This is a genomic window from Falsiroseomonas sp., from assembly GCF_051859025.1.
Classification (GTDB): Bacteria; Pseudomonadota; Alphaproteobacteria; order Acetobacterales; family Acetobacteraceae; genus Falsiroseomonas.
Genome location: NZ_JBHYGL010000012.1, coordinates 1 through 50,814, shown reverse-complemented (window position 1 = coordinate 50,814; position 50,814 = coordinate 1). Strand labels below are relative to the sequence as shown.

The window sequence follows — 50,814 nt, the reverse complement described above, 5'->3', positions numbered from 1 at the left end:
GAATAGTCCCGCAGGGTGGGTGGGGTTCCCTGTCGCCATCTGGCGTCGCGCGTCTTCCCATGGCCGGGTCGCGGGACGCTCGATCGGGTTCGCAGACGGGATAGGGGCTCAGTTCCCGGGAAGCCATGCGGTCCGGGATGATGCGCGGCATTTCATCGCCGTGAAATGGCGGGCCCGGGCGGGCCTCAGAACTCCGCGTCGAGTTCGAGTTCCGTGATCCGGGGCTCCGGTTCGTCGAGCGCGGCGGCGATCCATTCGCGGAGGTCGGGCCAGGCCTCGATGGTGCGGGCATAGGCCTCGCAGGGTTCGTCGAGCGCCACGTGGTAGGTGCGGGCGCGCATGACGACGGGGGCGAACATGGCATCCGCGATGGTCGGGCGGTCGCCGAACAGCCAGGGGCCGCCCCATTGCGCCAGGCAGTCGCGCCAGAGGGTGAAGATGCGGTCGAGGTCGCCGCGGGCGGCGGACCAGACGGTGAAGCTCGGGATGCTGGCGCGGAGGTTGAACGGGAGGGAGGAGCGCAGCGCGTGGAAGCCGGCGTGCATTTCTCCGCTGATGGCGCGGCAGCGGGCGCGGGCGATGCGGTCCTCGGGCATCATGCGAGCCTCGGGGAAGCGTTCGTTGAGGTATTCGGCGATGGCGATCGTGTCCCAGAGCTCCGCGCCCTCATGCTCCAGGCAGGGCAGCAGGATGGAGGAGGCGTTGTTGAGCAGTTCCGCGCGGGTGGAGGGATCGTCCGGGGAGACGGTGATGGTGCGGAAGGCCAGGCCGGAGAGGCGGGCGATGAGGAAGCCGCGGAGCGACCAGGAGGAGTAGTTGCGGCTGGAAATGCGCAGGATGGCGGCCGGAGCGGCGGGCTTCACCGGGGGCTTGCGCGGCTTCGTCGCGGACATGGCGCTGACCTTCCTGCTTCGGGCAGAAGGCTAGCAGCGGCTTCGCGGTTGCGAAACGGGCCGGCGGTGGCACGATGGCGGCCGGACACACGAGGCCGCCGCATGATCTACCGGGCGTTGCAGGCAAGGCAGGACGCACTGGCGCCGCTGCGGGCCCATGCGAAGGGGATGGCGGGGTGGCTCGGCCCCTGGGCGGGGGCGCATCCGCTGTTCGACGGGGTGCGGGCCATGCGGGCGGCGGCGGAGGTTTTTGCCGGTTTCGCGGTGACGCAGGCGCGGCCGGATTTCGGGATCGCGCCGGTGCGCGTGGGCAACCAGGTGCTGGAGGTGGTGGAGGAAGTGGTGGCGGCGACGCCCTTCGCCTCCCTGATCCGGTTCAGGACGGAGGTGCAGACCCCCCTGCCCCGCGTGCTGGTGGTGGCGCCGATGAGCGGCCATTTCGCGACGCTGCTGCGCGGCACGGTGCAGGTGCTGCTGCAGGATCACGACGTCTACATCACGGATTGGCACAATGCGCGGGACGTGCCGCTGGCGGCCGGTCGCTTCGGGCTCGATGAGTTCATCGAGCATGTGATGCGGTTCCAGGAGGTGGTGGGCCCCGGCGGGCATGTGCTGGCGGTGTGCCAGCCCGTGGTGGCGGTGCTGTCGGCGGTGGCGCTGATGGCGGAGGACCGGAACCGGGCCTCGCCGCGGAGTGTGACGCTGATGGCGGGGCCGATCGACGCCAGGCAGAACCCGACCAAGGTGAATGACCTCGCCAGCGGGCAGGGCATCGAGTGGTTCGAGCGCAACCTGATCGCGGCCGTGCCGTGGCGGCACAGGGGGTCGGGGCGACGGGTGTATCCGGGGGCGTTGCAGCTCTCGGCCTTCATGCAGATGAACATGGACCGGCATCTGAAGGCGCATCAGGACCAGTTCTGGGCGCTGTTCGATGGCGATGTGGCGCGGGCGGCGCAGCACCGGCGCTTCTATGACGAGTACCTCGCGGTGATGGACCTGCCGGCGGAGTTCTTCCTGGAGACGGTGAAGACCGTGTTCCAGGACCATGCGCTGGCGCGGGGCGAGATGATGTGGCGCGGAAGGCGCGTACGCCCGGAGGCGATCAGGCGCACCGCCATCATGGCCGTGGAGGGGGAGAAGGACGACATCTGCGGCATCGGGCAGACGATGGCGGCGCTCGATCTGTGCCGCAGCGTGCCGGTGACGATGCGGCGGTACCATCTGCAGACCGGCGTCGGGCACTACGGCGTGTTCAGCGGGCGGCGCTTCGCCCAGGCGATCTACCCGCGGGTGCGGGAGATGATCCAGGCGAATGAGGGGTAGTGGCCTGGCCGCGGCGTGATGGCGCCGCCGCACCGCGGGGTCCTGCGCGGGCGATCACGGTTTCGTCATATTAGTGAAGTTCATTTTTAGAATCACACGCAAACGTGATCGGCTTAAATTAAGCGCGCACGCATGTCTTCGGCGGCGGTAAATTACGCGTTGACCGGAAACTATTGTCGCGTTAGTCACGCATGGCATCCGGCGCCGCGCTAAAATCAACTTCGTTGTGCCGCCGCGCATCGACGGATGCCTGCATCGCTTCGCCCGGATGGCACGCCTGGGCAGGCCCTCCAAAAACAATCACAATCCGGATTAGCATGGACACCGACATAGTCTCGCTCGGACTGGATGATATTGTCGTTGGTGCGCGGGTCAGGCGGCTTAATGACGCCTGGGTCGACCTTATTGCCGCGAGCATGCGCGAGCGTGGCCAGGACACGCCGGTCACGGTCGGCCCCGCTGATATGGATGGGCGGCACGCGCTTATAGCCGGGGCGCATCGGCTGGCCGCCGCGCGCAAGGCCGGGCTTCAGCGGATCAGCGCGATCGTGCGGGCTGAAACCGGCGCGGCGGCGGATCTGCTGGAGATCGATGAAAACCTCCTGCGCCACGAATTGACCCAGCTGGACCGTTCCGTATTCCTGGCGCGACGGCAGCAGATATGGGAGCGGCTTTATCCCGATACCGCGCATGGCAAGGCGCGGAAGGGCGCGGCCGGGCAAAAGACGACAGGCTTGTCGTTCATGCCGGAAACCTTCACGGCCGCCACCGCCCGGTCACTCGGGCTTGACCAGCGGTCGATCCAGCGCGCCATCGCGCGGGCCCGGATTGCGGAGGATGTGCGCGAGATGATTGCGCATCACCCCATCGCCAACAGCGGAGCCCAGCTGGATCAACTGGTTGCGCTGCCAGTCGCCGAGCAGCGTCGGGTCGCGCAGGCGCTGGCGCGCGCGGATAATCCCGCGCGCAACATCGCGGCAGCCCTGGCCGAAAGCCGTGCCGACACCGCGCCGCCGCCGGCCAATGACGCCAGGCAGATCTATATCTCCCTGGTCTCCGCCTAGGAAAAGGCGGGAAAAAAGGGCGATGCGGGGCGGGAGGCGCGGAAGCTGTTCCACGAATACCTGAAAGGCCTCGAACCCGATGATATTCGCATGGCTGCCAATCCGGCATTCCCGCCGCCGGGCCGCGGGGCGGCACCCCGCAGGGAAGCGTAGCCTTTGAATGACGGCTTGCAGGGCCGGGATTATCAGAATATACCGGATGGGCGCTTAATATACATCTGGATCGATAGCCCCGTTACCTGACTGCGGAGCGGGCCGGCGGCGCCGGAACGCGGTTAATCCAATTGACGGAGTGTTCGGTGATCGATGCAATGCGCCGGCTTCTCGGCGGAAAGAAATATGGCGTCATTACCGTCCCGGGCGATCCCTTCGTGCGCCCGGCGCGGGCCCGGCTCATCTGGGCCAATAACACGGCGCAGGCGGTGCAGAATCTCGGAATTGATGCCATGCTCGCCGCCAGCGTCCAGGGGCTGCCCATCAAGTTCGAATCCCGGAATGGCGTCACGTCCATGCGCCGGCTGATCGCGGAGCTGTATAATGTTCGCGCCGATTACGACGTGCGCGGGCTTTTCGAGGCGCCCGCCAAATTCGCGAAGATGCAGCCGGGGCAGTGGGCGCTGGACTATGACATCCCCAGGAACGTCTTCCCCTATTGCGGGCTGATGCATACCCGCCATCCCGTCGTCCTGGCCCGTGCGCTGAAGGCGGGCATCCCCTGCGTCTATGAGGATCATGACGAGGACCACAACAACGCTTTCAAGAAACTGCCCGAGCTGGTGCGGGAAAACCCGCATCTGCGCGTCGTCATCGCCATCACGGCATCCGTCCAGGAACGCCTGATCCAGTCCGGCATCCCGGCCGACCGGACCATGGTGCTGGACAGCGGGGTCAATTCCCAATCCTTCGAACGGCAGGCGGCCACGGCGGCATCGCTGCGGCAGAGCCTGCTGGCGCGGGGCGTGAACCGGATCGTCGTCTATACCGGGGGATTGCAGGTGGAACGCGGGCTCGACCACATCCTGGCCGCGGCCTCGGTCCTGACGGACTGCCTGTTCCTGATCTTCGGCGGCAACAATGGCGACCAGGCCTTCTGGCGGGCCAGGATCGTCGAACAGCAGCTGTCGAACATCATGGTGCCGGGCTACGTGCCGCAGAAGCACCTGTCCGCCTTCCAGCAGGCGGCCGACGTGCTGCTGCTGACGCGCCAGGCGGATGCGCGGGCGGCCATCACCTCCCCGCTCAAATTCTTCGAGTACCTGGCGGCGGGATCGCCGGTCGTCGCCGCGCGGCTGCCGGCGACGACGCGCGGGCAGGATGACGGCGCGGCACTCGATTTCTACGACCCCGCGGCGCCGGAAAGCCTGGTGGACACGTTGCGGCGGAGCTTCGCCTCCTTCGGGTGGAAGCCCGGCGGCTACGACAAGAACATCGACATCGCGCGGCAATTCACCTGGGAACAGCGGCAGCTGTCGCTGTTCCAGCGGCTCGTTTCCTGAGCGACGGGGACCATCGACCATGTCCGACGTGATGACCGAAACCCGGCCGGCCTCCCCCGTCACCTTCGACGAGACGGCGGCGCTGTACGACATCTGCTTCGTGCTGAACGTGAATTCCCGCGGCTGGATCCTGGAGAAGATCTGCCGGGTGATCGAGCGCGCGAGCGGGGCTGTCTGCTTCTACATGTTCTCGGAGACCAATGACCGGTTCTCCTATTCCCTGCCGCCGGCGCGGAACTACTTCTTCGCGCATTTCGCCCTGGCGGCGACGGCGCTGCGGAAGTACCCGGAAGCGCGCTCCGCCAACTGCTTCGTCTGGTACACCCACCCCGATCTTTCGAAGGGCGTCACCAAGGCGGAGCTGGCGGAACTCGCGGACAGCTGCACGGCGGTGTTCACGCCCTGCAGCCTGAACCGGGACACGCTGGTGGAATGGGGCGCCAAGGCGGGCAACATCTCCGTCCCGCTCGGCGGGGCCGATCCCGCCGATTTCCGCCCCAAGATCCGCGACGGCAAGGGCGCTGTCGGCTTCGTCGGCGCCTATTACGAACGCAAGCAGCCCGCGAAGATGCTGGCCCTCGCCCGCATGATGCCGGAACAATCCTTCATCCTGGTCGGCCCCCGGGCGGAGGATGTCGAGAACGCGTCGCTGCTGTGGCACAACTGGCGGCACTTCGCCGAATTCACCGCCCTGCCCAATGTCCGCTACGTCGAGGCCGCCTATGACGAATTCCCGCGCTGGTACGCGGAATTCGATGTGCTCTGCTCCGCTTCCTCGCTGGAAGGCGGGCCGATCCCGGCGATCGAGGCCATGATGTGCAATGTCGTGCCCGTCATCAGCGACACGGGCTTCGCGCGCGACATCATCGTCCACGGCTCCACCGGCCACATCTTCCCCGTGGATGCGACGCCGGAGGAGATCGTGCCGCTGATCCGCGCGGGACTGGCGGACACCACCACCGACATCGCGGCGGCGGCGGCGAATTTCTCCTGGGACTCCTTCGGCCGGCAGATCTGGTCGGAGATCCGCGGCGAGGTGGCGCTGGGCGAGACGATCGGCCTGGACAACATGGCCCGCGCCATCCGCTACCTCTCGCGCGGCTTCCACCTGCCGGAGAGCCGGGGGGTCTGGACCCGGGCACGCACGGCCGAACTCATGGTGCCGCTGAAGCGGGATGCCAGGCCGACCGTCCTCGAACTCTATGCCTGGGCGCCGCCCGAGGTGGGCGAGGCGGGGGCGCCGGTCTCCTTCTTCGTCAACGGCCACCAGGTCCACCAGCAGGTGGTGACGCCGCGCGCCGTCACGATCTCCCTGCCCATCGGCGCGCTGCCGCCGGGCGGGGCGCCGGGCACCCCTGGCGACGCGATCCGTGTCCTCATCCAGGCGGAGCGGCTCATCCTGCCCAGCGACCGGCCGGCAGGGTCGCGGGAACGGCGGAGCCTGGGCATCAAGCTCGGCTGGTTCAGGGCCCGCTGATCCGACCCGACACGGCGCCAACACCACCCCCCCGCCCGCCCCAACGCCACCCATCCGCCACCCGGTACCCACCACGCCGGGCATGGCGGCCTCGTGCCCCCTCGAAGGAGGAAGCCTCATGAAACGCGTGCTTCTGTTCGGCGCCTATGCGAACGGCAATCTCGGCGATGCGGAGCAGGCCGCATCGGTCGCGCGCCACATCAAGGCCCATGATCCCTCCATCGAGATCGTCGCCTGCTCCCATTCCACCGCCGATGGCGAATACTTCCCCGCGCCGGCGGAGATGGCGCGGAACATGACGGCGATCATGGACCCGGATTTCGTCAACAGCTTCGATGCGCTGGTGATCGGCGGCGGCGGGTTGCTGGCCAGCCGGCACAAGCCGCTGACGCGCCCCGGCTGGGCGGAATCGATCACCATCCCCGTGGCGATCCTGGGCGTGGGTGCCTCGCCGGAGGTCGCGGCGCTCTGCGCCGACATCCTCCGCAAGGCGGTCGTCGTCAGTGTCCGGGACGAATTCTCCCACCGCGCCGTGACCGCCTTCCGCGACGATGCCTTCATCATGCGCGACCCCATCCTGGCGGACCGCTCGATCAGCCGGCCGCATTCCAGCGCCAGGTCGACCGCGGATGGCCAGGTCTGCGTCATTCCGCGCAAGCTCGTCAGCCGGGCCGAACGGTCCTACGCGCAGCTGGCCGGGCTCATGCGGCCGGATGATTTCGTCTGCACCTTCTTCCCCGCGACCGACGAGGCATCCGGCGCGCTGGCGATCTTCGAGGCGCAGAAGGTGCGGCCCGCCGTGTCGATGCGCCAATTTGCCGCGGTCGCGGATGCGTCGGCGCTGATGGTCTCGGACCGCTACCACGGCTGCATCCTCGGCCTGAAGTCCGGCATCCCGACGCTGCCGGTCTTCGGCCACCGGCCGGATGAATCATCCAAGATCTTCAGCCTCTACCGCGACCTCGGCATCGCCGACCGGCTCTATGACGCCGATACGCCCCCGGCTTCGCGCGACGACCTGTTCCGCATCGCCGAGCGGGCGCTCGACATGGAGGACATCGCCGCGCGGCTGGAGGGCTGGGCCGCCGATTTCGATGCGCTGAGCCGGCGGGTCTGGCAGCAGCTGGGCCTGTAGGGCCTGCGGACACCCGGCCGGGGCGGGGCGGGTTGCGGCGGGCTTTCCAGGGAGCGGCTCAGCCCGGCCGGGTGATGTCCCGGGTGGATGAGGGGGTTGGGCAGAGTGGGCGTCAACCCTCGAGGCGGCGATACCGGCCATGCCCGAGAAAGGCCAGGAGCCCGGCATCACGCAGGCGCTGCAATTGCTGGCGCAGCTTGGGGCGGATGTGCTGGTTGCCGGGATGGCGGCGGCCGAACTCGGCCTCGAAGCCGTAGACCTCCGCGAGGGTGAATTCGGATCCAAGCCGTTCGACGCAGCGGAGGGTGTCGACGAGCCAGGTACGCGCGGCGAGGTCTCCCTCGACCAGCGCCGCACGCCGGACGGCGCCGACGACAACGGACCTGGGCGTCGCCACCCCGTCCCGGATCACGGCGATGCGGCCGGCATCCGGAATTCCAGCGATGCGGATATTGCAGCCGACCCAGCCCGCGCGCCGTGCAAGCGGGCCAAGCGGCGGCCTCTCCACGATCACATCGCGGGTGAGGAAGGAGGCCGGGACCACAAGCAGGTCCCGCACCGCCAGCTTCTCGGGGCAATACCGCAACAGCACCAGATGCGGCCCGCCGCCCCGTCGTTCCAACCGCTCGATCATGGTGGAAAACGCGCCGTCCGGGACGGTGGCGCCCAACGGCTTCCTGCCGCTCTTCAATTCGAAGCTCGCACCGCAGGCATGGCAGAAGAAATCATTGGCCTGCGCGTTGTTAGGGTGCTGCACCAGTGCCGCTTCACCGCAGGCAACGCAGTACATCGCCGTGGCGAACCAGCCTTCGGTCAGGCGGCGGGCGCGCTGGGCGCCGCTGCGGTAGCCGTCAGCCAGGGAGAGGTCGAAGCCCAGCTGCAATGCCTGCGTCCCCGTCCAGGATCAGCTGCCCGTCCGCGGCGGGTCGAGATACAGCGGGCTTTCCAGGTATCGCCGCAGCCAGTAGCGGGTGACGACGCCGATGGCGGCCGCCATGGGCACCGCCAGCAGCACGCCGAGGAAACCGAAGGCGACGCCGCCGGCGAAGAGGGCGAAGATCACCCAGACCGCATGCAGTTCGACGCGATCGCCGAGCAGGCGGGGGTAGATGATGTAGCCCTCCACGATCTGGCCGGTGATGAAGACCGCGGCGACCAGGCCGACGCCGTTCCAGGTGCCGAACTGCGCCATGGCCAGCAGGATCGCCGTGACGAAGCCGGTCAGGCTGCCGACATAGGGGATGAAGGACAGGATGCCCGCCATCAGCCCGACCGTCAGGCCGAGCTCGAGGCCCACCGCGCTCAGCCCCGTGGCGTAATAGACCGCGAGCAGGCCGCAGCAGAGCAGCTGGCCGCGCAGCCAGGCCGACAGCACGCGGTCCGTGTCGCGGGAGAGCTGGCGGAGCACGGCGGCGTTGCGGCGGGGCAGCCAGGATTCCAGGCGCGCCATCATCGCCTGCCAGTCGCGCAGCAGGTAGAAGCCGACGACCGGCGTCACCACCAGCAGGGTGAAGACGTTGAACAGCGCGACGCCGCCGCCGATCAGCCGCGCGACGGCGGTGCCGAGGAAGGTGATGATCTGCCCGGCCTGGCCGACGACGAGGTCGCGGAGCTGGGTGTCCACGACCTCCGGCCCCAAAGCCTCCTGCAGCCGTTCCAGGGCCTGGCGGACCAGGCTGCCGATGCCGGCGACATAGGCGGGCAGGCGCGTGACCAGCACGCCGATCTGCGCGACCAGCAGCGGATACAGCAGCAGCATCGCCAGCAGCGCGAAGGCCGTCAGGCCCGTGACCAGCAGGAAGGCGGCCAGGCCCCGGGGAAGGCCGAGCCGCGTCAGCTGGCGCGCCGGCGGGTCGAGGAAATAGGCGATGCAGGCGGCGAGGACGAAGGGCGTCAGGATCGCCGAGAAGAGCCAGAGGCTGAACAGCAGCACGACCGTGGTGCCGATGACCAGCGCCCAGCGTTCCGCCCGCGTCGCCATGCGCGCGCCGGGGGAAGCCGGCCAGGAAGCGGGGCGCGGGTCCGGCTTCGGCGCCGGGGGCGGCGCTGGCAGGGCGGGCGGCGTGGCGGGGGGCTTGCTGCCGCTCATGCACGGCCCCGCGCGGCCTGGGTGACGTAGGCGGCGCCGGAGGCGAAGGTGCTGGCGGCGACCAGCCAGATGAAGACATCGATGATGACGGAATCGCCCATGCCGTATCCCGCCAGAAGCAGGGCTCCGGCGGCCAGCGTTATCTGCAACGCGGTGTTCAGCTTGGAGACGAAGATCGGCCGGATGCGCGGCGGCTGGCCCAGTACATACAGCACCAGCACCCCCCCCACGATCAGCAGGTCCCGGAAGACGACGAGGATGGCGAGCCAGTCCGGCAGCACGCCGATGCCCGCCAGGGTCACATAGATGGAGACCAGCAGCGCCTTGTCCGCGACGGGGTCGAGGATGGCACCCAGCGTGGAACGGCTGTGGCGGATGCGGGCCAGCCAGCCATCGACGGCGTCCGAGACGCCGGCCGCGACGAAGACCCAGAAAGCGAGGTCGAGGCGGTGGTTCAGCACCAGCCACACCGCCCCCGGCACGGCGCAGAGCCGGGCGAAGGTGATGACGTTGGGCCAGGTGAAATAGGCGTCCTCCACCGCCGGGTTGATCCGGGGCGGCAGGGTGGCGGCTTCCGCCGGGGGGCCGGCCTTGTCGGCCGGCGGGCGGTCAACGGCCTCCGGCAAGGCTGAGGCGCCATCCCTCGCCGGGTCGCGCATCGATCGGGCCGGGGGCGAGGGCGATGCCGCTCTGCGCCAGTTCGGCCGCGGCTTCCGGCGGCTGGGTGCGCAGGCCGAGGCGCAGCCGCGCCCTTTCGCCGGTCAGGCTCACCACCTCGAAGCGCGCGACGGGGGAGGCGGCGCCGAGGCGGCGGGTGATCTCCACCCATTCGGGGAAGGAGCGGTAGATGGCCACGGCCTCCACCGTCGAGACGGGCGGGCCGCCGACGCCAGGCGCCTGGCTGGTCGCGCCTGGGGTGGCCGGGCCGGTGGCGGGGCCCCCGGGGGTGCTGAAGAGGGTCCCCGGCGCGCCGATGGCACCCGGGTTGCGGCCGCCCATGGCGGCGACGCGGCCGGGGTTGAAGTTCACCGTGAGGCGCGCGGTGTAGCCGCGCTGGGTGATGCGTTCGGATTCGATGACGAGGGACTGGACCAGGCCCTCGATCTGCGCGTCCGGGATGCCGCGGGGCAGGCCGAGGGCGGCGGCCATCCGCTCATAGGCCGCGCGCTGGCCGGCATTCAGGGCGCGGTCGCGGGCGATGACGGCGGTTTCGGCCGTGGCCTCCGCCGGGACGCCGCGCTGGACCAGGGGGTTTTCGTCAGGCGTCGCCTGGGCAAAGGCGGGTGCGGGCATGGCGAAGGGCGCCGCGAAGGCCATGGCGGCGCCCAGCATGATCGCCCCGATTGCCGTATGGGGCCGAAAATGGTTTTTTCCGCCCCACTGGCTGCGCCGCTCGCTGACCGGCATATCGCCATCCCTACCGTTGCAGGCATTTCTGCCTGTGTGCCGAATACCCGATCGGGGGCCGCCATGACCAGCCTGACCTACCGCGACGCCGGAGTGGACATCGAAGCCGGCGATGCGCTGGTGGACGCCATCAAGCCCTTGGCCCGCAGCACCGACCGGCCCGGAACGATGGGCGGGCTCGGCGGTTTCGGGGCGCTGTTCGACCTGAAGGCGGCGGGGTTCAAGGACCCGGTGCTGGTGAGTTCCACCGACGGGGTCGGCACCAAGCTCAAGCTCGCGATCGACAGCGGCATCCATGGCTTCGTCGGCCAGGACCTGGTGGCGATGTGCGTGAACGACCTGGTGGTGCAGGGGGCGGAGCCGCTGTTCTTCCTGGATTATTTCGCGACCGGCAAGCTGGATGTGGCGCAGGCCTCCGCGGTGGTGGGTGGCATCGCGGAGGGTTGCCGCATCGCGGGCTGCGCGCTGGTGGGGGGTGAGACGGCGGAGATGCCGGGCCTCTACAAGGGCGGCGACTATGATTTGGCGGGCTTCACGGTGGGGGCGGCGGAACGCGATGCGCTGCTGCCGAAGCCGGATGTCGGGCCGGGCGACGTGCTGCTGGGGCTCGCCAGTTCGGGGGTGCATTCCAACGGCTATTCGCTGGTGCGGCGGATCCTGGAGGGGACGAACCTGACCCTCGCCTCCCCTGCCCCGTTTGCCGCCGGCCAGAGCGTGGCGGAGGCGCTGCTGGCGCCGACGCGCATCTATGTGAAGCCGGTGCTGGCGCTGCACAAGGCGGGGAGGCTGAAGGCGGCGGCGCACATCACCGGCGGCGGGCTGCCGGGCAACCTGCCCCGCGTGCTGCCGGCCGGCGTGGTCGCGGTGCTGGATGGCCGTGCCTGGGCCGTGCCGCCCGTCTTCGCCTGGCTGGCGCGCGCCGGCGGCGTGGCGGCGGAGGAGATGCTGCGGGTCTTCAATTGCGGGCTCGGCATGGTGCTGGTGGTGGCGGCGGAGGACGCGGATGCCGCGACGGCGATGCTGACGGAGGCCGGCGAGACGGTGTTCCGGATCGGCGCGCTGGAGGCGGCCGAGGGCGCGGCTTCCGTGCGGATCGACAACCTCGGCGAGGGCTGGCCCGCTTGACCAGGCGGGTTCCGACCGCGGTCCTGATCTCCGGCCGCGGCAGCAACATGGCGGCGCTGCTGGAGGCGGCGGCGGACCCCGCCTACCCCGCGCGGATCGCGCTGGTGCTGGCCAACAAGGCGGATGCCGGCGGGCTGGACCGGGCGCGGGCGGCGGGCATCCCGACCGCGGTGGTGGAAAGCAGGGCCTTCAAGGGGGACCGGGCGGAGTTCGAGGTGGCGATGGAGGCCGAACTGGCCCGCCACGGGGTCGAACTGGTGGCGCTGGCGGGCTTCATGCGGGTGCTGACGGAGGGCTTCGTCGATCGCTGGCGGGACCGGCTGATCAACATCCACCCTTCCCTGCTGCCGAGTTTTCGCGGGCTCGATACCCATGCCCGGGCGATCGCGGCCGGTGTCAGGCTGCATGGCTGCACCGTCCACCTGGTGCGCAACGGGGTGGATGAGGGCCCCATCCTGGCGCAGGCCGCCGTGCCGGTGCTGGCGGGGGACACGGAAGCGACGCTCGCCGCGCGGGTGCTGGCGCAGGAACACCGCATCTACCCGGCCGCTCTGGCCTGGCTCGCCGCCGGGCGGGTTCGCGTGGAGGGCGAATTGGCGCTTGTCGAGGCGCCTGGCGCCGATTCCGCCCTGGCGAACCCCTTGCCCGGCTGGGCCGCGCTTTCTACAAGGGGCGCCGAAGGCTGATGCTCAACGAGGACACCCATGGCTGACCACGCCCCCGCGACGTATGAACTGGTCGAGGTGAAGTCCGAAGACATCATGGCGGAGCGGACCTCCTTCTATGACGGCTTCATGAAGGGCACGACCTGGGGCGTGGGTCTGACCGTCGGCATCCTCGTGCTGATGGCGATCTTCATCGTCTGAGGGACCGGCGCTGGGCGACCGGGCGGCGCCCGCCGCCGAACGAGACTGACGAAGGCGTCGGGCCCCGAGGGGCCGCGGCGCCTTTTTCATGTCCGGGGGTTTCATGTCCGGGGGGCGGATGACGGGCGGGCGGCCGGGGACGCGATGGAGGCGGGGTGCGATGGAGAGCGGCATCACGGGCTGGCACGCCCATGTCTACTACGACCCCGCGACGACGCGGGAAGAGGCCGCGGTGCTGCGGGAGGCGATCGGCGCGCAATTCCCGGATGCGGTGCTGGGGCGGTGGCATGACCGGCCGGTGGGGCCGCATCCCTCCGCCATGTACCAGGTGGCCTTCGGGGTGGCGCTGTTTCCCGCGCTCGCGCCCTTCCTGGCGCTGAACCGCCGGGGGCTGACCGTGCTGCTGCACCCGGAGACGGGGCGGCAGCGCGCGGATCACACGGCGCACGCGCTGTGGATGGGGGCGGTGCTGCCGCTGGATATCGGCGTGTTGCCGGAATAGGCCCCCCTCCCCCGCCGGGGGGAGAGGGTTGCGGGATCAGCCTTCGCGCTGGTCCCGATCGTGGTCCCGGTCGCGCATGTCGGACTGGTTGTCGTCCTGGTCCATGCCGTTGCCGCGGTCGTCCATGCCCCGGTCGCCCATGCCCCGGTCGCCCATGCCCCGGTCGCCCATGCCACGGTCGCCCATGCCACGGTCGCCCATGCCACGGTCGCCCATGTTACGGTCGGCATGGCCGTTGCCGTATTGGGGCGCGTTGATCTGCTGGGCCATGCCGGAATCGTCGCGGCGCATGGCGAGGTCCGGCTGGTCGCTATTGCCGTCCCCGCCGCCTTCCTGTTCCGGGCCGTTCTGGTAGCGGCGCTGCTGGTGCTGGGGCGGGCCGCCCTGTGCCTGGGCCGCCTGGCTCATCGCATTCAGGATGCGGAAGTAATGCTCGGCGTGCTGGAAGTAGCTTTCCGCCATGACGCGGTCGCTGGCGCTGGTCGCGTCGCGGCCGAGCTGGAGATACTTCTCGAACAGCTGCTGGGCGGTGCCGCGCAGGCGCATGTCCGGGCCGTTGCTGTCGAAGACGTGGTTGCGGTTCATCGGCTGGTGACCGCCGCCACCGCCCCCCCCGCCACCACCGCCGCCGCCGCCACCGCCGCCGCCCTGGCGGTACGGACCACCGCCGCCGCCGCCACCTCCGCCCCCGTGGCGGTTGCCGCCGCGGCCGCGCATGCGCTTCATGTTCATTGGTATGGCGTTCGCCGTCTCGCAATCGCGCCGCCGTGCGGGAAGGCCCCGACCGGGAACGCGGCATCTTCGGGTTGCGTCATCGCGGCCCACGGGCTGGCGGGAACCGGGCCTGTGCCCCTGGCGCCCCATGGCCCGGCCGCTTCTGCCGGCGGTGCCGGGACGCGCAAAGGCTTCCCGGGCCGCGGGGTCAACCTAGTGCGCCAGCGCCGGGCCGACAAACGGTTTTTTCGCGAAGTCGCCTTTCCCGAGGACCAGCGCGCGGTCGATCCCGCCGAGGTCGGCGTGGCATCCCGCAGGTTCCAGCCCGGCGGCGCGCGCCAGGGCTTCCACCGCCGGGCGCTGGCCCTGGCCGAGTTCCAGCACCGCGACTCCGCCAGGCGCCAGCAGCGCGGGCAGCGCGGCGGTGATGGCGCGGTAGGCGTCGAGCCCATCCGCCCCGCCATCGAGCGCCAGCGCGGGCTCATGCCGGGCGACATCGGGCATGAGGCCGGCGATGGCGTCGTGCTCGATGTAGGGGGGGTTCGACAGCACCAGGTCGAAGGCCGAATCGAGCGCGGCGGCCCAGTCCCCGGCCAGGAAGGCGGCGCGGTCGGCCAGGCCGTTGTCCCGGGCGTTGCGGGCGGCAAGCGCCGCGGCTTCGGGCGCGCGGTCCAGGCCGATGCCGAAGGCCGCGGGGCGTTCGGAGAGCACCGCCAGCAGCAGGGCGCCGGTGCCGGTGCCGAGGTCCAGCACGCGGATCGGGCGCCGCGGGTCCGGGAAGGCCTCCAGCGCCGCTTCCACCAGGGATTCCGAATCGGGGCGGGGGATGAGGGTGGCGGGGGAGACGGCGAGGTCGAGGGTCCAGAAGCCCTGGCGGCCGAGGATATGGGCGATGGGGGTGTGGTCGAGGCGGGCCTTCAGGGCGGTCCCGAAGCGGACGGCGGCCTCGGCGGGAACCTCGGCACGGGGGTCGCGGAGGAGGGCGTCCTGGGTGGTGCCGAGGGCATGGGCGAGGAGGAGGCGGGCCTCGTAGCGGGGCTGGTCGATGGCGGCGGCGCGCAGGACCTGGCCGGCCTGGCAGAGGTAGGCGCCGATGGTGCTGCCGGGGGGGCAGGTCATCGCGGGTGATGTGGGGAAGGCTCCGGCCACCCCCCCCCCCCCCCCCCCCCGGGGGGAGACCCCCCTGGACCATCTGCAATTGATGACGGTCCAGGGCCGGTTCGGCCCTGGCGGGGGGTGCGGGGGGCAGAGCCCCCCCGCCATGCGCCCTCATTCGGCCTCGGCCGCCAGCCGCGCCGCCTCATCCTCCGCCGTCAGCGCCCCGATGATGTCGTCGAACTCCCCCAGCATCACCCGGTCGATCTTGTGCAGCGTCAGCCCGATCCGGTGGTCCGTCACCCGCCCCTGCGGGAAGTTGTAGGTCCGGATGCGTTCGCTGCGATCACCGGTGCCGACCTGGGACTTCCGGTCCGCGGCGCGGGCGCTGTCCAGGCGGTTGCGCTGCGCGTCATAGATGCGGGCGCGCAGCACCTTCATCGCCTTGGCGCGGTTCTTGTGCTGGCTCCGCTCCTCCTGCATCGCCACCACCGTCCCGGTCGGGATGTGGGTGATGCGGACGGCGCTGTCGGTCTTGTTGACGTGCTGGCCGCCGGCGCCGCTGGCGCGATAGGTGTCGATGCGCAGGTCGCTCTCATTGATCTGCACATCCACCTCCTCGGCCTCCGCCATCACGGCGACGGTGACGGTGGAGGTGTGGATGCGGCCCTGGGACTCGGTCGCGGGCACGCGCTGCACGCGGTGGACGCCGGATTCGAACTTCAGCTGGGCGAAGACGCCGCGGCCCTCGACCGTGGCGGTCGCGCCCTTCACGCCACCCAGCTCGCCCTCGTCATATTCCAGCACCTCGAACCGCCAGCCCTGGGTGGCGGCGTAGCGCTGGTAGGCGCCGAAGAGCTCGGCGGCGAACAGCGCGGCCTCATCGCCGCCGGCGGCGGGGCGGATTTCGAGGATGGCGTTGCCCTGGTCCGCGGCGTCGCGCGGCAGGAGCATGAGGCGGATTTCGCGTTCCAGCACCGGCAGGCGATCGCGCAGTGCGAAATACTCGGGCTCCGCGAGTTCGCGGAGTTCGGGGTCGGCCAGCATGGCCTCGGCCTCGTCCCGGCCACGCTCGGTGGCGCGGTATTCCTGCACCTTCTCGACCAGGGGTTCGAGGTCCGAGAGTTCCTTGGACAGGGCACCGACCTGGGCGCCATCCGCGGTGTTCAGCGCATGGCGGATTTCGTCGGCGCGCGACAGCAGGCGGTCGAGTTTCTGGGGAAGGCTCATCCGCCCTAAGCTTCCGGGGCTCGCAGCCTGGCCACGGCCTCCGCCGGCGGGATGCGGTCCTGGGTGCCGGCATCGAGGTCGCGGAGCTGGACGATGCCCTGGGCCACCTCATCCTCGCCGAGGATCAGGGCGGCGCGGGCGCCGATCTTGTTGGCGCGTTCCATGCGGCGCTTGAGGTTGCCCTTGTAGGCGATCTCGGCCGTGACGCCGGCCTGGCGAAGCTGCTGCGTCAGCGCGATGGCGGCGGGTTCCTGCGCCTCGCTCACCGGGATCACGGCGACGGGGCGGGGGGCGGCGGGGGTCTGCGCCAGCAGCATCGACAGGCGTTCGACACCAGCGGCCCAGCCGACGGAGGGGGTGGCGGGGCCGCCCATCTCCTCGACCAGGCCATCATAGCGGCCGCCGGCCATGACGGTGCCCTGGGCGCCGAGGCGGTCGGTCACGAATTCGAACGCCGTGTGGCTGTAGTAGTCGAGGCCGCGGACGATGCGCGGGTTCTCCCGCGTCGGCACGCCCAGCGTCTCCAGGTGCTTGAGCACGGCGGCGAAGAAGGCGGCGGCGGCAGGGGTGAGGTAGGGCTGGATGGTAGGGGCGGTGGCGACGATCCTGCGGTCGCCCTCATCCTTGCTGTCCAGGATGCGCATCGGGTTCTTCTCGAGCCGGATGCGGCTGTCATCGGACAGGCTGTCCTTGTGCGCGGTGAAGTGGGCAACCAGCGCCGTGCGGTAGGCGTCGCGGCTTTCGGCATCGCCCAGCGTGTTGATCTCCAGCACCACGCCATCGCTGATGCCGAGGTCCTGGAGGATGTTCCAGCCGGCGGCGATGACTTCAGCATCGGCCAATGGCTCGGCGGCGCCGAGGATTTCCGCGCCGATCTGGTGGAACTGGCGGTAGCGGCCCTTCTGCGGGCGTTCGTAGCGGAACATCGGCCCGGCGTAGAAGACCTTGCGGGGCAGGTTGGACTGCGTCAGGCCGTTGGAGACCAGGGCGCGGCAGACGCCGGCGGTGTTCTCCGGCCGCAGCGTGATGGAATCGCCGCCGCGGTCGGTGAAGGAATACATTTCCTTGGAGACGACGTCGGAGGTCTCGCCGAGGGAGCGGGCAAAGACGCGCGTGTCCTCGAAGATGGGCGTGGACCATTCCTCAAAGCCGTAAAGCCCCGTGATCCGGCGCGCGGCGGTGATGACGTGGTGATGGCGGCGGTGGTCTTCGCCGATCAGGTCACGGGTGCCGCGGACGGGCTGGAGGGGGGTGCTGGCCATGATGGGCGTATCGCGCCTGTGGCGCGCAGGGGCAAGAGGCGCGGTGGCTCAGGGGGCGATGAGTCGGAGGCTCGGGAAGTTGGTGGCGTAGCGGCGGGGATCGCGCGTCAGCAGGGCCAGGTCGTCATGCGCGGCATGGGCGCCGATGAAGAAATCCGGCAGCACGCCGGAACGGGGGCCACCGCGGCGGCGATAGTCGCGAAAGACCTTACCAGCCAGGAAGAGGGCGCCGGGCGGGGTGGGGCGGCTTTCGAGGCCAAGCGCTTCGACGAATGCCAGGCAGTCCTCGATGCGGTCGTAGCCGATCGAGAGTTCGGCGAAGATGACATCGTTGATGAGAAGCGGGCCACGCAGCGCCGCGGCTTCCAGCATGCGCTGCGACCAGTCGGCCCAATGACCATCCTGCCCGGTCAGGTCGAGCAGGATGTTGGTATCAACCAGCGTCACCCCAGTCCTCGCCGCGCGTGAGTTTCATGATCTCCGCGGTGGTCAGCGCATTGCGCCCCGGGGGGCGTCCCGGGGCTGCGGCGCGGAGACGGGCGAAGCGGGAGGGGACGGCGGCAGTGCCGGGGGTATCGGCCCGCCGCAGCGTGACACGGCCATCGGCTTCGAGCGCGAAGGCGACGTGGCTGCCGGGCGTGAGGCCTAGATGGTCGCGGAGCGGCTTCGGCACCGTGACCTGGCCCTTCACGGTGACGGGCATGGGGGGGAGTATTACCTCGGTTTCCATGGGGTATTACTAGCGGGCAGGAGGGGGTGCGGCCAAGCGGGAAGTGGCGGGCCCGGGGTCAGGCATCCGTGTCCGGGGGGAGGATGACGCGTAGCTGGGCGATCAGGTCAGGCACATCCTCGGTCACGGTGACCCAGACGACCTTCAGCGCGACGCCGCCATAGTCATGGATCAGCTTGTTGCGCATGCCGATGATGACCGACCACGGGATATGAGCGTGGCGAGAGCGGAAGGCAGGTGAGGTCCGGGAAGCGGCCTCGCCGACGATGGTGAGGCAATGCGTGATGGCGCCCTGGTGCAGCTTGCTGGCCCGGAAGCGGGTTTCGTCCAGGTCTTCAGCATGGCTGAGAGCCTGCATGGCCCAGACCAGCATGTCAGCGACGCGCTTCAGGTCGCGCCCGTCGCCATCCTCCGTCATGCCGCGAAAAATGGCTGCGCATCGGCCAGCATGGCGCGGCGCTTGAACGGGTTCGGGCTTTCGGCCAGCGCCTCGAACTCCACGACATCCACGCGGCGGCCAACAACCTGCGCAACAGCGTCCTCGAACCCGAGCAGCGTGGCGAAGCTCCGCCGGACCTCCGGACCGAACTCCACCAGCAAATCCACGTCGCTCCGCGCCGGGTCGAAGTCGTCGCCCCTCGCCGCCGATCCGAAGACCTCCAGCCGGGTCACGCCGAAGCGGCGGCAGAGGGCCGCGATGGCGTCCTGGTGGCGGAGGATCTCGGGGTGCACGGGTTACTCGGCGGCCTGGGCCTCGGCGGCGGCGGCCACCTCGGCGGCCTTCGCGGCCTTCATGGCCTCGGCACGGGCTTCGACCAGGCTGACGATGTGCTCCACCATCTCCTCGGTCTTCACGGTGTGGCTGGTCTTGCCCATGCCGTAGACCATGTGCGTGCCGGCGCCGCCGCCGGTCAGGCCGATATCGGTCATCAGCGCCTCACCGGGCCCGTTCACGACGCAGCCGATGATGCTGAGGCTGATGGGCTGGTCGATATGGGCGAGCCGGTCCTCCAGCTTCTCCACCGTGCGGATCACGTCGAAGCCCTGGCGGGCGCAGGAGGGGCAGGAGATGACCTTCACGCCGCGGTGGCGGATGTGGAGCGACTTCAGGAGTTCCCAGCCGACCGAGACCTCCTCCTCCGGCTCCGCGGAGAGGGAGACGCGGACGGTGTCGCCGATCCCGGCCCAGAGGAGGGAGCCCAGGCCGATGGCGGATTTCACCGTGCCGGCGCGGCGGCCGCCGGCCTCCGTGATGCCGATATGGAGGGGGTGGTCGCAGGCCTCCGCCAGTTGCTGGTAGGCGGCGACGGCCAGGAAGACGTCGGACGCCTTCACGCTGATCTTGAAGTTGTCGAATCCCTCCTGGAGGAGGTGGTCGGCGTGCCAGAGCGCGCTTTCCACCAGCGCCTCCGGGTTGGGCTCCCCGTATTTCTCCAGCAGGTGCTTTTCCAGGCTGCCGGCGTTGACGCCGATGCGGATGGAGCAGCCATGGTCGCGGGCGGCCTTCACGACCTCCTTCACCCGGTCCTTGCTGCCGATATTGCCGGGGTTGATGCGAAGGCAGGCGGCGCCGGCTTCCGCGGCCTCGATCGCGCGGCGGTAGTGGAAGTGGATGTCGGCGACGATGGGGACGTTGACCTCCCGCACGATCTCCTTGAGGGCGGCGGTGCCTTCCTCGGTGGGGACGGAGACGCGGACGATGTCGACGCCGGCGAGTTCGCAGCGGCGGATCTGTTCGATCGTCGCCTTGGCGTCCTCGGTGGGCGTGTTGGTCATGGTCTGGACGGTGATGGGGCTGTCGCCGCCGACCGGGACCTTGCCTACATGGATCAGCCGCGACTTGCGGCGGGCGATCTGCTGGTAGGGGCGATAGGCCATGCTGCGTCCGTGGTCCCTGGTTCCTCGGCCCCAAGCATAGGGTGCCGGGGCCGGGTATCACAGGGGGAAGGCGCGAACCCGCTAGTTGGTTCGAATGGTGGCCGGCGGCGGGGTGTTGCTGGCGGTGGCCGGGACCAGGCGCTGGCGCAGGCGATCGGGGTCCAGCACCACGTTGCGCCGCACCCCGCTGATGCCGTCCAGCGCCGGGGAGAGCGTGTTCTCCACCACGATCTCCAGCGCATCGGCGCGGCCGGTATCCAGCAGCAACCCGTCCCGCGCCGGCACGGGCCAGTGTTCGCCCGCGCGCAGCACGCGGTTCAGCAGGACCTGGCCGCTGCGGGGGTCCCTCACCTGCAGCCAGACGCCGTTGTCCCCGCTGTTGGCGCGGGCGCGCAGCGCGACCCTGGTGCCTTCCGGCAGCCCGGCGATGAGGGGCGGCGGCGGGGCGGGTGCCGGGGCCGCCATGGGCGGCGGCGGGGGAACGGTGGCGGCCTGGGCGGCGGTCCCCGGCGCGTTGACGCCACCGGGCGGCGGCAGGGCGGAAAGCGGCAGCGCGCCCTCCCCCCGGTTGGCATTGGCGCCGGGCAGTTGGCTGCGGCCCTGGTCGGCGGCGGCTTCCAGCCGCGGCGGCACGGGGGGCACGACATCCACGGTGCGGTTGCCGCCGCCGGTCCAGTTGAACCAGGCGACATAGGCGCCGATGACGATCACCGCGCCGATGCCGATCACGCCGCCAGCCGGCATCCCGCGTTCGGGCACGGGCTCCGGGAAGACCAGGTTGGTCTTGCGCGTGACGGCGGCGCCGGAGAGGTCGCGGAAGCGGCGCACCATCTCGTCGGCGTCGAGGCCGAGCGCGTGCGCATAGGTGCGCACGAATCCGACGGCATAGGCGGCACCGGGGAGGTCCGCGATGCGGCCTTCCTCCAGCGCTTCCAGATAGGGGCGGCGGATGCGCAGCCGCACCGCCATCTCCTCCACCGACAGGCCGAGGGCCAGGCGGGAGTCGCGGAGTTCCTCACCGACCCGCGCGGCCTCTGCGCCGGTGGAGTCTGCCTTTCGGGGGATGCGCTTCAGGTCGTAGGGCACGGCGTGGAGAACTAGCGCGCTGCCTGCTGCGCCGCAAACCGAATCATGCGAAGCGCGGCGCGCGACATGTCAGGCCGCCTGGCGCGCCGCGAGGGCGGCGGCGGCCTGCCAGACCAGTTCCTGCACGATCTCCGCCGCCGGCTGTTCCTTCGTGACCATGCCGACGCTCTGCCCGGCCATCAGCGACCCGTTCTCGACATCGCCATCGACGACCGCGCGGCGCAGCGCGCCGGCCCAGTAATGCTCGATGTCGAGCTGGGCGGCGGCCTTCTCGACCTCACCGGCCAGGAAGCGGCGAATCGTTTCGGCCTGATGCTCGAGGAAGCGTTTCGTGCCGCCATTCTGCAAGGCACGGACGGGAATCACGGGAAAACGTTCATCGAGCTGCACGGTCGGCAGCGCATCCCGCGCGGCGCCGCGGATGAAGGCGCGCTTGAAGTTGGGATGGGCGATCGATTCGGTGGCGCAGACGAATCGGGTGCCGAGCTGCGCGCCGGCGGCGCCCATCTCCAGATAGGAGAGAATCGCCTCACCCCGCCCGATGCCGCCGGCGACGAAGACGGGGACATCGCGGATGAAGGGCAGGATCTCCTGCGCCAGCACCGTCAGCGACACGGGGCCGATGTGGCCGCCGGCTTCCGCACCCTCGATCACCAGCGCATCGGCGCCGGAGCGGATGAGCTTCTTGGCGAGTGCCAGGGCCGGCGCGAAGCAGACGACCTTGGCGCCGCCATCCTTCGCCGCCTTGATGGCGGAGCCGGGCGGAATGCCGCCGGCGAAGACGATGTGGCCGACCTTGTGGTCGAGGCAGGTCTGGACCAGCTGGTCCAGCCTGGGATGCATGGTGATGAGGTTCACGCCGAAGGGCTTGTTCGTCAGGGCCTGGGTGCCCTGGATTTCCTGGGCCAGGCGGTCCGGCTCCATCGCGCCACAGGCAATGACGCCGAAGGCGCCGGCGTTCGACAGCGCGGCGACCAGGTTGCGCTCGCTCACCCAGGACATGGCGCCGCCCATGATGGCGTAGCGCGTGCCGAAGAAGGCGGCGCCGCGCGCCATCAGCGCATCGATGCGGGCGAGGGCCTCGGCGGGCGGAGCCTGGGGGGGGAGCGCGTCCATGGTGTTCCTTCAGCCTTCGCCGCGCCGGGCCGGTTCCGGCCCGTCCAGCCCATAGGCCGTGTGCAGGGCGCGCACCGCAAGCTCCGTGTAGTCGGCGGGGATCAGGACGCTCACCTTGATCTCGCTGGTGGAGATCACCTGGATGTTGATCCCCTTCTCCGACAGCGTCTTGAACATGGTGGTGGCGACGCCGGCATGGGTGCGCATGCCGATGCCGACGACGCTGATCTTGGCGACATCGGGGTCGGCGATCATCGCCTCGAACCCGATCGTCGCCTGCTCCTTCTCCAGCAGGTCACGGGCGCGGGGCAGATCCGTGCGGCCGAGGGTGAAGGTCATGTCCGTGCTGCCATCGGCGCCGACATTCTGGACGATCATGTCCACATTGACGTTGGCGGCCGAGAGCGGGCCGAAGACGGAGGCGGCGACGCCGGGCCGGTCCGGCACGCGGCGAAGGGTGACCTTCGCCTCGTCACGGGAATAGGCGATGCCGGACACGATGGGCTGTTCCACGATTTCGTCCTCGTCAACCACCAGGCTGCCTGGCTTGTCCTCGAAGCTGGAGAGAACCTGGACCCGCACGCGCTGCTTCATGGCCAGTTCCACGGAGCGCGTCTGCAATACCTTGGCCCCGACCGAGGCCAGTTCCAGCATCTCCTCATAGGAAATGCGGTCGAGCTTGCGGGCCCGGGGCACGATGCGGGGGTCGGTCGTGTAGACGCCGTCCACATCGGTGTAGATGTCGCAGCGATCCGCCTTCACGGCGGCGGCGATGGCGACGGCCGAGAGGTCGGAGCCCCCGCGGCCGAGCGTGGTGACGCGGTTGCGCTCCGGCTCCAGCCCCTGGAAGCCGGCGATGACGGGGACCTGGCCGGATTGCATGCGTTCGATCAGCAGCGACCCGTCGATGCTCTCGACGCGCGCCTTGCCATGGGCCTGGTCGGTCAGGATGGGGATCTGCCAGCCCTGCCAGGACCGGGCCTCGACGCCGATGGTCTGCAGCGCGATGGCGAGCAGGCCGATCGTGACCTGTTCGCCGGTGGCCACCACCACATCGTATTCGCGGGCGTCATGGAGCGGCGAGAGGTCCTGGCACCACTTCACCAGCTGGTTGGTCGTGCCGGACATGGCGGAGACGACGACGGCGACCTCGTTCCCGGCATCGACCTCCCGCTTCACGCGGTTGGCGACGTTGCGGATGCGGTCGAGATCGGCGACGGAGGTGCCGCCGAACTTCATCACGATGCGGGCCATGGCCGGGTCCGGGCTACCGTTCAAATGGGGTCGGGGGGAGGATCGGGCGGGTGGACCCGTTGCGCCCCGCCGGGGGGCGGACAGATAACGGGGGGCGGGCCGGCGGGCAACCTCGCCTGGATAACCAGCGGTTCAATTGGGGGCGGCAATGGCGGGCACGGCGGTCGAGGCGGAAATCCGGAAATTCGGTGCGCTGGCGGATCGCTGGTGGGACCCGGCGGGGCCGATGAAGCCGCTGCACCGGATGAATCCGCTGCGGACGGGCTGGATCGCGGAGCGGATCGCGCGCGCCCATGGGCGGACGGGGCGGGACCTGTCGGGGCTGACCCTGCTGGATGTGGGCTGCGGGGCGGGCCTGGCCTCCGAGGCTTTTTCCCGCTTCGGCGCCCGGGTGACGGGGGTCGATGCGGCGGCCGATGCGCTGGCGGCGGCGCGGGCCCATGCGGCGGCCGGGGGGCTGGAGATCGAGTACCGGGAGGGGGGGCCGGAAGACCTGCTGGCGGAAGGTGCCCGCTTCGACGCGGTGGTGGCGCTGGAAGTGGTGGAGCATGTCGAGGAACGCGCGGCCTTCTACGCCGCGCTGGCCGGCCTGGCGGCGGGGCCGGTGTTCCTGTCCACGCTGAACCGCACGGTGCGGTCCTTCCTGATGGCCAAGCTCGGCGCGGAATACCTGCTGCGGCTGCTGCCGATCGGCACCCATGACTGGAAGATGTTCGTGACCCCCGGCGAGCTGGGCGCGGGGCTGAAGCGCGCGGGGCTGCGGGTGACGGATATCGCGGGGATGACGATGGACCCGCTGACCGGGGGGTGGCGGGAGAGCCGGGACCTGGGGGTGAACTACCTGGTGATGGCGGGGCGGTAGGCCGGGTCAGCCGGGGGGTGGGGCGGCGCGGGTGATGCGGCGGGCGGCGTGGAGGATGCGGAGGAGCTGCACCTCCTCCGCCGTGGTGCGATAGAGGATCACATACGGGGCCTCGGTCAGGCGGCGGACACCGGGGCCGAGTCGGGGAAGTCGTTCCCCGGCATCGGGATGGTTGGCCAGCAGGCGTACCCGATCGATCAGTCGGTCCACCAGCGGCCCGGCACTGGCGGGGCGGTGATCCGCCACATAGGCACGTGTATCGACCAGGTCGGCAATCGCCGCCGGGAAGAAGCGGAGTCGCAACACCTAGCGGGGCCGCAGCGTCGCGCCGTTCAGGACGTGGTCCCTCAGATTGCCGAGGTCCACCTCGACAGGCTCGCCACTGGCGAGCGCCGCCTCATAGGCCTGCTTCAGCCAGGCCTCGTCGTCATCGGCCAGGCTGGCTTCGGCGACTTCCAACTGGTGCAGGGCTTCCCGAAGCACGGCGTCGGCGGAGGGGAAGCGGCCGCTGGCCACTTTCGCCTCGATGATCGCGATCAGGTCGGGGGAGAGGGTGATGGTCATCCTGGGCCTCCTCTCCCCCCATAACACGCCAGCACCGCCGGCGTCGCGCGTCAGGCCGTAGCCTTATGCCGCGACGCTGGCGACGAAGCCGCGGACTTCCGCCGTCAGGCGTTCCGCCTGGCGGGAAACGTCGGAGGCGGCGCCGAGGACCTGGTCCGCCGCCGCGCCGCTCTCATTCGCGGCCTGGGTGACGCCCTGGATGTCGGCGCCGACAAGCTGCGTCGCCTCCACCGTCTGCTGCACGCTGCGGGCGATCTCCTGCGTCGCGGCGCCCTGTTCCTCCACCGCGGAGGCGATGAGGGTGGCGATCTGGCTCACCTCCTCGATCCGGCCGGCGATGGTCTGGATGGCGGTCACGGCGTCCTTGGTCGCGGCCTGGATGGTGCCGATCTGGGCGCCGATCTCCTCCGTCGCGCGGGCGGTCTGGCCGGCCAGGGACTTCACCTCGCTCGCCACCACGGCGAAGCCCTTGCCCGCCTCACCGGCGCGGGCAGCCTCGATGGTCGCGTTCAGGGCCAGCAGGTTGGTCTGGCCGGCGATGGAGGTGATGATGCCGACGACGTCGCCGATGCGCTGCGCGCCGGCGGCCAGCGCCTGCACCGTGGCATCGGTGCGGCGGGCGTCTTCCACCGCGGCGCCGGTGATGCGGGCGGATTGCGCGACCTGGCGGCTGATCTCCCCGATCGAGCCGCTGAGCTGTTCGGCGGCCACCGCCATGCTGCGGACGCGGCTGGTGGCATCCGTCGCGGCGGCCTGGACGCTGTCGGCCTTCGCATTCGTCTCCATCGCGGTGCCGCGCATGGACCGCGCGGTGCGTTCCAACTCGGCGGCGCGGCCGGCGAGGAGGGCGACGGTGCCGCCGACCTTCTCCTCGAGGTTGGAGAGCAGGCCGCGCAGCACGCGCTGGCGTTCGGCGGCGGCCTCCGCCTTCAGCCTTTCCTGGTCGGCGGCCAGGCGGGCGCTGTCCGCCATGCTGGTCTTGAAGACGGCGACGGCCTTGGCCATGGCGCCGACCTCATCCGCGCGGTCCTGGCCGGGGATCTCCGCGGCCAGGTCGCCGCGCGACAGGCGGAGCATCGATTCGGCCAGGCGCTTCAGCGGCGCCACGGCGCGGAGCGACCAGGCCGCGATGGCCCCGCCGATCACCAGCCCCGCGGCGACGAGGGCGATCATCAGCGCCTGGAAGCCTTCCGCCACGGCGCGGGCTTCGGTCGCCACGGTGCGGTTCTTGGCTTCCTGCAGGTCGATGAAGCGGTTGATGCGGGCCAGCCATTCGACGAAGGCGGGGCGGGCCTGGTCCATCAGCAGGCGGTGCGCGGCCTCGGCCTCCCCCCTGTTGCGGGCCTCGATGACCTGGCGGATCAGGGGCATGGTGCGGGCCTCGATCTCCTTGATCGAGGCGAGGATGGCCTGTTCGTCCGGCGTCACGCCGGCGCCGGAGGCCATGATGGCATCGAGCGGCGTGGCGCTGCGGGCGTAGAATTCCTCCAGCCGCGTGATGTCGGCCAGGGCGGCGGCGCGTTCGGCTGATGTGGAGACGAGGACGACGTCGCGCAGGCTGATAGCGCGGTCATGCACGCTGCCGCGGAAGTTGATGGCGTAGCGCTGCTTGACGCTGTTCACGTCATTGATGGTGGCCAGGCTGGCGCTGATGGCGTTGACGCGGTTGGCGGCGATGACGCCGAGCGTGACGATGAGGGCGAGGACGAGACCGAAGCCGATGGACAGGCGAAAGCCGATGCTGCCGCGGCGGGACGCCGGGGGAACGGTGGCGGACATGGAGTGACGGATCCTCGATTGGCGACTGCTCCCGGGGGGAGCGGGGCCGCGGGGGTTACGGGCCCCGGGCAAGCGGGGCCAGTCGAGGATTGTCGGTTAAATTCGCGCAAGGTCGGTGAAGGCGTGGTGCCTTCAACCGTCGGCGCGGGGCACCCAGGGCAGGCGGGCGATGTCGATGCCTTCCTCGGCCAGGGCCTCGGCCTCGGCGTCCGAGGCCTCCCCGTAGATGCCGCGGGCCTCGGCTTCGCCGTTCGCGATCTTGCGGGCTTCGTCGGCGAAGGAAGGGCCGACATAGTCGCAGGATTTCTCCACCTCCGCCCGCAGGCGCTGGAGCATGGCGAGGAGCTGGGCCGGGATGGGGCCGCCGGCGACGCGTTCGGGGTTGCCGATCACGGCGGGTTCGGGCGCGGGGGGTGGCGTTGCGGGGGCTTCCGCGGCCTCCGCCGCCGGGGCGGGCACGGGCAGCGCCTTGCGGCGGGATTTGCGGATGGCGGGCGCCATCAGGGCGCGTTCGACCTTGGCACTGCCGCAGTGCGTGCATTCGACCAGGCCGGCGCGGGCCAGCGTCTCGAACCCCGTGCTGTCCTGGAACCAGCCATCGAATTCATGGCCGGCGTGGCAGCGCAGTTGGTAGTGGATCATCCCCTGTGGTCCCGGTGGCCCGTTTCGGGCGGCTTGTCGGGGCACATTCTGGCACTCCGGCGGGCGGGGTGCCAGCGGCGGCGCATCATGCCGCGATCAGGGGGTCGAGCCCGCCCTGGCGGTCGAGCGCCATCAGGTCGTCGCAACCGCCGATGTGGCGGCCATCGATGAAGATCTGCGGCACGGTGGTGCGGCCGCCGGACCGGGCGGTGGCGTCCCGGCGGGCGTCGGAGCCGTTGGGGGCATAGATTTCATCGAAGGGCACGCCCTTCTTGCGGAACAGGCCCACGGCGCGCGCGCAGTAGGGGCAGAAATCCTGGACGTAGATCTCGATCTTGGCCATGCGGTCCAGATCGGGCCGGATGGCGTGCGGGTCAAGCCTTTGAGTCAGGCTTCAGCTTCAAGCCGCGGATCGGGCACGCGGGCGGCGGCCAGGACATCGACGGCGGCGGCGCCGGCTTCCAGCAGGGCGCGGGCGCAGGCATCGGCGGTGGCGCCCGATGTCATCACATCATCCACCAGCAGCACGCGGCGGCCGCGCAGGCGCGGGATGGCGCGGGGGCGGATGGTGAAGGCATCGGCCAGGAGCGCCGCGCGGGCGGCGGCGCCGAGGTCACCGAGCGGGGGCGTGGCGCGGCGGCGGCGCAGCAGGTCCGGGATGCAGGGGCGCTGCGCGTCCCGGGCCAGGCGCCCGGCCAGCAGGGCGGCCTGGTTGTAGCGGCGGCTGAACAGGCGCCGCCAATGCAGCGGCACCGGTGCCACCAGGTCGCAGCGCGCCAGCAGGGCGGCGCCCGCGCGGGCCATGTGGGCGGCGAGCGGGCCCGCGAGTTCCGGCCTGTCCGCGTGCTTGAAGGGCAGCACCAGCTTCTGGCTGCCGGGATCGTAGCGCAGCGCGGCGCGGGCGGTGTCGTAGCAAGGCGGGTGTTCCAGGCAGCCGGGGCACAGCCCCCCGGCGCCCGCCTGCCCGCCCCCGCCTTGGCCGGCATGCAGGAAGGGCACGCCGCAGCGCGGGCACATCGGCGCGGTGATGCGGTGCAGGCCGCGGAAGCAGGCGCCGCAGAGCGTGCCCTGGATCTCCACCGCTTCGTCGCAGGTCAGGCAATGCGGCGGCATCACGGCGTCGAGGACGCCGAGGCCGAGGCGCTTCAGAAGGAACCCGCTACCCATGGCCCCCTTGGGCACCGAAGGGGGCGTCGCCGTCGCGTTCCACCGCATGGACCAGGTCGATCTCCCAGGCCAGGTAGGCGCGCATCGCCTCCTCCACGCCGTCGTTCCGGTCATAGGGGCGGAGCCAGGCGTCGATGCAGGCCTCGTCCGGGGGGGTGCGGCGGTCGGCGTGCAGGGGCAGGCCGGCGGATTTCCAGGCGGCGGTGCCGCCTTCCAGCACGGCGACGGGCGCGGGGTGGATGGCCGCGAGTTCGGCGGCGGCCAGGGCCGCGATGGCGGGGTCCGGCGCGGTGACGACCGCCAGGCGGTCCGCCGGCAGCCGGGCGGCGAGCGGCGCCAGGCGGGTGCGGATGCCCCAATGGGCGCCCGGGATGTGGCCGGCGCGGAAGGCCAGGCTGCGGCCGCAATCCACCACCGCGGCGCCGCCGGAGGCCAGGCGGGCGGCGAGGTCGGGGGCGGTGATGGTGGCGGGCCTCGGCAGGCCGGGGATGGCGGGCGCCAGGTGGCCTTCCTCCAGCGGGCCGTCCAGGGCGTCCGTCAGGCACAAAACCTCCCACCCGCCGAGCTGCCGCAGCCAGCCGGCGGTCATGGCGGCGCGGGTGCCGGTATCATCGGCCAGGATGATGCGGGCGTGGCGGGTGGCGACCCAGGCATCGGTGGCCTGAACCAGCTGGCCGCCGGGGGAGCTCAGGAAGCCCGGGATGTGGCCCTCCGCGTATTCGGCGGGGTCGCGGACATCGAGGCAATGGGTGGTGCGCGTCGTGTCCGCCAGCAGGGCGGGCAGGTCGGCGCGGGGGGTCCAGCGCACGCCCGTGCCCTCGGCGAAGCGGCGGGCGCGGGCCAGGGTTTCCGCCGCATCCGGCGGCGTGCCGGGGGCGTAGCTGGCGTCCCGCCCTCGGTCGCAGGTGAAGCCCGCGAGTTCCCAGCCCATGGTGCCGTTGCGCAGCGCGACCACCGGGTTGGGCAGGCCGGCGCGGCGCAGGCTTTCCGCCCCCAGGATGGATCGCGTGCGGCCGGCGCAGTTCACCACCACCGTGGTGGTCGGGCGCGGGACCATGGCGGGGACGCGATAGGCGAGTTCGGCGCCCGGCACATCGATGGCGCCGGGGATGGACATGGCGCGGAATTCCGCGATCGGGCGGCTGTCCACCACGATCATGTCCTGGCCGGCAGCCTGCATGGCGGCGAGTTCGGCGGCATCGATGGAGGGGGTGGCGTAGTGGTGCTCCACCCATTCGCCGAAGGCCTTGGAGGGCACGTTGAAGCCGGAAAACAGCTCATACCCCGCTGCCGCCCAGGCCTGGGTGCCGCCTTCGAGGATGTGGACATCCGTGCAGCCGATGGTGGCGAGGAAGGCGGCGAGGCGTGCGGCGTAGCCCCCTTCCCCGGCGTCGCAGCAGACGATGCGGGTGGCGCGGCGGGGGAGCAGGCGCGGCGCGCGAAGCTCCGCCTGGGACAACGGGCAGGGGATGGCCCAGAAGAGGTGGGAGGCGCTGAACTCGCCTTCCTCCCGCGCATCCAGGATGGCGAGTTCGGCGCCGTCGCGGAGCCAGGATTTCAGTGTGGCAGCAGCAACGAAGGCGGCCTTCATCGTGGGCTCCTGGCAAGGATTGGAGACGGCGGACGGCCGCGCTTCACGCCGGCCGAGGCCGCGAATGCGGCCCGCGCGCAAACGGGCCGCGCAGCCAGCACGGCCCGCGGCCCGCGCGAAGGCAAGGCCGCGGATGCGGCCGCCCGCCGTCTGAGGGCATGAAGAAAGTCAGGCCCTGGGCTGGCTCGTCGGCTTCATGAAGGCCTTGTTGTAGAGGGTGACGGCGCCCGTCTCCTCGTCATAGCCCTTGCGATCCTCCAGCTTCTCCAGCGCCAGGCCGTACATGTGGAGGTGGCGGGTGGGGACGTCGCCGGTGGTGTGGATGGAGTGGATGTCCTCCGGCATCAGGCAGATGCCGCGGCCGGGCTCCACCATGATCTCCTCCGCCACATGGATCTGGCAGCGCTCGGGGTCCGAGCCATCATCGGTGCGGGCGTAGACCTTGTTGAGTTCCTGCCCGTCCACCGCGACGACGACGGCCCAGGTGGTGTGGTCATGCGGCTTGGTGCGGTTGCCGGGGTTCAGCGCGTTGAGATAGAGCGCGAAGCGGTTGTCCGGGTCTTCCTGCATCAGGTAGCGGTTGGCGCCCTTGGCGCCGCCCTCGGGCGGCGGGAAGACATGGCTGGGGAAGAGGTGTTCCTGCGCAGCGAGGGCCATCAGCTCGGCGCGGATCTTCTCGAGTGCCGGGCGGGTGACGCCCATCTCGGCCTCGATCGCGCGGATGCGGTCGATGGTGGAAGCGACGGCGGCAGCGCGGGCGGCCGAGGCATCGGTGACGTTCATTGGGGGCCATCCTCCGGTTTGTCGGTCGAGCCTAGCGCGGCTTGTCGCCGGGGCGAAGCGGGGGCATGTCCCATCGCATGGATGCGATGATGGTCTTCGACCGCGCCCTCGTGCGACGGCGGCGGGACAGGGCGGCGGCGACGGTCGGGCGCGTGGCGCCGGTGCTGGAGGATTGCGCCGACCGGCTGCTGGACCGGCTGGATGACACGACGCGGCGCTTCACGCGGGCGCTCGATATCGGCGGGCGGGGCGTGGTGGCACCAAGGCTGCGGGCGCGGGGCGTGCCCTTCGTGGTGTCGATGGATCTGTCGGCCGGCATGCTCCGGGCGGGAATGTTCAAGGCGGGCGGCGAAGCCCTTTCCGTCGCGGGGGATGAGGAATTCCTGCCGTTTGCGCCGGGGTCCTTCGACCTGATCGTGGCGTCCGTGTCGCTGCACTGGGTGAACGACCTGCCCGGCGCGCTGGTGCAGATCAGGCGCGCGCTGGCGCCGGATGGGCTGTTCCTGGCCTCGCTCCCCGCGCTCGGCACCTTGCAGCCGCTGCGGGATGCGCTGGGGCAGGCGGAGGCGACGCTGCGGGGCGGCGTATCGCCGCGGGTGTCGCCCTTCCCGGAATTGCGGGACGGCGCCGGGCTGCTGCAGCGCGCGGGCTTCGCGCTGCCGGTCGCGGATCTGGAAAGCGTGGCGCTGGCCTATCGCACGGCGCTCGGCCTCTTCGCCGATCTGCGGGCGGCGGGGGAGGCGAATGCCGTGCTAGCGGCGGACCGGCGCACGCCGCCGCGCGCCCTGCTGCCGATGGCGGCGGCCAGCCTGCCGAAGGGGCCGGAGGGGATCGACCCGGCGCTGCGGCTGATGGTGCTGACGGGCTGGTCCCCGCATGAAAGCCAGCAGAAGCCGGCCAGGCCCGGCAGCGCAACGCATCGCCTGGCGGATGCGCTGGGGACCGTGGAACGGAAGACGGGGGAGAAGCCGGGCCACTGAAGCCTGGTGGGTAGGGCAGCCCTGCCCGCCACGCGCTTGCAACGCGAAGGAGCGCGGCGCATTTATCGGGCCACCCCCACGCAAGCCCGGACGGTCCCAGAACGATGGAGCAGCAGGGCGGCGAAAGCCGCCGCATCACGATCCACTCCCCCTCCGACTTCGAGGGGATGCGCCGTGCCGGCCGCCTGGCGGCCGAGACCCTCGACATGATCACCGCGCATGTGAAGCCGGGCATCACGACGGAGGCGCTGGACCGGATCATCCACGACTTCACCATCGCCAATCACGCCATCCCCGCGACGCTGGGCTACCGCGGCTACACGAAATCATCCTGCACCAGCATCAACCATGTGGTCTGCCACGGCATTCCCGGGGAACGCGTGCTGCTGGACGGGGACATCATCAACATCGATGTCACCGTGATCCTGGATGGCTGGCATGGCGACAGCAGCCGCATGTATGTGGCGGGCCAGGCCTCCACCAAGGCGAAGCTGCTGATGGACGTGACCTATGAGAGCATGATGCGCGGCATCGCCGCCATCAGGCCCGGCGCCACGCTCGGCGATGTGGGGCACGCGATCCAGACCTTCGTGGAAAAGCACCGCTTCAGCGTGGTGCGGGACTTCTGCGGCCATGGCATCGGCCGGCGCTTCCATGAACCGCCAAATGTGCTGCATTTCGGCCGGCCCGGCGAAGGGCCGACGCTCAAGCCCGGCATGTTCTTCACCGTGGAACCGATGGTGAATGCCGGGCGGCCGGAGGTGAAGATCCTGGATGATGGCTGGACCGCGGTGACGCGGGACCGGAGCCTGTCCGCCCAGTTCGAGCACATGGTGGGCGTGACGGAAGACGGGGTGGAGATCTTCACCATCTCCCCCATGGGCATGCACCGGCCGCCCTATAGCGGGTGAAACCGCCCCGCCCCTCGCGGGGCGCCCGATGCGCCTGATCCAACCCTCGCCCCACCCTGGGGCGGGGGTTTTTTCATGTTGACCGCCTCGTCGCGTCGCCTTATGTAAATGTGAATTACATCTACATAAAGGAAGTTCGGTTGTGACCCTTGCCCCGCTCCTCGCCGCCCCCGCCATGGTCCAGGTCCATGCCTTCTCCGCGATGGCGGCGCTCGGGCTCGGCATCGTTCAGCTGGTCGCGCCCCGGGGCACGCTGCCGCATCGCCATCTCGGCCGGGTCTGGGTGGTGCTGATGGTGGCCGTCGCGTTGTCCTCCTTCTGGATCACCAGCGCCGCGCGGGGGCACCACTATTCCTACATCCACCTGATCTCGCTCGCGGTGCTGATCATGCTGCCGCTGGCGGTGCTGCGGGTGCGGCGGGGGAATGTGGCGGCCCATGGGCGGCTGATGATCTCCATCTTCTTCGGCGGGCTGATCATCGCGGGCGGCGCCACCATGCTGCCGGGGCGGATCATGGGGGCGGTCGTCTTCGGTTGGTGAACGCCAGGGTTGAAGATCGGGCGGTGTTCGTTGCACCCTCGGGGTCTTGCACCGTGGGGACGGGATGGCCCGGAAGCCGCAATTCTCGGAAGCGACCGCGGCCCTGGAGGGGCTGTTCCCGGAAGGCGTGTCACAGCCCGAGGATGCGGCGCCGCCGGGGCATCTCGGCCATCGCGCGCGGATGCGGACCAGGCTGCTGACGGCCGGGCCGGATTCGCTGCTGGACCATGAGATGCTGGAGATGCTGCTGTTCCAGGCGCTGCCGCGGCGGGACACCAAGCCGATCGCCCGCGCGCTGCTGGCGCGCTTCGGCAGTTTCGCCAATGCCATCGCCGCGGCCCCGCGCGACCTGCAGGCGGTGGAGGGGATGGGGGAGGCCGGCACGGCGGCGCTGAAGACCGTGCATGGCGCGGCGCTGCGGCTGATGCGGGCGGAGGTGCGCGACCAGCCCGTGCTGAACAACTGGGACCGGCTGATCGGCTACCTGAATGCCGCCCTGGCCCGCGAGAGCATCGAGCAGTTCCGCGTGCTGTTCCTGGACAGCAAGAACCGGCTGATCGCGGATGAGGCGCAGGCGCGCGGCACGGTGAACCACACGCCGGTCTATCCGCGGGAGGTGGTGAAGCGCTGCCTGGAGTTGCAGGCGACGGCGCTGATCCTGGTGCACAACCATCCCTCCGGCGATCCCACGCCGTCGCGGGCGGACCTGGAGATGACGCAGGAGGTGAAGGCGGCGGCGCAGGTGCTGGGCATCACGGTCCATGACCATCTTATCATGGGCAATGGGCGGCATCTGTCGTTCAGGCGGGAGGGGCTTCTCTAGCGACGGTCCAGGGCCGGTTCGGCCCTGGCCGGGGGTGCAGGGGGGCGGCGCCCCCCTGCGTTGCTCGCTTGGTGCAGGGGGGCGGCGCCCCCTTGCGTTGCTCGCTTGGTGCAGGGGGGCGGCGCTCCCCCCGGGCTCACGGCGCGCGGCACTCGAAGCTCTCGGCGCGCTCCGGGTCGCCGCCGGTGTAGTGGGCCTGTTGCGGGAAGGGGCAATGCGGCCGGGTGCGGCCGGGGAAGGACGCGCCGCGCGCGACGATCCGGGCGGGCGGTTCGTTGCGCTCCACCCAGGCTTCCAGCGCCGCGAGCGGGTCGAAATCCTCCATCGCCGGGCCGCCGCCGCAATGCGCCATGCCGGGGACCATGAACAGCCGGGCGAAGCCGGCCAGGGCCTGGTCCCCGCCATTGTCGCGCGCGAGGTCCTGCCAGTAGGCGGTGATGTCGCTGGCGGAGAAGACCGGGTCGCTGTTGCCGTGGAAGACCAGCAGGCGCGATCCGCGCTGCGCGAAGCTCGACATCATCGTGCCGGTGGCGTCGTTGATCGCGGCCGTCTGCGCCGTCATCGCCGTGTCGCGGTCGAAGTCGAAGGCGGCCAGGTTCAGGTCCGGCAGCGGCGGCGTCAGGAAGAAGTAGCCGAGCGAGGAGGCCGCGAGCGTCGCGTTCAGCGCGTTGGGGCGGCCGGTCTGGGAGGTGCCGAGCTTCCAGGCGCGCCAGCCCGGGGATGCGATGCCGGCATCCCAGGGCCAGCCGGCATAGATGGCCTCCCCCCGGCTGTTGCGGGCGCCGGCGAAGACGGTCTGCAGCGCCTCCACCTGCGCGGGGGCCAGGCAGGAGGCGGTCTTCTCGCCCGTGGGGCAGCGCAGCGAGGCGGGGTCGAAGCGGCAGGATGCGGGGGCCTGGACGAGGCCGTCCCGCAGCCCGTCCGCGCCGTCGCAGGAAGCGAGCACGGCGTTGGCCACCAGCGTCATGTCGGCCGGCGTCAGCGACGCGGCGAGGATGGGCTGGCCATCGGCATCGCGGGGCGCGGCGCGCAGCAGGGCCTGCACGTCCCAGGCCTGGGCGACCGCGGCGCGGCTGAGACGAAAACCGGGATTGCCGGCGACGATGCCGTCGAACAGCAGCGGGTCGCGCTGCGCGGCCAGCATCCCCTGCCTTCCGCCATTGGAGCAGCCCATGAAGTAGCGGCGTTCGGGGGCGCGGCCGTAGCGGCTGGCGATGAGGCTCGTCGCCTCCCGCGCCACCATCGGCACCGAACCTTGCGCGTAGTCGTAGCGCGCCTGCTGGTCGAGGCCGAAGGTGGCGTCGCGCGTGTCCCGCCCCTGGTGGCCGGCATCGGTGGAAACCACGGCATAGCCGCGCATCAGGGCGGGCGCCGCGGTGGCGCCGGCGATGGGGACGACGCCCGTCGCCTCCACCACCACCCCATCCATCCCGCCGCCGCCCTGGAACAGCAGCTTGCCGTTCCAATCCTCCGGCAGGCGAAGCTGGAAGCCGGTGCCGAAGCTGACGCCGCCGACGCCGGTGCGCGGCGCGATCATGCCATCCACCACGCAATGCGCGGGCATCGCCGCGCGGTCCGGCCCGGCCAGCGCGGCGCGGCCGCGATTCTCGGTGGGCAGCGTGCCGGCGGGGACGGGCTCGGCCCGGGTGATGCGGAGGTCGGGGCGCGCGAGGGCCGCGAGGTCCGTGCAGGCGCGGGTCTGCGCCAGGGCGGTGGCGCCGAAGCTGCCGGTCAGCGCGAGCGCCGATCCCAGCAGCCTGGCATGGCGGGACATCATGGTGGCGGACCCCTCCCCTTCACGCGGCGCTTGGCGCGCCGGTCGCTTGATAGTTATAACGTATAACGATCAGGCGCGCCGGCGCCAGGATTTCCTGCGTCGAGCATGCGAGGAAGGCTGGGGATGGGAGGGACGGCGATGCGCCGGGGCGCGATCCGGCGCGGGGTCCATGCTGGCATCGGGCACGGCGCTGGCGCAAGGCGCGCGGCCGCCGGACCCGGACGCCCCGCCTGGTGCGGCCCCGCGGTCCGGCTTGGCCCAGGGGGCCTGCCAGGAGGGCGTGCCAGGGGGCGTGCCAGGGGGCGTGCCAGGGGGCGCGAAGGTTTCGTGCTGTTTCGACATGGTTGACCCGGGGGTCCGCGCGCCGCCATCCTTGCCGCCATGCACCTCCGCCCCGCCCTGCTGCCCGCCCTCCTCCTTGGCCTGATCGCCGGGGGGGATGCGATGGGGCAGGGCAAGCCAGGCCCGGCCGCGCCTGGGGGCGCGCCGCAGGCGGGCTTTCCGCCGCTGCCCACCACCAAGCCGCCGGCGCTTCCCCCGGGACCGCAGGCGGGCGTGCCGGGCAAGCCGGGGGCGCCACAGCCGGGGGCGGGCACGGGGCGGATGGTGTCGTCGGGCACCGGCTTCGTGGTGGCGCCGGGGCGCGCGCTGACCAACCACCACGTCATCGACGATTGCCGCGCCGTGCGCGTGCGCCTGACCGGCGGCGCGGACCTGCCCGCCCGCGTCATCGCCAGCGACCGCGACCGCGACCTGGCCTTGATCGAGGTGCCGGCGGAAGCGGGCCCACCCCTGCCCTTCCGGCGGGACGTGAATGTCCGGCGGGGCGAGGGTGTTGTCACCTATGGCTTCCCGCTGGCGGGGCTCCTGTCCTCCGGGCCGACGCTGACAACCGGCGAAATCTCGGCCCTGGCGGGGCTGGCCGACAACCAGCGGCAGTACCAGATCAGCGCGCCGGTGCAGCCCGGCAATTCGGGCGGGCCGCTGCTGGACATGTCCGGCCAGGTGGTGGGCGTCATCGTCTCCAAGCTCAATGCGCAGCGGATCGCGCAGCGCACGGGCGACATCCCGCAGAACGTCAACTTCGCGGTGAAGGGGACGGAGGCACTGGCCTTCCTGCGCGCCAATGGCGTGAACCCGACCATGACGGAACTGCCGCCCCGCGGCGCGGCGGAGGTGGGGGAGATCGCGCATCCCTCCACCCTGTTCATGCGCTGCATGGGGTAGCGCGGCGTCCCACGCCGCGAACCCAACGTTGACACGGCGTTAGCACTCCGCGCGCAGCGTGCATCCCAGCGTCCTCCCCTGCGGGGCGCCGAGCACCGGATGCCCGCCTTGTCCCTCCGCCTGAAGATCCTCCTCCCCGTCCTGCTGCTGGGCGCGGGGGTGGTCCTGCTGCTCGGCCAGGCGGGGCTCGATGCCGCGCGCCAGGCGGGCATGGCCCAGGACCAGCAGACCGTGAATGCGCGGGTGGCGCTGCTGGTGGAAGCCGGCGTCGCGCTGGCGGTCGAACGCGGGACCACCAACGGCATCCTCGCCAACCCCGCCGCCGCGACCCCGGCGGCGATGGAAGCCGCGCGCGGGGCGCGCCGGCAGGCGGGACAGGCGCTGGCCCAGGCGCAGGACGGCCTGGCGGGGTTCGAGGAAGCCCGCGCGCGGCTGGCGGAAGCCGAGGCGCGCGTCGCGGCCATGCGCGGCGCCATTGATGCGGGCGCCGGCACCCGCCCCGCCCCGCCGGCCTGGTTCGCCGCCGCCACGGCGCAGATCGATGCCGTGGCGGCGCTGCGCGGGCTGATGGAGGCGCGGTCCCTGACCAGTACGGATTTGGCGGGGCAACTCGCCTCGCTGCGCGCCGCGCTGGCGGAGGCGGCGGAACAGGCGGGCCGCGAACGCGGCATGATGAACGGGCTGATCGCCCAGGGCCGCCCCCCGGGCCAAGCCGAACAGCGGGCACTTGGCGGTTTCGCGGCACGGGCGGAGGAAGCGCTGGCCCGCGCCGGGGCGCTGGCGGAGGGGCTGCCCCCCAGCGCCGCCCTGGCGCTGCGCCAGGCGCTGGCGACCTGGCAGGATACCATGCTGCCGCTGCGCCGCTCCGTGCTGGCGGCGGCCGACCAGGGCGCCCCCTACCCCGTCGCGGCGCCGGCCTGGTTCGCCGGATCGACCCGCGCGATCGAGGCCGTGGTGGCCGCGCAGCGCGAGGCCGGCACGGTGCTGGCGGCGCTGGTGGAGCAGCGGCGGCAGGACCAGCAGGCCGGCATGATCGCCAATGCGGCGCTGGCCCTGGCGGGCATCGCGCTGGTGCTGGGCGTGCTGGCCTGGCTGGGCCGGGCCGTCGCCGGGCCGCTGCGCCGCGCCGTCACCGCCCTGGCGCGGGTGGCGGAGGGCCAGGTGGAGGAGCCCATCGCCCAGCGCCGCGCGACCCCGGGCGGCGATGAGGTCGATGGCGTGCTGGCGGCGGCGGAGGCGCTGCGCCTGGTGACGCTGCGGGCGCGGGAGGCCGATGCGGAAGCGAAGCGCCAGCGCCTGGCGGCGGAGGCCGAGCGCACGGCGGCACTGCGCGCCATGGCCGACCGGGTCGACCATGAAGTGCATGCGGCGATCGACCAGGTGACGGCGCGGATGGAACGGCTGCGGATCGGCGCCGATGCCGTCGGCGGGTCGGCGGAGGCCATCGCACGGGACGGCGCCTCGGTCGCCTCCGCCGCGGAACAGTCGCTGCGCGCGTCGCAATCGGTCGCAGCGGCGACGGAGGAGCTGACGGCCTCGATCGGGGAGATCTCCGCCCAGGTGTCCCGCACCGCCGGTGCGGCGCGGGGCGCGACCGAACTGGGGGAGCGCGGTGCGCAGGCGATCCAGGCACTGTCGGAGACGGTGGCGCGGATCGGCGGCGCGGCGGCGCTGATCGCCGATGTCGCGGCGCGCACCAACCTGCTGGCGCTGAACGCGACGATCGAGGCGGCGCGGGCGGGCGAGGCCGGCAAGGGCTTCGCCGTGGTGGCCGGGGAGGTGAAGCAACTGGCCGCGCAGACCGCGCGCGCCACCGACGACATCACGCGCCAGATCGCGGAAGTGAAGACGGCGACGGAAGCCGCGACGGGCGCGGTGCGCGCCATCGCCGGCGCGGTGGGAGACGTGGATGTCGCGGCCTCCGCCATCGCCGCGGCGGTGGAGGAACAGGCCGTCACGACGCGGGAGATCGCGGGCATCATCGGCCAGACCACCCAATCCGCGCGGGAAGTGGCGGAGCGGATCGCGCAGGTGTCGCGGGAGACGGCGACGACGACCACGCTGCTGGCGGAGGTGCGGGCGGAAACCGGCCTGGCCGGCGACGCGGTGGCGGCGCTGAAGCAGACGCTGGTCGGCGTGGTGCGCGGATCGACGCCGGAGGTGGACCGCCGCATGGCGCCGCGCCGGGCCTATGCCGCGGCGGCGACGATCACGGGCGCCGATGGCGTGGCGGCGGCGGCGCGGGTGGTCGATGTCTCCGAGGGCGGCATGGCGCTGGAGACGACGGCCCGGGGACGGGCGGGCGAGCATTGCCGCGTCAGCGTGCCGGAACTGCAGATGGCGGGCGTGACGCTGGTGGTGGTCTCGGCCAGCCACGGCCGGCTGCGCGGGCGGCTGGAGGGGCTGGATGAGGCGACGCGGCGGCGGCTGGTGGCCATCGTCGCGGCGCCAGAGGGGAAGGCGAAGGCGGCCTGAGCTACCCCCCCGTCGCGGCCTTGTACCGGGCCTTGGTGGCGGCGTCCGGCGGGTAGGTGCCTTCGAGGGGAGCGCCGGCGGCGATCTCCTCCAGGATCCAGGCCTCCAGCTTCTCTTTCTCCACCGCCTCCGCCGCAATGTCGGCGGCGATGGCGCGGGGGATGCAGATGACGCCGGATGCATCACCCACCATGATGTCGTCAGGGAAGATGGCGACGGGGCCGATGGAAACGGGCAGGTCCCGGTCCACCACCATCACCGCGGCGCCCGACGGCACGGGGGCGGAGCCGCCGCCATGGAAGACGGGGAAATCCATGCCGGCGACCGTCGGCAGGTCCGACACGCCGGTATCCACCACCATCCCCGCGACTCCCTGGCGATGCAGCGCCATGGCGATGATGTCGCCCAGCACCGAGGTATGGGCGGCGCCACCGGTCGCGAAGACCACCACGGCACCGGGCGGGGCTTCCGACAGGAAGCGGCGGTGGAGGTTGGGGGCCTCCCCCTTGAGCACGGCATCTCGCAGATCCTCCCGCACCGGGATGGCGCGGATGGTCACGGCGGGGCCGATGACGCGCGCGGCGGCCGGGTTGGCGGGGACGATGCCATGCAGGAAGCGCGTCCGCAGGCCGCGGGCGTAGAGCATGGCGGAGAGGGTCGGCACCGCGACGGCGGAAAGCTGCGCGACCAGCGCGGGATCGATCGGCGTCATCAGGGGGATGCCATGACGATGTCACGGCCGACCTCATCCGCTTCGCGTTCCGCGCGCGCGCGCCATTCGCGCATCAGCGGGCTGTCCATGGCGCTGGCGATGAAGTCCATGCTGTCGGGGGCGAGTTCGATGCCGTAGGTGACGTAGCGGCTGCACATCGGCGCGAAGGCGGCATCGGCGAAGCAGAACTCCTCGCCGGCGATGTAGGGGCCGCCATGGCGGGCGCGGGCGTCGCGCCACATCGCCTCCATCCTTTCGGTGCCGGCGCGCACGCCGGGGCGGGCCATGAGCTTCACGTTGCTGGGCAGGCCATCGCGGATCGGCCAGCGCTTGATGAGGTTCATCGGCAGGCCGTTGCGGACATCGTCGAAATGGCTGTGGACCTCCGCCGCCACGCAGCGGGCATAGGCGCGGCGGGCGGGGTCCTTCGGCCAGATGGCGCAGCCGGGATCGCGTTCCCACAGCCATTCCGCGATGGCCAGGCTGTCCCACAGGACCATCCCATCCACATGCAAGGCGGGAACCCGGCCGGAGGGCGAGACGGCCTTCAGCTTCGGCGGGCTGTCGGGGCGGGAGAGGAAGATCCGGTTCTCCGTGACGGGAAGCCCGCCGAGCCGGCAGGCCATCCATCCCACGATCGACCAGGATGACGACCAGGCACTTCCGAGATGGAGGGTGGGCGGCATGCGTTTCTTCCGGATTGGTCCGGATATGTTGCGGGCTTCATGCTGCATCGCGCAACATGGACGCGGGACAGACGGAGAGATGACGCGATGACGACGCGACGTGGCCTGCTGAGCGGTTCCGCGGCCCTGATGGCCGCCCCTGCCGCCCGGGCGCAGGACAATTGGCCGACGCGGCCGATCCGCTTCGTCATCCCCTGGCCGCCCGGCGGCGCCACCGCCAATATCGCCCGCATCGTGGGCGATGCGATGATGGCGCAGCTGGGCCAGCCGCTGGTCTATGACCACCGCGCGGGCGCGGGCGGCGCGATCGGGACGGAGAACGTCACGAAATCCCCGGCGGATGGCTATTCCATCCTGATCGCCGGCGCGGGGTCCTTCTACCGTCCGCTGATCGAGCGTGACACGCCCTGGAACCCGGACCGCGACTTCAGCTTCATCGGCCCGATCGGCGACGGGCCCTTCGCGCTGGTCACGCGCACGGGGCTGCCGACGACGCTGCGGGGCTTCATCGACCATGCCCGGGCCAATCCGGGGACGCTGAACTTCGCTTCCTCCGGCCAGGGATCCACCAGCCATCTGACGGCGGAGGCCTTCAACACCGCGGCCGGCATCCGGGCCACGCATGTGCCCTATCGCGGGTCGGCGCAGGCGACCACGGACCTCGTGGCCGGGCGGCTCGACTACTACTTCGATGCCTTCTCCACGGTGCAGGAGAATGTGCGCGCGGGGCGCATCCAGGCGCTGGCGGTGACGACGGGGGTGCGCGCGGCGCAGGCACCGGAGGTGCCGACGATCGGGGAGGCCGCGCTGCCCGGCTTCACCGCGGCGCCGTGGTGGGGGATCGTCGGCCCGGCGGGGATGCCGGCGCCGGTGGTGGCGCGGCTGTCGGCGGCGCTGAAGCGGGCGACGGAGACGCCACAGGTGGTCCAGCAGCTGAACGACAATGGCTGCCGCGCCTTCTTCCTGGAACCCGGCCCCTTCGGCGATTTCGTGCGGTCCGAGAACGCCAAATGGTCACGGGTGATCGAGGCGGCGGGGCTGAAGGTGGGCTGAACCCCCTTTGTTGTGGACATGGGTGCTTCTTGCGCCCATGTCCCCGGCATGGACTGGCAATCGATCTTCGGCCTTCTGGGCTTCTTCGCGGTGTGCTTCGCGGCCGCCTGCACCGGCGCGGTGTTCAAGCCGGGGGAGTGGTATGACCGGCTCGACCGGCCTTCCTGGCTGCCGCCGGACTGGGCGTTCCCGGTCGCTTGGTCGCTGCTCTACATCATGATCGCGGTCGCGGCCTGGCTGGTCTGGCGGGTGGAGGGCTTCGGCCTGGCGCTGGGCGTCTGGGCGGTGCAGCTGGGGCTGAACGCGCTGTGGTCCGTGCTGTTCTTCGGCGTGCGGCGGCTGGGGCTGGCCCTGGCGGAGGCGATGGCGCTCTGGGCCTCCATCCTGGGCTGCATCGTGACCTTCGCGCCCGCGAGCCCGACGGCGGCCTGGCTGATGGTGCCCTACCTCGCCTGGGTGACCTTTGCCTGCGTGCTGAATTTCTCGATGTGGCGGCGCAACCCGGGGCCGCATCCCGTGATCACGATGGCGGAGATCAAGGCGCCGCCGCGGCGCTACCAGCGGGGGTAGGTTCGGCGGCGGCGCATACCCCCCCACCCCGACCAGCCTTCGGCGTTGGTGCGGCGCCCCAACCCCCGCGCAAGCGCGGGGGAGGGAGAAGCCATCAGCGCGCCCAGTAGAGGCGTTCGGGGTTGTCGACCGTCACGCGCTTGATGAGCGCGGCGTCGTCCGTCATGGCGCCCAGCAGATCCACCAGGTCGCCATCATTCGGCATGTCGCCGGCGATGTTCGGATGCGGCCAATCCGTGCCCCAGAGGCAGCGATCCGGCGCGGCGGCCAGCAGCGCCTGGGCGAAGGGCACCGCATCGGTGAAGGGCGCGCCGGCGGAGGACACACGCTCCGACCCGCAGATCTTCACCCAGGCGAGCGGGTTCTTCATCAGGTCCAGCAGCTGCAGGAAGGCAGGCTGGCCGGTGCCGTCCTTCGCCTTCACCCGGCCCATATGGTCGATGACGAAGGGGATGCGGATCGCGGCGATGACGGGCGCCAGCGGCACGATGTCCTGCGCATCCAGATGCAGGACCACGTGCCAGCCCAGCGGCTCCACCTGCGCGAGCACGCGCTGGAAGAACGCCATGTCGGGCATACCGCCGAGGTGCTTCACGAAGTTGAAGCGCACGCCGCGGATGCCGCCGGCATCGAGGCGCGCCAGTTCGGCATCGGTGACGCCGGGGTCCACGACCGCCACGCCCTTCATGGCGCCATTCGACCGCGCGATGCCATCCAGCGTCACCGTCATGTCGCTGCCGTGGCAGGAGGCATGGACGATGACGGCGCGGGAGACGCCGAGGGTGCGATGGAGGGCGACCAGCCCCTCATAGGGCGCGTCGGGGGGCGTGTAGGCGCGGTCTTCCGAGTAGGGAAAGACGGCGCCGGGGCCGAAGACGTGGCAATGGGCGTCCACGGCGCCGGGGGGCAGGACCAGGCGCGGCTTGCGGGTATCGGGGTCCGGGCCCTTGCAGGTGGGGATGATGCGGGTGGTCACTGGCGTTCGATTCCTGCCTTCTCGATCACTTCGGCCCAGCGGGCGGTATCGGCCGCGAGCAGCTGACCCATGGCCTGGACGGTGCCACCGCGAGGGTCCACGCCGACCTGCGTCAGGGCCTGGCGGAGGTCGCCGCTCGACAGGGCCTCATTCACCGCCGCGTTGATGGCGGCGATGGCTTCCGGCGGCGTGCCGGTGCGGGCGACGATGGCGTTCCAGGATGCCACATCATAGTCGGGCACGCCGGATTCCATCAGCGTCGGCACGTTGGGCAGCGTGGGGGCGCGCGTGGCGGCCGTCGTCGCCAGGACGCGGATGGCACCCGAGGAAACCTGGCCGGCGATGGGGCCGGTGATCTCGAAGGCCGCATCGATGTCGCCGCGCAGCAGCGCCGTCATCAACTGGGGGGTGGCGGGGAAGGCGATGGTCTCGAACCGCGTGTTGCTGCGGATCTTGAACAGCTCCGCCGAGAGGTTCTGCGTGCTGCCCGCGCTGATCGTGCCGATGTTGAGACGGCCGGGATTGGCGCGGAGACGGGCCAGCAGGGCGGCGATGGTGGCATCCGGCGAATTGGGCGCGTTCACCACCGCGATGGGGAAGGCGCCCATCGTCACGACAGGGGCGAAATCCCGCAGCGGGTCGAAGGGCAGCGTGCGGAACAAGGCGCGGCTGATGGCGGTGCCGTTGCTGGCGACCAGCAGCGTGTGGCCATCGGCGGGCTGGGCCATCAGCGCCTGGCCGGCGACGATGCCGCCGGCGCCGGGGCGGTTGTCGATCACCACGGGCTGGCCGAGGCGCTCCGCGATGCGGCTGGCGACCGCCCGGGCGGTGAGGTCCGCGACGCCGCCGGCGGCGAAGGGGACGAGCATGCGGATCGGGCGGTCGGGCCGCCAGGCGCCCTGCGCGCGGGCCGTGCCGATGACGGGCAGCGCGAGCGCGGTGCCGAGGAGGAGACGGCGGCGCATCACGAGGCGGCCCAATCGGCGGGGACGTAGCGGTAGCCCTGCCCTTCCTTCGCGATGAAGCCATGCGCGGGGAAGGGGAAATGGTAGCCGGTGACGTGGATGCGGTCCGTCGCCACGCGGTCCAGCATGCGCTTGCGCGTCTCGACCGCCGTGGTGGGATCGAAGTCGAACATCACCTGCAGTTCGGGGCGGCGGGCGAAGAGTTCGGGACGATGGGTGATGTCGCCCAGCACCATCAACTGCGCGGCGCCGTCGCTGACATGCCAGCAGGTATGGCCGGGTGAATGGCCGAAGGCGGAGACGGCGCGGATGCCGGGCACGGCTTCCTGGCCTTCCTGCACCTGGCGGATCTTGCCCTGATAGGGGCCGAAGCGGCGGGCGGTGTTGGCGAAGTTGGGCTTCTGGCGCGCGGGGGCCGGGCCCTCATTCGTCGCATCGGTCCAGAAGCGCCATTCGGCGGCGGGGACCACGATCTCCGCATTCGGGAACACCGCCTGGTTCTGCGCGGTGGTCAGGCCGGTGATGTGGTCGCCGTGGAAATGCGTGAACACCACATGCGTGATGCGCGCGGGGTCGAGGCCCGCGGCCGCCATGTTCGCCGCCATGCGCCCGGCCTGGGGGGAAAGCTGGCCGCCGGTGCCGGCATCGAACATCACAACCGCGCTGCCGGTCTCCACCACCGTGACGGTGTAGGGCGTCAGATAGTGGTCCGTCGGCAGGAAGCTTTCCGCCAGCACGGCCTGGACATCGGCGACGCTGGCATTGGCGACGAAGCCTTCGAGCGGCAGGCGTGCCGTGCCATCGAACAGCGTCGTCACCGTGAAGCCGCCGATGCGGAAGCGGTGGAAGCCGGGGTTCGTCACGGGCGCGGCCTGGGTGGGCGCGGCCTGGGCTGCGGCGTGGCGGGGCAACGCCGATGTGGCGAGGGCGGCGGCGCCGAGAAGCGCGCCACCCCGGCGGGTGATGAGGGTCATTCCTGGTCTCTCCCTGTTGCTGAAGCAGCCTGGTCGTCGAGTCACGGCGGAGCAGGCCGGGGGCCACGCCTGCGGTCGCGCCCTGGCGGCCGCAGGCAGGGTGGCCCTCAGTCCGGGCGCATGTTGGTGGCGCGGATCAGCTCACCCCAGCGGGTGCGTTCGCGGGCGATGAGGTCGCGGAATTCCTCGGGGGTGCCGGGGGCGGCGTCGGCGCCCTCCCCTTCCAGCCGCGGGCGCAGGCGCGGGCCGTTGAGGATGCGGTTATGCGCTTCGTTCAGGCGATCGATGATCGGGCGCGGCGTGCCGGCTGGGGCGACGAGGCCATACCATTGCGTGGCATCGAAGCCGGTGACGCCCTGTTCCGCAATGGTCGGGATGTCCTGCGCGGAAGAAAGGCGGCGGAGCGAGGAGACGCCGAGCGCCTTCACCAGATTGCTGCGCACGGCGGGCAGGATGGCGGGGCCGCCGGTCAGCGTCAGGTCGATGGTGCCGGCGATGAGGTCGTTCATCATCGGGCCGGTGCCGCGATAGGGGATGTGCTCCATCTGCGTGCCCGTGGCCTGGCAGAAGGCGACCATGGCGGTATGGGCGGCGGAGCCGTTGCCGCCGGAGCCGTAGGTGAGCGCCCCGGGCCGGGCCTTCGCCAGCGCGATGAGTTCCTGCACGTTGTTGGCGGGAACCTTGCGCGGGTTCACCGCCAGGATGTTCGGCACGATCGCCATCAGCCCGATGGGGGCGAAGGAGGTGGACGGATCGAAGCTGAGGTTGCGGTAGAGGGAGGGGTTCACGGCCAGCGTGCCGATATGCCCCATCATCAGCGTGTAGCCATCGGGCGCGGCACGGGCCACGACTTCGGAGCCTACCGTGCCGCCGGCGCCGCCGCGATTCTCGATCACGAAGGGCTGGTTGAAGACTTCCTGGAGTTCGGCCGCGATGGCGCGGCCCAGGATGTCCGTGGTGCCGCCGGGGGTGAAGGGGACGATGACGCGGACGGGCCGTTCCGGCCATGCGCCTTGCGCGACGGCCAGGCGCGGCGCGGCGAGCAGCGCGGTGGCGGCGGTGAGAAGCGTGCGGCGATTCATGGTGTTTCTCCCGTTTTTATCTTCAGCGCGACGTGTCGCGCGGGATTGTCTTCAGCGCGCCGTGCTGCGCGAGTTCGTCGATCTCGTCGGCGGAGAACCCCGCCGCTTCGAGGATGGCGGGCCCATCGGCGCCGAGGCGCGGTGCAGCCGGCAGGGGCGGCGCCATGCCGCCGGAGAGCTTGTTGGGCGCGCCGATCGCGAAGGTCGGGCCCTCGGTCGGGTGCTCCTCCTCCCGCACCATGCCGGTTGCCCGCAGATGGGGGTCCGTCAGCAGGCTCTCGATGGTGTTGTAGGGCATGGCGGGGACGTCGTAGCGGGTGAAGAGGTCCAGCCATTCGGATGTGGGGCGGCCCGTCAGCGCCGTGGCGCGCAGGGCGAAGTAATCCTTGGTGTTCGCGGTGCGCGCCGTGACGGTGGCGAAGCGCGGATCGGTCTTGAGATCCGGCCGGTCGATGGCGTCGAAGAAGCCATGCGCCTGCGCGTCGGTATTGGCGGAGACGCAGATGTAGCCATCGGCCGTCCTGAGCGGACGGGCTTCCGGGCTCAGCACGCGAAGGTCCCCGGGCACGCCGAGGCCGGGGCGGAAGGACATGGCGCCGAGGTGTTCCTGCAGCACGAAGCCGGCCATGTTCTCGAACATCGGGATCTCGAGGCTCTCGCCCCTTCCCGTCTTCTCCCGCCGATACAGCGCGAAGCCGATCTGCTGCGCGGCGATCAACCCGCAGACATGGTCGGCGACGAGCATGGGGACGTAGCGAGGTTCGCCGGTGCTGGCCTCGAAGCAGCTGGCGACGCCGGAGACGCCCTGGATGACGGTGTCGTAGGCGGGTTTGCCGGCATAGGGGCCATCGGTGCCGAAGCCGACGATGGAGCAGTGGATCAGACGCGGCGCGGCTTCCGCCATGGAGGCCGCATCGACGCCGAGGCGCTTCTGCGCGTCGGGGCGGATATTCGTCACTAGGATGTCGCAACGGAGCGCGATGCGGCGCAGCACCGACTTCGCGCGGGGGTGCTTGAGGTCGAGGCAGATCGACCGCTTGCCGCGGTTGAAGTTGAGGAACTTGCCGGCCATGCCGGGATTGCGCCCCTTGCCGCCGAGCTTGCGCAGCAAATCGCCTTCCGGGCTTTCGAGCTTGATGATTTCAGCGCCCTGTTCCGCGAGCACGCCGGTGCAGACGGGCCCGACGACCACCGAGGAAAGATCGAGGACGCGCAATCCTGAGAGCGGGCCTGCCAATTTACGAAATCCTCGCCTGGATGCGCAGCGCCATGGCGCCGGTCTCGTCTTCCACCCAGAGGGTGCGGTTGCCCTGTTCGTCGGGCGCGGTGCCGGCCAAGGTCGCGGGGCGGTTGCACATCACCGGGCGCATGGTGCGGATATCGGCGGCGCGCAGCGTGGCGCCGGGCGCCTGCTTCATCGCGGCATCGAGCAGCATGGTGGTGCTGAGCCCGCCATTCACGACCAGGCCGGCATAGCCTTCGGCATCCCGCGCATAATCCACATCGTAATGGATGCGATGGCCGTTGAAGCAGAGCGCGGAGTAGCGGAACAGCAGCACGGGGTCCGGGTTGAAGGGGACGCGCCAGGCGGCATCGGGCTTCGTGGCGGGCGCCTCGGCCTTCGCGCTCGCGCCGGTCGAGGCCTCGCGGTAGGCGATGTCCTGTTCCTCCGTCGCCACCACGCCATCGGGGCCGGTGACGGTATGCAGGACGGTGACGAAGCAGAGCTTCCCGCTGCGGCCTTCCTTCGGCGTGATGGCGGTGATCTCGGAACGTCGCGTCAGCTTCTGACCGATGCGCAGTGGCGAGGCGTAGTTCATGCGGCGGCCGGCGAGCATGCGGCGCGGCAGCGGCACGGGGGGCAGGAACTCGCCCTTCTCCGGATGGCCATCGGCGCCGAGGCGCGATTGCGGCTGCGCGTCGTCGAAGAGGATCGCGATCCAGAAGGGGGGAACAGGGGCACCAGGCGAGAGGTCCGGCGCCGCCTGGTCCAGCATCGCGGCCATGCGCCGCGCGGCGGGGGCGGACATCTCATCCGCCACCTCCCTCGCGCGGCCGATCCAGCCTTGCAGCTCCTGCACGGAGGTTACGCCAGCTCGTCCATGATCATCGGGAAGAGGCGCTGATAGGCCTCGCCATACACCATCGCCTTGCCGGAGTTGCGGCCGCCCTGCATGCCGCGGTTCAGCGCCACACGCTCGTAATAGGCCCAGAGGTGCTTCTGCGCGGGCAGGCATTCGAAGGCACGGCGCTTCGTCTCCCAGGCCTCGTCGATGTTGAGGATGACGTTGGGCTGGAAGTTGCACTGCTCGGGCTGGTGGGGCTCGAACAGGAAGACGGGGGGCGCGGCGTAGCTGTAGCCGGGGCCGGGCTTGTGGCCCATCGCCTGCGCCACGATGCGCGCGGCCTGGGCGAAGCGCGTCGCCTCCGGGTGGTCGAGGTTATAGGGGTCGTTGAGGGAATGCGTCAGCACCCAGGCCGGGTTGAGCTCCCGGAACAGGTCGATGGCGCGGTCCATCATCGCGGGCGTCGTCACCAGCGGGTAGTCGCCGGCATCCATGAACTCGATCTCCGCGCCCAGCACGGCGGCCGCGGCCTCGGCCTCGGCCTTGCGGGCGGCCTTGACGGATTCCAGCGTGGCGGAGGGGTCCTTCCAGGCGAACTGGCTCTCGCCGCGCTCCCCGAAGGAGAGACAGAGGATCTTCACGCGCCAGCCGCGCTTCGCATGCAGGGCGATCGCCCCGCCCGCACGCCAGACGAAATCGCCGGGATGGGCGGTGACGACGAATCCGGTCTTGGGCATGCGCTTCCCCTGGGTTTCCGATTGCCGGCCATATGGCGCCTGGGCCGTCATGCGACAAATGGAAAGAACGGTGGGATTATGCGGGGATGTGCATGAGTGCGGTCAGGCGGATTTCCGCCCGCGCGCCGGGGCGGCCGGCCTGAAGCGCTGGCGCAGCAGGGCCAGCAGCGCCTCCGCCGCGGGCGACAGCGGCACGCCGCGGCGTGAGACCACGCCGAGGCGGCGCACCACCGCGGGGTCCCGCAACGGCACCGCCACCACCCCCGCTGTGCCGGCGGCATCGACCGCCAGGCGGGGCACCACGGCCAGCGCGATGCCGGCGCCCACCATGCTGATCGCGGTCGCCAGGTGCTGGACCTCATACCGCCAATCCATCGCATCGCGGCGCGCGCCCAGCGCCTCATCCAGCAGGGCCCGGTTGCCGGTATGGGGCGCGACGCGGACCAGAGGCTGGCCTTCGAGATCCGACCAGGCCAGATGCGGGCGCGTGGCGAAGGGATGCGCGGCGGGACAGGCGAGGACGAAAGCCTCCGTCATCAGCGGCACGATATCCAGGTCCCAGCGATTGGCGGAGACGATGGTGATGCCGAACTCGGCCTCCCCCCTCGCAACCCGCTCCGCGATCTCGCTGGCGGAATTGTCGAAGACCTTCACCGTGACGGCGGGATGGGCCGCGCTGAAATCGGCCAGCAGGCGCGGCACGTGATGCACCGCGATCGTCGGCAGGCAGCCGATCGTCACGGATTGCTGCGCGGAACCGGCGCCGGCGCGCAACTCGCCCAGCGCTGCATTCAAGGCCTCCACCGGGGCGCGGGCGCGGGACGCCAGGTCCAGCCCCGCAGGCGTCAAGGTCACCTGCCTGGTGGTACGCGCCAGCAGCTTGAGGCCCAGCCCCTCCTCGAACTTGCGGATGCGATGGGACAAGGCCGTCTGCGACAGGTTGAGATGCGCCGCCGCCTTGCGGAACGACCCGCGCTCCGCAATCGACAGGAACGCCTCCAGCCCGAGGAAATCGATCGCCATGACCGCCAACGTGTAGCACGGCTGTGCGGGGGTGGGGGGAGGGTGTTCCCGGGGGGTGCGCTTGTGGCCCGGGGGCTGGGGGGCGCCCCCCCCCCCCGCCCCGCCC

The 50,814-nt window shown here is 71.1% G+C and carries 54 protein-coding genes; 18 read left to right on the top strand and 36 right to left on the bottom strand.

Annotation, left to right across the window (positions count from 1 at the left end):
* Positions 1 to 185: 185 nt before the first annotated feature.
* On the bottom strand, positions 186 to 893 hold the full coding sequence (locus ACTIE5_RS12310; RefSeq protein WP_439549999.1) for a glutathione S-transferase: 708 nt from the start codon (positions 891 to 893) through the stop codon (positions 186 to 188).
* A 102-nt stretch (positions 894 to 995) separates the two neighbouring features.
* Between ACTIE5_RS12310 and ACTIE5_RS12305 the strand changes: the two genes are divergently transcribed.
* The 5 genes from ACTIE5_RS12305 to ACTIE5_RS12285 all read left to right on the top strand — a co-directional run bounded on the left by ACTIE5_RS12305 (position 996) and on the right by ACTIE5_RS12285 (position 7,388).
* Positions 996 to 2,216, top strand: coding sequence for a polyhydroxyalkanoate depolymerase (locus ACTIE5_RS12305; RefSeq protein WP_439549998.1), 1,221 nt, complete (start codon positions 996 to 998; stop codon positions 2,214 to 2,216).
* A 317-nt stretch (positions 2,217 to 2,533) separates the two neighbouring features.
* Positions 2,534 to 3,280: a ParB/RepB/Spo0J family partition protein gene (locus tag ACTIE5_RS12300; RefSeq protein WP_439549997.1), complete on the top strand. Its 747-nt coding sequence runs from the start codon at positions 2,534 to 2,536 to the stop codon at positions 3,278 to 3,280.
* A 299-nt stretch (positions 3,281 to 3,579) separates the two neighbouring features.
* Positions 3,580 to 4,776 (top strand): glycosyltransferase, encoded by a 1,197-nt coding sequence (locus ACTIE5_RS12295; protein ID WP_439549996.1) that lies wholly within the window; start codon positions 3,580 to 3,582, stop codon positions 4,774 to 4,776.
* A gap of 19 nt (positions 4,777 to 4,795) precedes the next feature.
* Positions 4,796 to 6,253 (top strand): glycosyltransferase, encoded by a 1,458-nt coding sequence (locus tag ACTIE5_RS12290; RefSeq protein WP_439549995.1) that lies wholly within the window; start codon positions 4,796 to 4,798, stop codon positions 6,251 to 6,253.
* Between the two features lie 118 nt (positions 6,254 to 6,371).
* A complete protein-coding gene (locus tag ACTIE5_RS12285; RefSeq protein ID WP_439549994.1) occupies positions 6,372 to 7,388 on the top strand; it encodes a polysaccharide pyruvyl transferase family protein in 1,017 nt (338 codons plus the stop codon).
* A 112-nt stretch (positions 7,389 to 7,500) separates the two neighbouring features.
* Here ACTIE5_RS12285 and ACTIE5_RS12280 read toward each other — a convergent pair whose 3' ends face one another.
* Genes ACTIE5_RS12280 through ACTIE5_RS12265 form a run of 4 tightly spaced genes read right to left on the bottom strand, consistent with a single transcriptional unit; the run spans position 7,501 to position 10,809 of the window.
* A complete protein-coding gene (locus ACTIE5_RS12280) occupies positions 7,501 to 8,271 on the bottom strand; it encodes a DpnI domain-containing protein (RefSeq protein ID WP_439549993.1) in 771 nt (256 codons plus the stop codon).
* Between the two features lie 21 nt (positions 8,272 to 8,292).
* Entirely contained in the window at positions 8,293 to 9,477 is a 1,185-nt protein-coding gene (locus ACTIE5_RS12275; protein WP_439549992.1) for an AI-2E family transporter, read from the bottom strand.
* Positions 9,474 to 10,103, bottom strand: a complete 630-nt coding sequence (locus tag ACTIE5_RS12270; RefSeq protein WP_439549991.1) for a CDP-alcohol phosphatidyltransferase family protein — start codon at positions 10,101 to 10,103, stop codon at positions 9,474 to 9,476. Before ACTIE5_RS12270 ends, ACTIE5_RS12275 begins: the two co-directional genes overlap by 4 nt.
* Positions 10,087 to 10,809, bottom strand: a complete 723-nt coding sequence (locus tag ACTIE5_RS12265; protein ID WP_439549990.1) for a hypothetical protein — start codon at positions 10,807 to 10,809, stop codon at positions 10,087 to 10,089. Before ACTIE5_RS12265 ends, ACTIE5_RS12270 begins: the two co-directional genes overlap by 17 nt.
* A gap of 138 nt (positions 10,810 to 10,947) precedes the next feature.
* Between ACTIE5_RS12265 and purM the strand changes: the two genes are divergently transcribed.
* From purM to ACTIE5_RS12245, 4 genes are all read left to right on the top strand, one after another.
* Positions 10,948 to 12,009 carry a phosphoribosylformylglycinamidine cyclo-ligase gene (gene purM, locus ACTIE5_RS12260; protein ID WP_439549989.1) on the top strand — a complete coding sequence of 354 codons (1,062 nt, stop codon included), beginning with the start codon at positions 10,948 to 10,950 and terminating at the stop codon, positions 12,007 to 12,009.
* Positions 12,006 to 12,695, top strand: coding sequence for a phosphoribosylglycinamide formyltransferase (gene purN, locus ACTIE5_RS12255; protein ID WP_439549988.1), 690 nt, complete (start codon positions 12,006 to 12,008; stop codon positions 12,693 to 12,695). The genes purM and purN overlap by 4 nt, the downstream gene beginning before the upstream one ends.
* 18 nt (positions 12,696 to 12,713) lie before the next feature.
* On the top strand, positions 12,714 to 12,875 hold the full coding sequence (locus ACTIE5_RS12250; protein ID WP_439549987.1) for an aa3-type cytochrome c oxidase subunit IV: 162 nt from the start codon (positions 12,714 to 12,716) through the stop codon (positions 12,873 to 12,875).
* Positions 12,876 to 13,035: 160 nt separating this feature from the next.
* The gene (locus ACTIE5_RS12245) at positions 13,036 to 13,377 is read left to right on the top strand and encodes a DOPA 4,5-dioxygenase family protein (protein WP_439549986.1); all 342 of its coding nucleotides are present in this window, start codon (positions 13,036 to 13,038) and stop codon (positions 13,375 to 13,377) included.
* Between the two features lie 36 nt (positions 13,378 to 13,413).
* Here ACTIE5_RS12245 and ACTIE5_RS12240 read toward each other — a convergent pair whose 3' ends face one another.
* The 12 genes from ACTIE5_RS12240 to ACTIE5_RS12185 all read right to left on the bottom strand — a co-directional run bounded on the left by ACTIE5_RS12240 (position 13,414) and on the right by ACTIE5_RS12185 (position 23,742).
* Positions 13,414 to 14,094: a DUF4167 domain-containing protein gene (locus ACTIE5_RS12240; RefSeq protein WP_439549985.1), complete on the bottom strand. Its 681-nt coding sequence runs from the start codon at positions 14,092 to 14,094 to the stop codon at positions 13,414 to 13,416.
* 210 nt (positions 14,095 to 14,304) lie between these two features.
* On the bottom strand, positions 14,305 to 15,210 hold the full coding sequence (gene prmC / locus ACTIE5_RS12235) for a peptide chain release factor N(5)-glutamine methyltransferase (protein ID WP_439549984.1): 906 nt from the start codon (positions 15,208 to 15,210) through the stop codon (positions 14,305 to 14,307).
* A gap of 150 nt (positions 15,211 to 15,360) precedes the next feature.
* Positions 15,361 to 16,416: a peptide chain release factor 1 gene (prfA, locus tag ACTIE5_RS12230; protein ID WP_439549983.1), complete on the bottom strand. Its 1,056-nt coding sequence runs from the start codon at positions 16,414 to 16,416 to the stop codon at positions 15,361 to 15,363.
* Positions 16,417 to 16,421: 5 nt separating this feature from the next.
* Positions 16,422 to 17,678: a histidine--tRNA ligase gene (gene hisS / locus ACTIE5_RS12225; protein WP_439549982.1), complete on the bottom strand. Its 1,257-nt coding sequence runs from the start codon at positions 17,676 to 17,678 to the stop codon at positions 16,422 to 16,424.
* 48 nt (positions 17,679 to 17,726) lie between these two features.
* Positions 17,727 to 18,125: a type II toxin-antitoxin system VapC family toxin gene (locus tag ACTIE5_RS12220; protein ID WP_439549981.1), complete on the bottom strand. Its 399-nt coding sequence runs from the start codon at positions 18,123 to 18,125 to the stop codon at positions 17,727 to 17,729.
* On the bottom strand, positions 18,112 to 18,381 hold the full coding sequence (locus tag ACTIE5_RS12215; RefSeq protein ID WP_439549980.1) for an AbrB/MazE/SpoVT family DNA-binding domain-containing protein: 270 nt from the start codon (positions 18,379 to 18,381) through the stop codon (positions 18,112 to 18,114). The genes ACTIE5_RS12220 and ACTIE5_RS12215 overlap by 14 nt, the downstream gene beginning before the upstream one ends.
* 85 nt (positions 18,382 to 18,466) lie before the next feature.
* The gene (locus tag ACTIE5_RS12210) at positions 18,467 to 18,826 is read right to left on the bottom strand and encodes a HepT-like ribonuclease domain-containing protein (protein ID WP_439549979.1); all 360 of its coding nucleotides are present in this window, start codon (positions 18,824 to 18,826) and stop codon (positions 18,467 to 18,469) included.
* Positions 18,823 to 19,140 (bottom strand): nucleotidyltransferase family protein, encoded by a 318-nt coding sequence (locus tag ACTIE5_RS12205; protein WP_439549978.1) that lies wholly within the window; start codon positions 19,138 to 19,140, stop codon positions 18,823 to 18,825. Before ACTIE5_RS12205 ends, ACTIE5_RS12210 begins: the two co-directional genes overlap by 4 nt.
* A gap of 3 nt (positions 19,141 to 19,143) precedes the next feature.
* Entirely contained in the window at positions 19,144 to 20,286 is a 1,143-nt protein-coding gene (gene ispG / locus ACTIE5_RS12200) for a flavodoxin-dependent (E)-4-hydroxy-3-methylbut-2-enyl-diphosphate synthase (protein WP_439549977.1), read from the bottom strand.
* Between the two features lie 81 nt (positions 20,287 to 20,367).
* The gene (locus ACTIE5_RS12195; RefSeq protein WP_439549976.1) at positions 20,368 to 21,372 is read right to left on the bottom strand and encodes a helix-turn-helix domain-containing protein; all 1,005 of its coding nucleotides are present in this window, start codon (positions 21,370 to 21,372) and stop codon (positions 20,368 to 20,370) included.
* A gap of 69 nt (positions 21,373 to 21,441) precedes the next feature.
* Complete coding sequence (locus ACTIE5_RS12190; RefSeq protein WP_439549975.1) at positions 21,442 to 22,488, bottom strand: NAD(P)H-dependent flavin oxidoreductase; 1,047 nt, start codon at positions 22,486 to 22,488, stop codon at positions 21,442 to 21,444.
* A 9-nt stretch (positions 22,489 to 22,497) separates the two neighbouring features.
* A complete protein-coding gene (locus ACTIE5_RS12185; RefSeq protein ID WP_439549974.1) occupies positions 22,498 to 23,742 on the bottom strand; it encodes an aspartate kinase in 1,245 nt (414 codons plus the stop codon).
* 148 nt (positions 23,743 to 23,890) lie between these two features.
* On the opposite strand from ACTIE5_RS12185, the gene ubiG reads away from it, so the two are divergent.
* Complete coding sequence (ubiG, locus tag ACTIE5_RS12180) at positions 23,891 to 24,604, top strand: bifunctional 2-polyprenyl-6-hydroxyphenol methylase/3-demethylubiquinol 3-O-methyltransferase UbiG (protein WP_439549973.1); 714 nt, start codon at positions 23,891 to 23,893, stop codon at positions 24,602 to 24,604.
* A gap of 6 nt (positions 24,605 to 24,610) precedes the next feature.
* Here ubiG and ACTIE5_RS12175 read toward each other — a convergent pair whose 3' ends face one another.
* The 8 genes from ACTIE5_RS12175 to ACTIE5_RS12140 form a co-directional block, all read right to left on the bottom strand.
* Positions 24,611 to 24,910 carry a type II toxin-antitoxin system RelE/ParE family toxin gene (locus ACTIE5_RS12175; protein WP_439549972.1) on the bottom strand — a complete coding sequence of 100 codons (300 nt, stop codon included), beginning with the start codon at positions 24,908 to 24,910 and terminating at the stop codon, positions 24,611 to 24,613.
* Positions 24,911 to 25,168 (bottom strand): ribbon-helix-helix domain-containing protein, encoded by a 258-nt coding sequence (locus ACTIE5_RS12170; protein ID WP_439549971.1) that lies wholly within the window; start codon positions 25,166 to 25,168, stop codon positions 24,911 to 24,913.
* 63 nt (positions 25,169 to 25,231) lie between these two features.
* Positions 25,232 to 26,947 carry a methyl-accepting chemotaxis protein gene (locus ACTIE5_RS12165; protein ID WP_439549970.1) on the bottom strand — a complete coding sequence of 572 codons (1,716 nt, stop codon included), beginning with the start codon at positions 26,945 to 26,947 and terminating at the stop codon, positions 25,232 to 25,234.
* Between the two features lie 132 nt (positions 26,948 to 27,079).
* Positions 27,080 to 27,589 (bottom strand): DUF1178 family protein, encoded by a 510-nt coding sequence (locus ACTIE5_RS12160; protein ID WP_439549969.1) that lies wholly within the window; start codon positions 27,587 to 27,589, stop codon positions 27,080 to 27,082.
* 85 nt (positions 27,590 to 27,674) lie between these two features.
* Positions 27,675 to 27,932, bottom strand: coding sequence for a glutaredoxin 3 (gene grxC, locus ACTIE5_RS12155; RefSeq protein ID WP_439549968.1), 258 nt, complete (start codon positions 27,930 to 27,932; stop codon positions 27,675 to 27,677).
* Positions 27,933 to 27,976: 44 nt separating this feature from the next.
* Complete coding sequence (locus ACTIE5_RS12150; RefSeq protein ID WP_439549967.1) at positions 27,977 to 28,756, bottom strand: double zinc ribbon domain-containing protein; 780 nt, start codon at positions 28,754 to 28,756, stop codon at positions 27,977 to 27,979.
* The gene (locus ACTIE5_RS12145; RefSeq protein WP_439549966.1) at positions 28,749 to 30,347 is read right to left on the bottom strand and encodes a rhodanese-like domain-containing protein; all 1,599 of its coding nucleotides are present in this window, start codon (positions 30,345 to 30,347) and stop codon (positions 28,749 to 28,751) included. The genes ACTIE5_RS12150 and ACTIE5_RS12145 overlap by 8 nt, the downstream gene beginning before the upstream one ends.
* Before the next feature lie 168 nt (positions 30,348 to 30,515).
* Positions 30,516 to 31,130 (bottom strand): cysteine dioxygenase, encoded by a 615-nt coding sequence (locus tag ACTIE5_RS12140; protein ID WP_439549965.1) that lies wholly within the window; start codon positions 31,128 to 31,130, stop codon positions 30,516 to 30,518.
* A gap of 65 nt (positions 31,131 to 31,195) precedes the next feature.
* On the opposite strand from ACTIE5_RS12140, the gene ACTIE5_RS12135 reads away from it, so the two are divergent.
* The 4 genes from ACTIE5_RS12135 (at position 31,196) to radC (ending at position 34,385) form a co-directional block, all read left to right on the top strand.
* Positions 31,196 to 32,110, top strand: a complete 915-nt coding sequence (locus ACTIE5_RS12135) for a methyltransferase domain-containing protein (protein WP_439549964.1) — start codon at positions 31,196 to 31,198, stop codon at positions 32,108 to 32,110.
* Positions 32,111 to 32,214: 104 nt separating this feature from the next.
* A complete protein-coding gene (map, locus tag ACTIE5_RS12130) occupies positions 32,215 to 33,021 on the top strand; it encodes a type I methionyl aminopeptidase (protein WP_439549963.1) in 807 nt (268 codons plus the stop codon).
* A 142-nt stretch (positions 33,022 to 33,163) separates the two neighbouring features.
* Positions 33,164 to 33,562, top strand: coding sequence for a DUF2306 domain-containing protein (locus ACTIE5_RS12125; RefSeq protein ID WP_439549962.1), 399 nt, complete (start codon positions 33,164 to 33,166; stop codon positions 33,560 to 33,562).
* Positions 33,563 to 33,626: 64 nt separating this feature from the next.
* On the top strand, positions 33,627 to 34,385 hold the full coding sequence (gene radC / locus ACTIE5_RS12120; RefSeq protein ID WP_439549961.1) for a RadC family protein: 759 nt from the start codon (positions 33,627 to 33,629) through the stop codon (positions 34,383 to 34,385).
* 136 nt (positions 34,386 to 34,521) lie between these two features.
* Here the strand turns inward: radC and ACTIE5_RS12115 are convergent, their stop codons facing one another.
* Positions 34,522 to 36,162: a tannase/feruloyl esterase family alpha/beta hydrolase gene (locus ACTIE5_RS12115; protein WP_439549960.1), complete on the bottom strand. Its 1,641-nt coding sequence runs from the start codon at positions 36,160 to 36,162 to the stop codon at positions 34,522 to 34,524.
* 381 nt (positions 36,163 to 36,543) lie between these two features.
* Here ACTIE5_RS12115 and ACTIE5_RS12110 point away from each other — a divergent pair, with 381 nt between their 5' ends.
* Both ACTIE5_RS12110 and ACTIE5_RS12105 read left to right on the top strand, forming a co-directional pair.
* On the top strand, positions 36,544 to 37,389 hold the full coding sequence (locus tag ACTIE5_RS12110) for a S1C family serine protease (RefSeq protein ID WP_439549959.1): 846 nt from the start codon (positions 36,544 to 36,546) through the stop codon (positions 37,387 to 37,389).
* 108 nt (positions 37,390 to 37,497) lie between these two features.
* Positions 37,498 to 39,864: a methyl-accepting chemotaxis protein gene (locus ACTIE5_RS12105; RefSeq protein ID WP_439549958.1), complete on the top strand. Its 2,367-nt coding sequence runs from the start codon at positions 37,498 to 37,500 to the stop codon at positions 39,862 to 39,864.
* Position 39,865: 1 nt separating this feature from the next.
* Here ACTIE5_RS12105 and ACTIE5_RS12100 read toward each other — a convergent pair whose 3' ends face one another.
* A complete protein-coding gene (locus ACTIE5_RS12100) occupies positions 39,866 to 40,576 on the bottom strand; it encodes a hypothetical protein (RefSeq protein WP_439549957.1) in 711 nt (236 codons plus the stop codon).
* On the bottom strand, positions 40,576 to 41,262 hold the full coding sequence (locus ACTIE5_RS12095) for a glutathione S-transferase family protein (protein WP_439549956.1): 687 nt from the start codon (positions 41,260 to 41,262) through the stop codon (positions 40,576 to 40,578). Before ACTIE5_RS12095 ends, ACTIE5_RS12100 begins: the two co-directional genes overlap by 1 nt.
* 87 nt (positions 41,263 to 41,349) lie before the next feature.
* Here ACTIE5_RS12095 and ACTIE5_RS12090 point away from each other — a divergent pair, with 87 nt between their 5' ends.
* Entirely contained in the window at positions 41,350 to 42,315 is a 966-nt protein-coding gene (locus ACTIE5_RS12090) for a Bug family tripartite tricarboxylate transporter substrate binding protein (protein ID WP_439549955.1), read from the top strand.
* A gap of 48 nt (positions 42,316 to 42,363) precedes the next feature.
* Entirely contained in the window at positions 42,364 to 42,885 is a 522-nt protein-coding gene (locus ACTIE5_RS12085; protein WP_439549954.1) for a TspO/MBR family protein, read from the top strand.
* A gap of 94 nt (positions 42,886 to 42,979) precedes the next feature.
* On the opposite strand, the gene ACTIE5_RS12080 is transcribed toward ACTIE5_RS12085, so the two are convergent.
* The 8 genes from ACTIE5_RS12080 to ACTIE5_RS12045 all read right to left on the bottom strand — a co-directional run bounded on the left by ACTIE5_RS12080 (position 42,980) and on the right by ACTIE5_RS12045 (position 50,708).
* Positions 42,980 to 43,861 (bottom strand): amidohydrolase family protein, encoded by an 882-nt coding sequence (locus ACTIE5_RS12080; protein ID WP_439549953.1) that lies wholly within the window; start codon positions 43,859 to 43,861, stop codon positions 42,980 to 42,982.
* Positions 43,858 to 44,826 carry a Bug family tripartite tricarboxylate transporter substrate binding protein gene (locus ACTIE5_RS12075; RefSeq protein WP_439549952.1) on the bottom strand — a complete coding sequence of 323 codons (969 nt, stop codon included), beginning with the start codon at positions 44,824 to 44,826 and terminating at the stop codon, positions 43,858 to 43,860. The genes ACTIE5_RS12080 and ACTIE5_RS12075 overlap by 4 nt, the downstream gene beginning before the upstream one ends.
* Positions 44,826 to 45,800, bottom strand: coding sequence for an MBL fold metallo-hydrolase (locus tag ACTIE5_RS12070; RefSeq protein ID WP_439549951.1), 975 nt, complete (start codon positions 45,798 to 45,800; stop codon positions 44,826 to 44,828). The genes ACTIE5_RS12075 and ACTIE5_RS12070 overlap by 1 nt, the downstream gene beginning before the upstream one ends.
* A gap of 107 nt (positions 45,801 to 45,907) precedes the next feature.
* A complete protein-coding gene (locus tag ACTIE5_RS12065; RefSeq protein WP_439549950.1) occupies positions 45,908 to 46,882 on the bottom strand; it encodes a Bug family tripartite tricarboxylate transporter substrate binding protein in 975 nt (324 codons plus the stop codon).
* Positions 46,883 to 46,904: 22 nt separating this feature from the next.
* Complete coding sequence (locus tag ACTIE5_RS12060; protein ID WP_439549949.1) at positions 46,905 to 48,119, bottom strand: CaiB/BaiF CoA transferase family protein; 1,215 nt, start codon at positions 48,117 to 48,119, stop codon at positions 46,905 to 46,907.
* A 1-nt stretch (position 48,120) separates the two neighbouring features.
* The gene (locus ACTIE5_RS12055; protein WP_439549948.1) at positions 48,121 to 48,963 is read right to left on the bottom strand and encodes an FAS1-like dehydratase domain-containing protein; all 843 of its coding nucleotides are present in this window, start codon (positions 48,961 to 48,963) and stop codon (positions 48,121 to 48,123) included.
* Positions 48,964 to 48,968: 5 nt separating this feature from the next.
* A complete protein-coding gene (locus tag ACTIE5_RS12050; RefSeq protein ID WP_439549947.1) occupies positions 48,969 to 49,685 on the bottom strand; it encodes a PIG-L deacetylase family protein in 717 nt (238 codons plus the stop codon).
* A gap of 102 nt (positions 49,686 to 49,787) precedes the next feature.
* Positions 49,788 to 50,708, bottom strand: a complete 921-nt coding sequence (locus tag ACTIE5_RS12045) for a LysR family transcriptional regulator (protein ID WP_439549946.1) — start codon at positions 50,706 to 50,708, stop codon at positions 49,788 to 49,790.
* Between the last annotated feature and the right edge of the window lie 106 nt (positions 50,709 to 50,814).

Excerpts from the sequence above, each read along its gene's own strand:
- ACTIE5_RS12310 (WP_439549999.1), bottom strand. The coding sequence starts at position 893 with ATGTCCGCGACGAAGCCGCGCAAGCCCCCGGTGAAGCCCGCCGCTCCG.
- ACTIE5_RS12305 (WP_439549998.1), top strand. The coding sequence starts at position 996 with ATGATCTACCGGGCGTTGCAGGCAAGGCAGGACGCACTGGCGCCGCTG.
- ACTIE5_RS12300 (WP_439549997.1), top strand. The coding sequence starts at position 2,534 with ATGGACACCGACATAGTCTCGCTCGGACTGGATGATATTGTCGTTGGT.
- ACTIE5_RS12290 (WP_439549995.1), top strand. The coding sequence starts at position 4,796 with ATGTCCGACGTGATGACCGAAACCCGGCCGGCCTCCCCCGTCACCTTC.
- ACTIE5_RS12285 (WP_439549994.1), top strand. The coding sequence starts at position 6,372 with ATGAAACGCGTGCTTCTGTTCGGCGCCTATGCGAACGGCAATCTCGGC.
- ACTIE5_RS12275 (WP_439549992.1), bottom strand. The coding sequence starts at position 9,477 with ATGAGCGGCAGCAAGCCCCCCGCCACGCCGCCCGCCCTGCCAGCGCCG.
- ACTIE5_RS12265 (WP_439549990.1), bottom strand. The coding sequence starts at position 10,809 with ATGCTGGGCGCCGCCATGGCCTTCGCGGCGCCCTTCGCCATGCCCGCA.
- purM (WP_439549989.1), top strand. The coding sequence starts at position 10,948 with ATGACCAGCCTGACCTACCGCGACGCCGGAGTGGACATCGAAGCCGGC.
- ACTIE5_RS12250 (WP_439549987.1), top strand. The coding sequence starts at position 12,714 with ATGGCTGACCACGCCCCCGCGACGTATGAACTGGTCGAGGTGAAGTCC.
- ACTIE5_RS12245 (WP_439549986.1), top strand. The coding sequence starts at position 13,036 with ATGGAGAGCGGCATCACGGGCTGGCACGCCCATGTCTACTACGACCCC.
- ACTIE5_RS12240 (WP_439549985.1), bottom strand. The coding sequence starts at position 14,094 with ATGCGCGGCCGCGGCGGCAACCGCCACGGGGGCGGAGGTGGCGGCGGC.
- prmC (WP_439549984.1), bottom strand. The coding sequence starts at position 15,210 with ATGACCTGCCCCCCCGGCAGCACCATCGGCGCCTACCTCTGCCAGGCC.
- prfA (WP_439549983.1), bottom strand. The coding sequence starts at position 16,416 with ATGAGCCTTCCCCAGAAACTCGACCGCCTGCTGTCGCGCGCCGACGAA.
- hisS (WP_439549982.1), bottom strand. The coding sequence starts at position 17,678 with ATGGCCAGCACCCCCCTCCAGCCCGTCCGCGGCACCCGTGACCTGATC.
- ACTIE5_RS12215 (WP_439549980.1), bottom strand. The coding sequence starts at position 18,381 with ATGCCCGTCACCGTGAAGGGCCAGGTCACGGTGCCGAAGCCGCTCCGC.
- ACTIE5_RS12210 (WP_439549979.1), bottom strand. The coding sequence starts at position 18,826 with ATGACGGAGGATGGCGACGGGCGCGACCTGAAGCGCGTCGCTGACATG.
- ispG (WP_439549977.1), bottom strand. The coding sequence starts at position 20,286 with ATGGCCTATCGCCCCTACCAGCAGATCGCCCGCCGCAAGTCGCGGCTG.
- ACTIE5_RS12190 (WP_439549975.1), bottom strand. The coding sequence starts at position 22,488 with ATGGACGCGCTCCCCCCCCAGGCTCCGCCCGCCGAGGCCCTCGCCCGC.
- ACTIE5_RS12185 (WP_439549974.1), bottom strand. The coding sequence starts at position 23,742 with ATGGCCCGCATCGTGATGAAGTTCGGCGGCACCTCCGTCGCCGATCTC.
- ubiG (WP_439549973.1), top strand. The coding sequence starts at position 23,891 with ATGGCGGGCACGGCGGTCGAGGCGGAAATCCGGAAATTCGGTGCGCTG.
- ACTIE5_RS12170 (WP_439549971.1), bottom strand. The coding sequence starts at position 25,168 with ATGACCATCACCCTCTCCCCCGACCTGATCGCGATCATCGAGGCGAAA.
- ACTIE5_RS12165 (WP_439549970.1), bottom strand. The coding sequence starts at position 26,947 with ATGTCCGCCACCGTTCCCCCGGCGTCCCGCCGCGGCAGCATCGGCTTT.
- ACTIE5_RS12160 (WP_439549969.1), bottom strand. The coding sequence starts at position 27,589 with ATGATCCACTACCAACTGCGCTGCCACGCCGGCCATGAATTCGATGGC.
- grxC (WP_439549968.1), bottom strand. The coding sequence starts at position 27,932 with ATGGCCAAGATCGAGATCTACGTCCAGGATTTCTGCCCCTACTGCGCG.
- ACTIE5_RS12150 (WP_439549967.1), bottom strand. The coding sequence starts at position 28,756 with ATGGGTAGCGGGTTCCTTCTGAAGCGCCTCGGCCTCGGCGTCCTCGAC.
- ACTIE5_RS12145 (WP_439549966.1), bottom strand. The coding sequence starts at position 30,347 with ATGAAGGCCGCCTTCGTTGCTGCTGCCACACTGAAATCCTGGCTCCGC.
- ACTIE5_RS12140 (WP_439549965.1), bottom strand. The coding sequence starts at position 31,130 with ATGAACGTCACCGATGCCTCGGCCGCCCGCGCTGCCGCCGTCGCTTCC.
- ACTIE5_RS12135 (WP_439549964.1), top strand. The coding sequence starts at position 31,196 with ATGTCCCATCGCATGGATGCGATGATGGTCTTCGACCGCGCCCTCGTG.
- map (WP_439549963.1), top strand. The coding sequence starts at position 32,215 with ATGGAGCAGCAGGGCGGCGAAAGCCGCCGCATCACGATCCACTCCCCC.
- radC (WP_439549961.1), top strand. The coding sequence starts at position 33,627 with ATGGCCCGGAAGCCGCAATTCTCGGAAGCGACCGCGGCCCTGGAGGGG.
- ACTIE5_RS12115 (WP_439549960.1), bottom strand. The coding sequence starts at position 36,162 with ATGATGTCCCGCCATGCCAGGCTGCTGGGATCGGCGCTCGCGCTGACC.
- ACTIE5_RS12110 (WP_439549959.1), top strand. The coding sequence starts at position 36,544 with ATGCACCTCCGCCCCGCCCTGCTGCCCGCCCTCCTCCTTGGCCTGATC.
- ACTIE5_RS12100 (WP_439549957.1), bottom strand. The coding sequence starts at position 40,576 with ATGACGCCGATCGATCCCGCGCTGGTCGCGCAGCTTTCCGCCGTCGCG.
- ACTIE5_RS12095 (WP_439549956.1), bottom strand. The coding sequence starts at position 41,262 with ATGCCGCCCACCCTCCATCTCGGAAGTGCCTGGTCGTCATCCTGGTCG.
- ACTIE5_RS12090 (WP_439549955.1), top strand. The coding sequence starts at position 41,350 with ATGACGACGCGACGTGGCCTGCTGAGCGGTTCCGCGGCCCTGATGGCC.
- ACTIE5_RS12085 (WP_439549954.1), top strand. The coding sequence starts at position 42,364 with ATGGACTGGCAATCGATCTTCGGCCTTCTGGGCTTCTTCGCGGTGTGC.
- ACTIE5_RS12075 (WP_439549952.1), bottom strand. The coding sequence starts at position 44,826 with ATGCGCCGCCGTCTCCTCCTCGGCACCGCGCTCGCGCTGCCCGTCATC.
- ACTIE5_RS12070 (WP_439549951.1), bottom strand. The coding sequence starts at position 45,800 with ATGACCCTCATCACCCGCCGGGGTGGCGCGCTTCTCGGCGCCGCCGCC.
- ACTIE5_RS12065 (WP_439549950.1), bottom strand. The coding sequence starts at position 46,882 with ATGAATCGCCGCACGCTTCTCACCGCCGCCACCGCGCTGCTCGCCGCG.
- ACTIE5_RS12050 (WP_439549947.1), bottom strand. The coding sequence starts at position 49,685 with ATGCCCAAGACCGGATTCGTCGTCACCGCCCATCCCGGCGATTTCGTC.
- ACTIE5_RS12045 (WP_439549946.1), bottom strand. The coding sequence starts at position 50,708 with ATGGCGATCGATTTCCTCGGGCTGGAGGCGTTCCTGTCGATTGCGGAG.